Source organism: Aquimarina macrocephali (genome assembly GCF_051627225.1).
Taxonomy (GTDB): domain Bacteria; phylum Bacteroidota; class Bacteroidia; order Flavobacteriales; family Flavobacteriaceae; genus Aquimarina; species Aquimarina macrocephali.
The window spans coordinates 5,435,001-5,492,671 of the sequence record NZ_CP151795.1 but is presented as its reverse complement, the minus strand read 5'-3'; the positions used below and the strand labels follow the sequence as shown (position 1 = coordinate 5,492,671).

Here is a 57,671-nt window from a genome sequence, read left to right as displayed (position 1 = left end):
TTTTTCGGGAACTATAGCATTGGCCTCGGCACCTGTTAACCCAAACATATTAGGAACACCAGGTTTGGCACTAAAATCATCCATCTCATTATTTAGAAAGAAACCTAATTCTGGGACATACAATTTCGAGCCATAAGCTCCATTAAGTGTTGTTGTTACAGAAATTGCATTTCCGAACTGATCTACAATAGAGTAGTGGGTGGTTTCGTCACTTTCATATCCAGGAATAATTCCACAGTTTATATCTGATGACAATGTAGCTTTATCAAAACTAAAATCCAGCATACGATCAGAAAGATAAGATTCGCTAATTAGTGTATCGACCGGGATTTTTACAAAATCAGGATCACCCAAATAGAAACTGCGATCTGCATAAGCCCTTCGCTCTGCTTCTGTAATAACCTGAATAGTTTTGAGTGTATTATGCCCATAACTACTTAGATCATGAGGTTCGATCATTTTCATGATCTGAGCAAGACATACACCTCCACTTGAAGGAGGAGACATAGAAGTTATATTGAGGTTTTTATACCGAAACTGTACTGGTTTACGCCATTTTGCTTCGTATTTTGCTAAATCGGCCATAGTTATTATCCCGCCTTTTGATTGGATGAAATCAACTAATTTTTGACCAGATTCACCTTTATATAGCTCGGCAGCTCCATTTTTTATAATTCTTTCGAGCGTTTCAGCTAGTTTTATGTTTTTTAGAGTGTCATTAACTTTATAGCCTCTAAGAATAGGGATTGTATCCTCATTTGCTTCATAGAATAGATCTTCATAATGTACAAAACGTCTTTCTTGTTTTTCGGTAATCACAAAACCTCTTTTTGCCAATTGTACCACAGGAGTGAGTATATCTTCTATAGGTAAGGTTCCAAATTTTTTATGGACTTCAAAAATACCAGCAACGGTTCCGGGGACACCAACAGCCATAGCTCCCAGTTGGCTTTTTTTAGGAATAAAATCTCCATTGTCATCCAGATACATATCTTTGGTAGCAGCAAGAGGTCCTTTTTCTCTATAATCCAAAGCACCCGTTTCACCATTAGCTTTTCGATACACCATAAATCCACCACCTCCTAGATTTCCTGCTACAGGATATGTAACTGCCAGCGCCATCGCTGTACCAACCATAGCATCAAAAGCGTTTCCTCCTTTTTTCATGATGTCTGCTCCGATTTTTGAAGCCTCCTCCCGGGCAGAAACTACCATAGCTTTTTGGGTAACAAGACCTACAACCGGTTCAATCTCTTTAACCTCTTGTTTTATTTCTGTATTGGTTTTACATGAAAAACTTAGGATAAGCAGAGAGATGTAAAATAAATGTCTGATGGATTTTATTTTCATAATGTTCTTATTTCATTTTTAGTGTAAAGTTCTAATTCTTCAAAAAACGAACGAAATTCCTTGTCAAAATCAGAGTAATATTGTTCGAGTTCGATGACAGCAAAATTCATCTTAGATCTATTTTTTGTTCTCTGATTCATTTGATATAATATTGTACCAATTCCAGGAATAGTAGCATAGCTAAGAAGCCAGTTGTCCTTAATCATATATGGCATAAAATTTTGAATCTGTTTTGGTAAGACTTCATGGTATTCATGCAGTAAATCATAAAATTCTGCGACATATGTTTCGAGAGGAATATCAGAGTATTCTTTCCAATTAGCTGCTAGAAAATGATCATAAAGAACATCTACAATTACAGTACTGTAATGCCTGTATTTTGGAAATAGCCTGGACACACTTTTTCTAACAATAGAATGAGTATCGGTGTATGAGTCAATTTTACGATGCAAGGTAATACCCTGCCGTATGCGGTCTGGGTATTGTAATAGTTGCTTTTTTCCTTTGACAGAATCTGCGATAAAATTACCTATTTTAAGTTCTTGATCTTCACCAGAAAGGTATATGTGGGCTAGAAAATTCATTGGGTTAAAATACGATTTTTTAAATACTAATATCGATTAATTATAGTCGTTTGTATGATAAAAAGTATCACTTGTAAAAAAACCAAAGGTTAACCGGTTAAAATAAATTATTTTTGATGATATACCTAAAAACTTAGATCATGAGATATACCGCGTTTTTCCTTTTTTTTGTAATTATTGTTTTACAATTATCGTGTAATAAAGAAATAACGAGTAAAGATTTTACAAACCCGAATACGTTTACTAGTGGTATTGAAGGTCCGGCAACAGATTTTGAAGGTAATATTTATGCTGTTAATTACCAAAAAGAAGGAACTATAGGGAAAATTACTCCAGAAGGAAAACTATCAATGTTTCTAGAACTTCCTGAAGGAAGCATAGGAAACGGAATTAGATTCGGGAAACCCGATAAAATGTATATCGCTGATTATACAAATCATAATATTTTGATGGTGGATATGAATACTAAAAAAATATCAGTTTTCGCTCATCACCCAGAAGCAAACCAGCCAAATGATCTTGCTATCTCACCATCTGGAATTATTTATGCCAGTGATCCAAATTGGAAAAAGGGTACGGGTAATATTTGGAAAATAACCAGTAGTAATGGGTTTGAAAAACTAGAAGGTAATATGGGAACTACTAATGGAATAGAAGTAAGTCCCGATGGAAGAAAATTGTATGTTAACGAATCTGTACAGCGAAAAATATGGGTATATGATATTCAGAATAATGGTGCTATTTTAAATAAAAAATTGTTGTATTCTTTTGAAGATTTTGGTCTCGATGGAATGCGATGTGATAGTGATGGAAACCTGTATATATGCAGATATGATAAAGGTACAGTGGTGATATTATCTCCAAAAGGTAAACTCTTGAAAGAAATAAAACTTAATGGTAGTAAGCCTACCAATATTACATTTAGTAATGATTTTAGCACTTTCTATGTAACTATGGCAGATAAAGGGTGTATCGAAATTGTCGAAAATATATTGTAATAGCCTAAATACACTATAGAAGATAACTTCATACTTTTTTATAAGTCATTAATTTGGGGAAAACATGTGCGTATTTATAAAATTCTAACCTATTAAATTGTTGCTGTTTGTCATATCTTGTACATTTGTTCGAAATAGAAAAATCAATCAAAATATATGACATTAATAAAATCAATTTCAGGGATTAGAGGAACAATTGGAGGAACAGTTGGTGATAATCTTACCCCGGTAGATGCGGTAAAATTTGCTTCGGCTTATGGAAGTTGGCTAAAAAATGAAACTAATATAGATCATCCAATTGTTGTAGTAGGTCGTGATGCCAGAATTTCTGGGTCTATGATTCAACAATTGGTAATGAATAGTTTGGTTGGATTAGGGATTCATGTTATTGATTTAGGACTTTCTACTACACCTACCGTAGAAATAGCTGTGCCTTTAGAAAAAGCAGATGGAGGAATAATTCTTACAGCTAGTCATAATCCAAAACAATGGAATGCATTAAAATTACTTAACAATAAAGGAGAATTTTTGAATGCAGAAAATGGCAAAAAGATTTTAGATATAGCAGAAAATGATAAATATGTTTTTGCAGATGTTGATGATTTGGGGAGTATTACTGTAAATGATACATATATCGATAAACATATTGAAGAAGTACTAAAACTATCTCTGGTAAATGCAGAATTGGTGAGTAAATCTGGCTTCAAAGCTGTTGTAGATGCTGTTAACTCTACAGGAGGTATTGCAATACCGAGATTGCTTAGGAAAATGGGAGTAGAAACTATTGAATTATACTGTGAGCCTAATGGACATTTTCCTCATAATCCAGAACCTTTAAAAGAACATTTGACAGATTTGTCCGAATTAGTAGTTAAGGAAAAGGCTGATATGGGAATTACTGTTGATCCAGATGTAGATCGTCTTGCTTTTATGAGTGAGAACGGAGAGATGTTTGGAGAAGAATATACATTGGTTGCTTGTGCAGATTTTGTATTAGGGAAAACTAATGGTAATACTGTTTCTAACTTGTCTTCAAGCAGAGCATTAAGAGATGTAACACAAAAACATAATGGCAATTATGAAGCAAGTGCTGTAGGTGAAGTAAATGTAGTAGAGTTGATGAAAGCAAATAATGCAGTTATCGGTGGTGAAGGTAATGGAGGAATTATATACCCAGAATCACATTATGGAAGAGATTCTTTGGTAGGAGTAGCCTTATTTCTTACACATCTGGCAGAAAAGAAATGCAGTGTAAGCGAGTTACGTGACAGCTACCCTTCTTATTTTATGAGTAAAAATAAAATTCAATTAACTCCAGGTTTAGATGTTGATGGTATTTTAAAAGGATTCCATTCAAAATATATTTCAGAAGAGGTGTCTACTGTAGATGGTGTAAAAGTAGATTTTGAAGATTGTTGGGTTCATTTACGTAAAAGTAATACAGAACCTATTATTCGTATTTACACAGAAGCCTTAAGCCAGGAAAAAGCAGATTCGTTGGCAGAAGATACAATCATTACTTTAAAAGAAATAGCTGGAATCTAATATTTAGCTAAACATATTATTTCTGGGTTTTCTTTATAAAGATTATAACGTGGGATTCAATAATAATCTGTGTTAATTCAGAAAGAGCTTATTTCTAAATATAAGATATCTATTTCTACCTTGAGTTGGTGTAGATATCTTATATTTTGTATAAACTACTGTCAAATAAGATTCTTTATTTACTTTGGCATTTTTCGAGCTCATTAAATAAATTATCTTCTACAGTAGAGCAGTCAAGTTCATTTTTGAGAAGTATGAGCCCATTATCAGGTACATGTAAAATTCTTCTACTATTTTTTTCTACGCTTCTACACTACATTCAAAGTTATATACTACTCTGATACATCCTTGAAAATCTTGAGGAATAAGATATGTTTCTTTATGAAACAATAGTAACCGTTCGGCAAACTACATATTTGTAGATTTTAATTTTGTGTTATGCAAAAAGAAGGCACAAAGAGAAAACAAGAGATGTGATGTCTGATTACAAACAATATGTGGTTTGCCGAACGGTTTTTTATACGATACTCTTTTTCGTATTCCAGGATTCTAAGCTTTTCTTAATTAGAGTCATTTATTATTGTATTGATAATCAAAATGTTATTTAGTGTTTTAGAAAAAAGATAATATTCTTGGGTAACAGAATTATGCTTCTGGTAACAAGAGAGCATAAGTAAATTATTTGTCGAATAGTATAATGAGTTTATACCAAAAATTTAATCAGAACCATTAAATAACAAAATCATGAAAAAACTTGTAAAAATTGGCTTAGCCTTAGTAGTATCATTCTCATTATTTTCCTGTAGTATTGAAAATGACACACTAGTAGAGACCTCAAAATCAAATGACTTAGGATTAGAACGAATTAAAATTTTTGATGATTCTGAAGACTTCAAAAACACTCTTAGATTATTTAACACTTTTAATGAAGTTTCAGATTACGAAAAATGGAGTTACGGGCATAACTATGTTTCGGTGTATAATTCTGATAAAATTTCAATAGAAGATAAAAATAGTACTCCTTATGCATTTTTATTTATTTTAAATGAGAACAAAGAATTTATAATTGGGAATAAACTAATAAACTATTCAGATAGAATTTTTTATGAAAACACTATTGATGATTCTGGTAACTTAATTAAAGAGGATAAAGTTATTGGTACTTTTGAGCAAGAATTATCACCTTTAGAAGGAACTGAATTGGAAGGTACTGCTAATAAAGCAACATTGAGTGTACAAAACGGGACTCTTTACAAGCCAACTAATGGATGGAAAGAATTTGACAGAAATACATATCAAAGTTATTGTGGAACTCCAAAAAATAAAAGTTTAAAATACAGATTAGTGCATTATTTGGCTGTTGAAACACTAAATTTATATGGAGTTACGCAATCTGATGTTTATTTCAAATTAAGAATGAGCCATAAAGGTGGTTCTAATTGGGTATACAACAATACAACTACAGAAAGATTATATAATGTGAATATATCTGGGAATTGTAAAATGAAATTTCATACAGGTTCTCAATCTGGAAATACTCAATACTTCTCTCTTAATAGTTATAACAATTGTAGTAACCCACTTAAAGGAACAAAATACTTTCCTTTAGCTACTCATGTGTTTTTTAACTCTACAAATACCTCGCTTTATAAGTGGGAAGTAAACATAAGTGGAACAGTTTTTCATAAAGTAAATGGTGATAATCAACAATTTAATGCCAATGTTAATTGGTAATACAATTGCATTGCAAATAATAAAATGGGAATTTTTTTAAATTCCCATTTTTGTTTTATATGCGTAAAAGATAACAACAAATAAAAATAGTAACTTAGATTAAGTTTCTATTAATAAATCTTCTGTAGTGTAGTAAATATAGCTCTAATAGATATGATAAAATCTATTAGATCGAACTTTATAATATAACAAGTTTGATGTATTGGGTTAATCTACTATGGCTCCCTCTGGAATTTGTGAATTTCTATGTTTCCAACGTTTGTGAGTCCATAGGTAGTATTGAGGTTTTTCACGAATTTGATTTTCAAGTAATTGAAGATATTTCTTTATGATAAAATAAGGTTCTTCTTCTTTACTGTTTTCAGAGATAGGAATGAACCTTACTTCATAATGCCCTCGTTTTACTTTTTCTACGTGAAGGTACAATACAATAACATCAAGTCGTTGTGCTAAGAATTCACCTCCTAAAAATATAGGAACTTTGACACCCATAAAATCTGTCCAATATTTTGCGTTGTATATTTTCGGAGATTGGTCAGAGATCATACCATATCCACATACAGTGCCTTCCTTTTTATCTTTTATAATTTGTCTAGCCACTTTATGACTAGGGATAAGTCTGGAGTCAAAACGACCACGTATGCGATGTGCAAGACGATCAAAATATTTGTTTTCTATTTGTTTATAGATTCCTACACATGGGTTTAAAGACACAAGATCGACTGCATTAGACCATTCGAAACTACCATAATGTCCCATTAATGTAATTATACTTTTATTCTTTTTTTCAAATTCATGAAACTCATCCAGATTTACAACCTTATAACGTTTTATTAATTCTTCTCTAGAAATCGAAAGTGATTTTGTCATTTCTAAAAACATATCACACATATGTTTATAAAATGATTTACCGATATCCTTAATTTCTTTTTTAGACTTTTCTGGGAAGACTAGCTGTAAGTTTTCGGTTACTGTTTTCCTTCTATACCTAATAATATAGTATACCAAAATATAAGTACAGGTAGAAAATGCATAAAATAATCGCCAAGGTAGTTTAGAGATGCCCAATATTATAGGATAAACTAAGTAATATATGATTAATTGCATAAATGTAGTGTAGTTAAAAACGTGTAAAGGTAAGCTTATTTGACAATCTGTAGGTGAATACAAGTTTTTAATCTACAGTGGCGCCTTCGGGTATAGAAGCGTTATGGTGTTTCCATCGTTTGTGAGACCATAAATAATACTGTGGTTTATTATAGATTTGGTTTTCTAGTAATCTAAGATAACTTTTTATAATTGAGTAGTCTTCACAGTTTTTTGAATCTTCAGTTAGAGTTACAAAAGTAGCCTCATAGTATCCTCTTTTTATTTTTTCAACTTGTAGATAATATGTATTTAGTCCCAATCGCTTTGATAATACTTCTGCGCCTAAAAAGACAGGAACCTTAATGTCCATAAAATTAGTCCAGAAGGTTGCTTTATAAAGCTTTGGGGATTGATCAGAAATTAATCCATACATGTACAACCCTTCTTTAGATTGATCTTCTGTAATTACTTTCATAGCTTCTTTAGTACCAATTACCCTTGAACCAAATCGTGCTCTGATTCGATGTACTAATCTATCAAAGTATTTATTTCCTATTTTCTTATAAACTCCAACTGCTTGAAAATTTGTTTGTATATCAATTACATTTGCCCATTCATAACTAGCATAGTGAGCCATAAGTATCATTATGTTTTCTCCTTTAGCCTCTAATTCGTGTAGTTTTTCAAGATTTGTAACCTTAAATCGTTCTTTCATTTCTTCATTTGAAATGGATATCGACTTGATCATTTCAAGAAACATATCGCACATATGCTGATAAAATTCTCTTCGTATTTTTTTTATTTCTTGATAAGTTTTGTTTGGGAAAACTAACTCTAGGTTATGAGTTACAGTTTCTCTTCTGTACCGAAAAACATAATATGTAAGCAAAAACACACCTGTAGAAAAAGCATAAAAAAGTCTCCATGGTAATTTTGAAATAAACCACAATATTGGATAAACTAAACGATATACAAATAATTGCATTGATGAAGTTAAATTAAGGATACAAATATAAAATTTTCCGATTTTTTTTATCATAAACTTTTGCTAATAAGAAAACGATAGTTTGGCTGGGTTTTTTGAGATAAATATATAGTATATTTGGATAAAATTACTGTTGTATGGGGACACTTGACATTGTTATAATTATAATTATTGGAGCCAATATATTGATGTCATTAAAAGGGTTTAATGATTTTTCTTTTTTTGAAAAATATAAGTTTAATATAGGAGGAATAAGAAGAGGAGAGCAAATTAGAATGTTAACTTCGGGGTTCTTGCATGTAGACATGATGCACTTGTTCTTTAATATGTTTACACTTTATTTTTTTGCACCTGTTGTTGTTAGCTTCTTTGGTAATGTTAAGTTTTTGATAGTATATTTTGGTAGTTTGTTAGTAGGGAATTTATTTTCCTTGTTTTTCCATAAGGATGAATATCATTATAGCGCGGTAGGAGCGAGTGGAGCTGTTTCTGGGGTTATATATGCTGGTATTCTATTTAGACCGGATATGAGCTTATATTTAATGTTTATTCCAATCCCTATCCCTGCATATATTTTTGGTATTGGGTATTTGTTATATTCTATTTTCGGGATGAAAAATAAAATAGGTAATATCGGTCATGATGCCCATTTTGGAGGGGCTGTTGGAGGGTATGTAATAACTCTAATTTTGGCTCCTTGGTTATTTCAGGAAAATTTATTCATGATTGGCCTATTGGCGGTTCCGATTATTATTCTTTTTATTTTACAAAGGCTAGGAAAACTATAACAAAAAAACGACCTAAAAAGGTCGTTTTTATTCATATTCTGTATTTTGAATTAAAGAGATTTTTGTTCTAATAATTCTGAGATTTTCTTTTCTAATGCAGGCCCTCTAAGGTTCTTGGCAATTACATTTCCTTTTTCGTCAATGATAAAAGTGGCAGGTATGGATCTTACACCATAGGCTCTGGCAATAGGTTCTTGCCAAAATTGTAAATTAGAAACATGGCTCCATTCCAGGTTATCATCTGCAATAGCTTTGGTCCAGGCTGCTTGTTTTTTATCTAAAGATACTCCAATAATATTGAGCCCTTTATCATGATATTTGTTATATACTTTTACAACATTTGGATTTTCCATTCTGCAAGGTTTACACCAGGAAGCCCAAAAATCGATAATGGTAATTTTACCCATAGATTCTTTAAGAGATAGCATTTTACCTTCTGGGGTGGGAGCAGAAAAATCCTCAGCAGTAACCCCTATATCTATTTTCTTTTGTTTAGAAGCAGAGACTACATTATTAATAAGCATATTCAGGTTTTTACCTAACCTTGTAGGTTTTAGCGTATCATCAATTTGATCAAATTTCAGTTTAGCTTCTTGCGCTGTTAATAGCTTAAGATTTAAAAGTTCTGTAATGGCTATAATTGATACTAAAGAATTGGTGTTATCTGTAATACCTTTTCTAAACTGCTTTTCTTTTTCAATCAACTCTTGTCTTTCAAGAGATATTTTAACAACTTTATCTGTCTCCCCTAATTTTGAAGCAATCTGATATTGGTTGTTTAGGTTTAATTTCTCTTCACCATATCTTTTAACAGTATTAACATAGGAAAAGAATAATTCATTTTCAGAACCTCCTTTAATCACAGAAGAGCGCAAACTATCTTTGTAGATTGTCATTTCTATAGGATTGTTCTCTGCCATGAACAATACATTTCCTCTAATGTCTTTAAAAGTTAAATAATTAAAATCATTACTCTCTGGAGGAGGTAAAGTGATTTGAAACTGATCCTGTTGTATACTCGCAGAATCAATAATAATAGGTCTGTTGGATTGGCTAATTGCATTAACATACACTACTGTTCCATCTTTAAAACCAGCAGTATCGGCGGTAATAGTATACCCTTTTTGATCTTTTTGACAAGCTACAAGCAGGAGAATCGTAACAAACAAAGCAATTCTTTTCATAGTAATTTGGATTAATTGATCGTAAAAATAAAGAATCCAAAGTATATACTCCAAAAATTAACGTTGTAGATAAAAAGAATTGTTAAGGGATATTTTGTTATAGATACAGAATTAGAAGAAAATTCGTATCTTTTATGTAACAAATCACCATGATTTTTAGTCTAACTTAAATAGTTAATACATACAAATTTATGATGAGGGATATAGTAGAAATAAGTTTATCTTAATTTGTTGTCCAATTTTTATAGCTGTATTCGTCAGATATAATAACCACATAGATTTACTAGATTAAAAATAATGGTTTAATTAATTGTTAATATCTAGTGATACAATTTGGTTTGTATTATTTTTGTAAACTACCAGAAAAGAGCAGACATGAGGGGTTTAGAGCAAGATTTTCCATTAGACATATCGATTAGTTTTTCAAAGTTTTTTGAACATTATAGAGAATTGTTCAAAAATGGTAATGAACTTGTTAAAGATAGAGCTTCACGAGTTTTAAAAATTGCAAAAGAATATCCCGAATTAGAAGAAGGGATAAAGGAAGAAACGAGAGTAAAAGAATTGTTACCTCAGATTGATTTGATATTAGAAGATTCTTTTGCACAAATTCTACAGCAAAATGAAATAAAGATTGCTACAATACCTTTTCATAATACGGTCTTAAAATCATCCGATCGTTATCAAAATATAATAGCCACTGCAGGTAAAGATTTTGAACCTCAGATTAAAAACTTTGATGAGAAGCATTATTATATCATGGGATGTAGTATGATTTTGAATAGTTATTATGGTTATAATATCGATTTTAGAAGACCTTTCTTTTATGATATTCCTGATGCTATGGGAATAATGAGGCATTACAGAATCATGTATAATGGTGATTTTATTGATGTTATTAAAACAGATAAGGCCAAAGATATTACAGATGAAGATGTAGCAGAATTATTAGATAATTTTGATAATGTAGATATCTGGAAAGAAAAATTCCCACCACATAGTTGGATTTTTAAAGGTGTTGTTATTGCTAATATGTTTGATGTTACAACAGATGTTTCATTATCTGACTTTAAAACCAGCCTTATTAGATATGATAAAACACATGGCGATTTTGTAGGCAGTTTTCAGCAAATTTTTAGGGCGATATTCAATTTATATGAAATTAAAGTCGGTTTTTCTAGTTATAACCCAGAAGAAGAAATATTAGAAAGAGTGCCTTTTAAGGATATAGATAGTTATATCTTATCCGATAAGTATTCTGATTGTTGTGAGTCGGCTCTATGCGATGGAACATATCATTATCTTTTTGAAGAGTCTACATATTTTGCTATTTCTGATGTAAAAAAATATCAAAAGTTAGCTAAGGATCAGATCATGTATAAAAATCTGGTAGCTCAAGGTATTAATAGTGCAATACTTGCTCCTATAAAAAGCGGTAATAAATTATTAGGTATTTTAGAAATAGTATCGCCTAATGTTCATGAATTGAATAGTATTAATGCAAATAAATTACAGGATGTTATGCCATATTTGGTAGATTCTGTTCTACGTTCTAAATCCAAAACAGAGAATGAGTTAGAGTTGATTATTCAGCAAGAATGTACCTCGATTCATCCTAGTGTACATTGGAAATTTAAACAAGAAGCGAAACGATTTATGCGTGCCATGGTGGATGAAAATCCTGTGTCATTTAGAGAAGTCGTTTTTGAAAATGTATATCCATTATATGGACAAATTGATATAAAAGGTTCTTCCGATGCTCGTAACGAAGCAATACAAAAAGATCTGGTGTTGCAGCTTAAAGGAATTTCTAAAATAATTAATAAAGTCATAGAATCAGACCCTATACCTATTTATGAGCAATTAAAATATAGAACAAATCGATATATTAATTCTATAACAGAGCAATTGCAAGTAGATAGTGAACAGAAAATTTTAAACTTTATTAAAAAAGAAATTACACCATTGTTTAAGCATCTTAAACAAAAAAGTATCGAACTCGATACGCTTATCGATCAATATGATGATATGCTGGATGAGGTTATAAAAACAGTTTATAAACATCGTAAAGCGTACGATGAATCTGTTATGCTTATCAATAAAAAGATGGCATCTTTATTAGACCAAAAACAAGATGAAGCACAAGGAATGTATCCACATTATTTTGAACGGTTTAAATCTGATGGGGTAGAGCATAATATGTATATCGGAGAATCGATAACAAAACAAGACAGCTTCAATAAAGTGTATTTGTATAACCTAAGATTATGGCAGTTACAGATAATGTGTGAAATGGAAAATGCATATTATCAAATGAAAAAAGAGTTACCTATCGCATTGGATGTCGCTTCTATGGTTTTAGTATTTAATTCTTCTTTATCGGTTAGATTTAGAATGGATGAAAAAAGATTTGATGTTGATGGAACCTATAATGCAAGATATGAAGTTGTAAAAAAACGTGTAGATAAATCAAAAATCAAAGGTACTGATCAACGAGTTACAGAAAAGGGTAAATTGGTGATTATATATTCTCAACGCTCTGATGAAAGAGAGTATATCAAGTATCTTAATTTCTTGCAATCTAAGAATTATCTCGAAGAAGAAATTGAGATTGTAGAATTAGATAATCTTCAGGGGGTTACTGGTTTAAAAGCATTGCGGGTAAATATTCTTTATCACAAGAGTGAACAAGATAAAGAATACTATACGTATGAAGACTTGATGAAAGAAATAAATTAAGCAAAACACTAATTCGAAACCACTTAGAGAATTGTATAAAAGAGTAAGTAAAAATTAAAACTTGTTCCAGTATTAGATATGCTTAATCCTGATATCTGCTTATAAATTAGCGGATACTCTGATAGTTATACTAAAATTAGTAATTATTGTAATGAGTTAAATGCAAAAATAAATGAAATTACAGAGGTTATAATCCCTATCATAAAAACGGTATATGTAACCCTTAAGATTTTATATTTTTTATGTAAAACTTTACCTAAAAAGTAAAGATCTTTTATCATCGTATCGTAAATGTATTCTTTATCATCCATAAGATCCTTCATTGCCGATTTGTATTCTTCTAAAGGCATTTTATGAAAATTCCCAAAAAATAATAAGTTTACTTTCTTTTCTTCTATTTCTTTACGAGTAAACTCTCCACTTGTTACATTAGGACGTGTTGCCAATACAGATAATACAATGGAAGCAATACAAAATATGATAAATATCAAAGTTGGATATATCAAGTATTGATTAGAAGGATTATCTAACTTAGGGATAAGATTTGATAGTGCCAGAGATATGATAATAGCATTTACAGAAAGTAAAATATTCGCTTTTGTATCAGCAATATCACTTAGTTTCATATGATTTCTTAAGGTAACTCTAAATAAAGTTTGTATTCCTTTTTCTGGGTTTTCTTCTCTCAATATTTTTTTTAATTTTTCTTTTTCCTTCTTCTTTTCCTTCTTTAATTTCCCCTGTTCTTCTAACATTTTGGTAAGATTTTCCTCTTTTTTTGGTTTCCAATGAGAGATAGCATATTCGGTATAGTATTTATGCTTGTTTTGAAATAGATCAATATTGGCTTTTAGCCAATCAGAGGGAGTCAAATCTTTAATTGCATTAAGTTTAAACTCACATCTTAATAGTTCACTTGTTTCCCCATAATAGTCCTTTGCAAAGTGAGAAGCATCTGCATCTCTTATAATTTCTTCCATAATATTAATGGGTACATGCTCCATTTTGGTTGCCATAATCTGTTCCGAAACTTTATTTATAATCTCTTGGGAAACATTTTGTTGACCTAAAAAATCTTTGGCTATCTCTACACTATGTTCTTCATGATCTTTAGAGCTTTTAGAGTACCCGGTATCATGTAACAATGCGGTAAGCAATAAAACTTCTTTATCTTCATCGGATAAATTAGTGTTATCAATAATTTCTTTTGTACTTTTAAATACTCTTTTTGTGTGATCGTAATTATGGTAGATACAAGAGTTAGGGAGCTCTTTTTCAAAAAGTTCCGAAACGAAATGATCTGTTTTTTCTAGTAGAGAAGACATACTTTTAATTTTTCGATAACCAAAATAATTAAAAAAAAGAGATTGTACTTAAAACAATGAATAAATATAATAAGATTCTAATTATTTGTGTTGCTTTATTACTTAGTTCATGCGCAACATACACTCCTCAATATAAAGTCGAAAATTTTGTTCAAACATTACCCGATACTACTATAGAAAAGACATTTTATCTGGTAGGAGATGCTGGGAATGCCAAAATGAAAGAAAGTACAGAAGGGCTTTCGATCCTTAAAAAAGTACTGGATACCGCAAAAACAAAAGATGATTATCTTATTTTTTTAGGAGATAATATTTACCAAAAAGGAATGCCCAAAAAGGGATCTCCAGAAAGAGCTCTGGGAGAACATAGAATAGATGCTCAAATTGAAGTAACTAAGGGTTTTGATGGAGATGTTGTTTTTATCCCGGGAAACCATGATTGGTATACTGATGGGGTAGAGGGGTTACATCGGCAAGAACGGTATGTGGCAAAAAAAATGAAAAGTAAAAAAGCGTTTTTACCTTCAAAAGGATGTCCTATCGAAAGTGTAGAAATTAGTGATAAGGTACATCTGTTGATCTTAGATACACAATGGTATTTGGCGAATTGGGATAAGAACCCCACTATCAATGACAATTGTGAAATTAAAACTCGTGAAAAATTCTTTCTTGAAGTAGAGGGTGAATTAAAAAAACATAGTAAGAAAACTATTCTTATTGCAATGCATCACCCCATGTTTACTAATGGTATACATGGAGGGAAGTATAGTTTTGACAAACATATTTTTCCTTCAAAAATGAAAATACCTCTCCCAATCTTGGGCTCATTGGCTGTTCAGATACGATCCCAGGGAGGAATTTCTACGCAAGATTTATCCAATGTTCATTATAATATGTTAATGCGAAGACTATCTACAATGACAAGGGATTTGGATAGGATAGTTTTTGTTTCGGGTCATGAACACTCCTTGCAGTATATTAATAGTGATGGGTTAAAACAAATTGTATCAGGTTCTGGATCCAAAGTTTCATCAGTTTCTTTAGGAAAAGATGGATTGTTTGCATATCCGGGGCAGGGATTTGCAGTATTAGATGTATATAAAGATGGTTCTTCTAATGTTCGCTTTTTCGGAAATGAGAATGGTCATCCAAAATTGGTGTACCAGACAAAAGTTCATGAAAAGGAAAAAGAATTTGATTTTAGTGCAATTAAGAACTCTTTTGAACCAGAAGTTTCAGCTTCAATTTATACTCAGGATGAAGTAAAAAAATCAAAACTGTATCAATCGATGTGGGGTGACCATTATCGATATGTGTACGGAACTGATATAAAGGTTCCTGTAGCTACTTTAGATACCTTAATGGGAGGTTTTACTATTGATAGACAAGGAGGAGGGCAAGTAACAAGATCGCTACGCCTTATCGATAAAGATGGAAAGCGCTATAGCCTTAGAGCAATGCGTAAAAGTGTTACACAGTTTTTACAGAAAGGAGTATTTAAATATACGTATCTCGAAGGCGGATTTGATGATACGTTTACAGAAGACCTCCTTTCGGATTTTTATACATCTAGCTATCCTTATGCGTTTTTGACTGTTGGTACATTGGCTGATGCGATAGGAGTATATCATGCTAATCCTAAGTTATATTATATTCCTAAACACCCTGCATTAGGTAAATACAATGAAAGTTTTGGTGATGAAATATATTTTTTAGAAGAACGCCCGGGAAAAGAATATAAAGACGAAGTTACTTTTGGAAATCCTGATGATATCGAAAGCACAGATGATCTGCTAAGTAGACTAAGGAAAGATGAAAAATATCAAATGGATGAAGCGCATTATATAAGAACCAGGCTTTTTGATATGATCTTAGGAGATTGGGATCGCCATTCTGATCAATGGAGATGGGCTCGTTTTGATACTAAAAATGGTAAAGAGTACAGACCTATCCCTAGAGATAGAGATCAGGTTTTTTCTAATTATGATGGAATACTTATGGACGTTGTAAAATTCGTGGTGCCATTGGTGCGTAAGTTTCAGGTGTATGATGGAAAGCTTAAAAAAGTGAGGTGGATTAATCAATCTGGACTACCATTAGATAGAACATTAACACAGAACTCGGGGAAAAAAATATGGATAGAGCAAGCAAAATATATTAAAGAAAACCTTTCTGATACCGATATTGTAAAAGCATTTGCTAATCTTCCGGGCAACCTTCAGGATGAGACAATAGAAAAAATAAAAAGAAACCTTAAACTCAGAAGAGATAATATTGAAGATATCGCTAATCGTTACTATAAATATCTTTCAAAACATGTCATTATTAAAGGAACAGATAAAGATGATCTTTTTGAAATACTTAGAGAAGAAGGTAAAACAACGATAAATATTTCGAGAATAAAAGGAGATGAAAAACAAAAACCATATAGTAGTAGAAGTTTTACTGCTAAAGAAACTAAAGAAATTTGGATTTATGGGTTGGATGATGACGATCGATTTGTTGTAAAAGGAAAAGGAAAAAACTTGATAAAAATTCGAATTGTAGGTGGTCAGAATAATGATACATATGTAATAGAGAATGGAAGAAAAGTAAAAATCTATGATCATAAATCAAAACCTAATACTATAGAGAAAAAAGGTGGCGCAAAATTTATATTAAGTAACATTTATGACTATAATCTTTATGATTATAATAAATATGTGGGTAAAACCAATACTGTAACTCCTTTTATTGGTTTTAATCCGGATGATGGACTCAACATTAATGTAACAGATGTATATACGGTAAATGGGTTTAAAAATAACCCATACCATAGTAAACATAGATTAAGAGCTGCATATTATTTTCAGACAGAAGGTTATGATTTATCATACTCAGGAGAATTTGTAAAAGCATTAGGTAACTGGAATTTTCTTATTGATGCAGTATATACAAGTGAGAATTTTGCACAAAACTTTTTTGGATTTGGAAACAATACCATTAATCCAGATGAAGAACTAGATTTGGATTATAATAGAGTTAAGATGGGAATTTGGTCATTTGGGTTAGGAGTTTCTAAAAGAGATAATTATGGAAGTGAGTTTTCGATTAAAGCAGCATTTGAAGGGATAGAGGTTCAAGATACACAAGATAGGTTTGTTACTTCTGGCTTGGATTTTGTAACTGCAGATCCCGTTTTCTTCGAAAGAAAGTATTTTACGAACCTGGATGTAATGTATAAGTTCGAAAGCTATGATAATGATATTAATCCTACCAGAGGAATGTTGTTTAAACTGCAAACAGGTGTTAGAACAAATGTTGAAGATTCGAATAGAACATATGGATATATTTATCCAAGATTAGGTTTTTATAATTCGATTACTCGAGATCGAAGATTAGTACTTAAGACAGATGTGATTGCAGAAATCAATATTGGAGATAGTTTTGAATTTTACCAAGGAACTAATTTAGGAGGAACTAAAGGATTGAGAGGATATAGAGAAGAACGTTTTACAGGTGAAAGTGCATTAGTATTTACTGGAGATTTAAGATATAGTTTTAATAAATTTAAAACAGGTTTATTACCGCTACAATTAGGAGTCTTTGGAGGCTATGATATTGGGAGAGTATGGTTAGATGGTGAAGATTCTGATCAGTGGCATGATTCTGTTGGTGGAGGTATTTGGCTTAATGCTATGGATGCTATCGGAGGACAGTTAGGAATATTCTCTAGTGATGATGGGCTACGATTTACATTTGGTTTTGGGATGAGTTTATAGGATTCTACAGTATTTAAAAAACTTCTTATACTTGAAATTACCCTCCTATAAAACAGTTTATATACTCATCCTAATGAATATTAGTACAGGAAGGGACGCACTAATTAAAATACGTTTTTATTTATAAAATGCCAATGTAGACACAGAAACACAAACTCAAGATTCTAAACTTATGTTAAAAGGTAAAAATCATTCTCGTGAAGTAAAAGTTACTGTAAATACTATTGCTTATTTCTATTTGTAAATGACTCCGATTACCTTCTCTATATGGAGGTGAAAGTTCTCGTGAAGACAAATGAGGATCTACTACAAATAGCATTAGCATAAAAAGTGTTGAAAAATGGTTTTTTTGTTTCAATGTATAAATAAATGATTATAAACTTGAATATAATATCGATTTGTGAATTAGAATATCGTAAAAATAGTACTGATTTATTGCGAATAAGATTTGTTGATTTGTTAATTAAAAGTTAATTTAGTGTTAAATAGGGTTGAATTTGATTAAATCAGTACTGGTTTTTTCTTCTGAAATTTTCTCCAATTTCGACATTCTTCTTTTTAGTTTAACCCTTTGATTCCTAATAACGCAACAGTGTTGCGTTATTAGAAGTCAAAGGTGATTTACCTGATTCAATAATGATAATAGAGTTATACTATCTGTTTATTACGTGTTTGCCGTATTTGTTTATTTGAATTAATCTCTACTTTTGAATAACAAATTTTAATAAGAGCTCAACATTTTAATTTAAACAAATAAGTTTAACACAAAAAATCAAACAATAATGAAAACTCAACTGAAAATTTTAAGCACACTAACAGTCTTTTCTCTCTTCTTTTATAGTTGTGAATAAGAAATGGATAAACACGATATCCATTTGGCTGAATAGAGTATAAAACTACTTTTGAAAATAGTGGAATTAACTTTATAGATAATTTAGATAAGCGTATCATTACGTTTAATTCTCGTCTTACCAAAAAAATAAAACATATTTATTTAAAAATAGGCATCTATTTTTGAATGAAGTGATTTGACTTTTTTTAATTCGCTGTAAAAAATATCTTTTTTTACTTAACTCCTTTCTTTTTCTCACTTTATAGCAGTGTTATGAAGTGTCAAAAACACTGTTTTTTTGTATAGAATTAAAAAAGTTTAAACTACTTCAATAATAATTTAACAAACAAACATCATGCAAAACATAATATATAAAATAGCACCATTGATGTTACTGTTTTTTACAGTAAGTGTCTTTGGACAAAAACAATCAGATAATTTCTATTACTACAAAGGAGAAAAATTCTTTTTAAATATAAATACTAGAACTATTTCTATTTCATTTGAGGGAGAAAATTCTATTAACTCTTTCAAATCTTTACGTAGTAATTCAATAAAAATAAAAGAAATAGTTGAAGATAATTCGAGAGCTACTGTAGTTTCATTAGATGCTAAAGCAATTTCTAAGAAAGCTGTAAAAAGCTATTATATGGAAGTGTCTACAAGCAAAAATATGACTATAGAAGATTATTATAAAGAGATCGAATCTTATAAGAAATTACCTAATACTTTAATGGCTTCTCCAACATATATAACAAAGAGTGGAGGAGAATTAGGGTTGTCAAATAATTTCTATGTAAAACTTAAAGATAAAAATGACATTGATATTCTCTATAAAAAAGCAAAAGAGATGAATCTAGAAGTATTAGGTCATGATAAGTACATGCCACTTTGGTTTACACTTTCTGTAACATCCAAAAATAAATTAAATTCAATACAGCTTGCTAATATTTTTTATGAAACAGGTTGGTTTGAGAGTACAGAACCAGCTTTCATGTATCACAATATAGAAACTTCGAATGATACTTACTTCAATAACCAGTGGTCTTTAAATAATACAGGGCAGAATGGAGGAACGGTAGGAATTGATATCAATATGGAGCAAGCTTGGGCAATAACCACAGGAGATCCAAGTATCAAAACAGCTGTGTATGATCATGGGTTAGAAATGAATCATCCAGATTTACAAGCTAATGTTCACGGAACAGGGTTTGATGCTAATAATGGAACATCCCCAGCTACAGTAAGAGGAAGTCATGGAACTGCTTGCGCAGGTATTATAGGAGCAGTTAAAGATAATAATTTAGGAATTTCGGGTGTTGCACCTACTTCAAAATTAATATCGATCAGTATCAATCTTAGATCTTCAGATACCCCGTCTCAATTAGCAAGTGGTTTTAATTGGGCATGGCAAAATGGAGCAGATGTGATTAGTAATTCTTGGGGAGGATATGCGCCATCGAGCATTATAGATAATGCTATAACAAATACATTTACTAATGGTAGAGGAGGAAAAGGTTGTGTCATTGTTTTTGCTGCGGGTAATGAGAATAATACAAATATTCGATACCCAGGAAATAGTAATCCAGATTTATTAATAGTAGGAGCAATGAGTCCTTGCGCAGAGCGTAAAAACCCAAACTCCTGTGATGGAGAGAGTCAGTGGGGGAGTTGTTATGGTAGCCAATTAGATATTGTAGCTCCTGGAGTAAAAATGCCAACTACAGATAGACAGGGGGCAAATGGATATTCTACATCTGATTATACGCAAACTTTTAACGGAACTTCATCAGCATGTCCAGTAGTAGCAGGAGTAGCAGCACTAATATTAAGCGTTAATCCAAACTTAACATATAGTGAGGTAAATAATATTATCGAGCAATCCGCTCAGAAAGTAGGAACATATACATATGCTAATGCAGGAGGGCGTCCAAATGGAACTTGGAATAATCAGATGGGGTATGGTTTGGTTGATGCGCATCAAGCAGTCTTATTGGCTCAGAATGGTTCTGGTTCTGATTCTGAAGCTCCAACAGCACCATCCAATCTGGTCTCTACTGGAAAAACTAAAACTAGTGTAAGTTTAAGTTGGACAGCCTCAACAGATAATGTAGGTGTAACAGCGTATGATGTTTACAACGGGAGTAATCTTTCTACTACGGTAAATGGTACCACAGCAACAATATCAGGATTAACGCCAAATACAAGTTATGATTTTACCATCAAAGCTAAAGATGCAGCAGGTAATGTATCAGGAGCAAGTAATGTATTAACAGTTACAACAGATCCTAATAATGGTGGAGGAACACCACCGACTTATTGTGCGGCAGAAGCTACAAATGGGCCTGAACATATTGCAAGGGTTAAATTTGAGACAATAGATAATAGTTCAGCCAGAGATTCTTATCATGATTATACAAATATATCTACAGATGTTGCTAAGAATAATAGTTATGCATTATCGGTAGTTATTGGTCAACCATATGGTAATGATAATGAAGTAACGGCATGGATTGATTGGAATATTGATGGTGATTTTGAAGATGCAGGTGAACAATATTTATTGTCAAAAAGTAGCACCTCAGAAGCTTCGATTTCAATTCCAGTACCATCAGGTGCATCTATAGGAACTACAGGTATGCGTATTAGAGTTTCTTATAATAGTAGTAGTAGAACTCCTTGTGGGACAAGAAATTATGGAGAGGTTGAGGATTATGCTGTGAATATCAAAGGATCAAAATCTGGATTAATCACTGAATCCATTGACGATATGCTTATTTATCCAAATCCAACTCCAGAACAATTTGTTATTTCATCTAAACTAATAGGGGCTCAAATAACTCTTATTAACTCCAATGGTGTAATAGTAAAAAAAGAAAAAATGACTTCAAGTAAAACAAAAGTTGATTTATCAGGGCTTCCTTCAGGGTTTTATCAAGTGCAGTTAATTTTGGGGACAAAAAAATTATCAAAAACTGTTGTAATAGAATAAGTTTTGATTGTAAGATCCTGATTATCTGAGGGAATCTTATTTTAACTTCTGAAATACCAGAACATAATAAATTTAATAGAGGTCAGTATTTAAATACTGACCTCTATACGTTTTTCTTCCTCTGTAATATGTGAAGTTTAATTTTTTTTAATTCGCTATAAAGATGTCTTTTTTACTCAATTTTCATATCCTTCGCCAGAATCAAAAAGGGTTAAGCCCATCAATATGATGTATTAGGAATCTCAATCAATATTGAGGTAACCTAAAGTAATTGAAGGAGAATCTATAGAAGGATTAACCGAGATTTTGAAGTTCGGTTTTGACGAACTTGATTTACGTAGAATAGAAGCAAGGTGTGCCACCGTGAATATTGGATTCTAGGATTCTCGAAAAAGTAGGAATGCGTAAAGAAGGGTATAAACGAAAAGTTGTATCGCTTAAATCCCCTTTATCTACTCGACGCCAAAATGTTACCTTCATTTAAGTATATACTTAAATAAAGTAGCTTTTTTATGCCCTTGTTTTTCATCAGTAATAAAGAGGGTAGAATCGTTTTTAAAGCAAATACCTTCTTTTTGAGAATTATGCTTTAATGCTATTTTTTGAATAACCCCATCAAATAGGTTGTCATCTTTAAAATTACTGAGTAAAAATATCTTGTTATGTGTGAGAAGAGCAATTTTATCTTCAGATCGATTGATTGTAGCTCCGGTGATAAGACAACTAGAATAATTTTTACAGGTTTTATATTCCCCAATTAGTTTGGCGATATATTTTCCTGGCGTAGCAGAAACCCGATATAGTTTAGTAACTCCTTTTGATTTTTTTCCTCTGTTTTTAGTAAATAAATATAGATTACCATTTAAGTGAACAAAAGCTTCAACATCAAAATTCAATCTTTTTTTCTTAGGTGGAAATTTCTTTTGATCTTCAAAAATGAATTCAATTTTTGAGGTAACAATAGTATTTGATAGAATTCCTGAAACTTTATAGATGACTAAATCTTTTCGATCATTACCATTATTTCCAAAATCACCAATATAAATATTGTCTTCTTGATCATGTGCAAGATCTTCCCAATCTATGTTTTTGGCCCCGGGAATTTTGATTTGACGTACTATTTTGCCTTTTTGATTTAAGCAAAACAATACATTACTGTTGCCAGAATCATTTATAGCATACACGTTATGATCAGATAACATAGTAATACCCGATATTTCGTGAAGAAGGCTAGGTAAGGTATTAATCTTTATTAAATCTACGTTCTTATCCTTTTGACAGCTAGCGGTTACCGTCATCAAAAGGATAAGATAAGAGAGTTTTAATATTTTAACTTCTATGATTCCAAGCATTAAGCATCCAACTTGTCTTTTCTATTTCTCCAATATAAGTACCTGTAATATCTAGTGTTCCATCATCTTTGATATCTTCAGCAGCAGTAGTTACTATTTTTAATTGATTCAAAAGTGCTTTATGATCCTCAAGAATAGCAGCTACCATTTCATAATCTGCAAGTGTTGTGTCTACCTCTTTAATACTAGAGAGATCCAGATAAGAACTAAAATTGCTAACAGGTTTTCCTCTAAGTGTTAGAATTCTTTCAGCGATTTCATCGATTTTCAATTTTGCATCTTCATAAAATTCTTCAAATTTTACATGAAGTTCAAAAAAATGAGGCCCGGTAATATTCCAATGGAAATTTCTAAGCTTTTGATAGTGTATATGGTAATCTGCTAATAATATATTTAAAGCCTCTATTGTTTTCGTAGTTGAATTATTCATAGTTTTTATCTATTGTTTTTTTATTTTCAATACAAAATTACTATAATTGAATAGTAAAGTATGAAGTTACAATAGTTAGTTGTAATAGGTGTATTACTATAATTGATTTGTGATTTCCTTAAGAATAAAAGTATAATACGCTTTATCATGAGGGACGTAATTTTTTCTTTTAATAGGGTCTTGAAGAATGTCTTTAAACTCATCAACTTGTATGAGGATAAGATCAGAAACTTCTTCCTCCTGAAGCGTTAACGTTTTAATAGAAACATCAAGGCATGAAATATAGATATGATGAAATTCATTGTCATAAAGATCAGGTTTGGGTGTTTTTTCTGCTACATATATTCCAATGAATTTTAGATCATCTTTAGATACAGATAAACCAATTTCTTCTTTAATTTCCCGAATAGCTGAATCCTCTGGTGTTTCTCCAGTACCGATATGGCCAGCTACAGAAATATCCCACAAACCAGGATACGTATCTTTATCATCCGCTCGTTTTTGTAATACTATTTCTCCTAGATCTGTAAAGAACCAAATATGAACACTAGCATGATATAATCCTAATTGATGTGCTTCAGATTTTAGTTTTACTTCTCCGGTAAACTCTCCTGTTTCATCAAGTATATCTATAAGCTCGTCGATCATGGCAGTTTTTAATTATGCATTGTTAATGGAAAAATAAAGGTATATTTTTAATAAATACCTTGTAAAAGTTAATTTTATCTATAATTAATATTAAATACTTGTTATATTTTTATTGCTAAAATGATATATTTATGCAAAAATAATATATATGATGGTTAAAGCTTGTCCAAATTGTGGTTCATCTGAGTATATAAAAAGTGGAATAATAAATCAAAGACAGCGATATCGTTGTAAGAATTGTAATTATTATTTCACAGTTAGTAAACTGGGCAAGAAAATAGATGATTATTATGTTAACAAAGCACTACAGCTTTATCTCGAAGGATTAACATATCGTGAAATCGAACGTATTTTAGGGATATCTCATGTTAGTGTTATCAACTGGGTAAAAAAATATAATATCAAGCGACCATATAATTCTCAATATCATCCCACATATAAGATTTTAAACTCTTTAGAATTAGCTAATTATTTTCAATCTCCAGAAAATATTCAAGGAGCAGGGGTTGTTGTGACAGAGCTGGGAGATAAATTTATGCTTATAAAATGGGAACGCTTTAAAGAATAACTATATCAATTAGCAAATAACTATACTAATTTTTATTGCCTGACATAATTTTTAGAATTTTAGCAAGTGCACAACACTACGCAAGTAGTATTAATCATTTTCTACAAATCAAATTCTTAAATTATGAAAAAACTCATATTACTACTTTTCTTAAGTAGCTTTTTGGTTTCGCACTCCGTCTTTTCTCAAGGATCTCCAGACTATACAGGAGGACTTAAAGTAAAGCTTAATGAATCTGGTTCAAAATACTTTAGGATTATTTCCTGGGCACAGTTTTGGGCAAGATATACAGATGACGTTCCTGATGATGATAGTAATACAGATTTTAGTATTCGTAGAGCACGTATTCTAATGTATTCTCAAATCAATAAGGATTTTTTAATTCTTACTCATTTTGGATTAAATAGTTTAAATGCTAATAATTTAAACCCGGTGGGTAAAGGAGATAGTTCACAACTTTTCTTTCATGGGGTGTGGGGGCAATATAGCCTTGGAGCAAATCATGCAATTGGTGGTGGATTGCATTATTGGAATGGGATATCGCGTCTTAATAATCAAAGCACACTTAATATTATGACTCTGGATAATAATCGACAATCCTGGGCACACATAGGACTTTCAGATCAGTTTGCTCGTCACATCGGGATTTATGTCAAAGGAACATTTGGCAAATTACAATATCGTGTGTCTGTTAATGAATCGATAACTAACAACCTTCAAGAAGGTACTGATCCTGTTGTTAATGGTCCAGCCGTATATGCCGGCAGACGATTGTTAGGGTCTAAAGATGCAGGAAAGAATTTTGCTGGATATTTCGATTATAATTTTTTAGACCAGGAATCCAATTTTTTACCTTATAAAGTCGGGTCATATCTGGGAGGTAAAAAAGTATTTAATGTTGGTGCGGGGTTCTTTTATCACCCCGATGGAAGCGTCACAAATACAAATGGAACTCTCGAAGGAGAAGATGTTGCAATATTTGCTGTAGATGCATTTTACGATGCTCCTTTAGGAAGTAATGGTTCAGCGATTACAGCCTATGCAACATATCAAAATAATAACTATGGACAGAACTATACCTTAGGACAAACCTATGAAACAGGGTCTATGATATATGGACATGTAGGATATGTGATTCCTAATGCTAACAAAAAAATTAAATTTCAACCCTATACCTCTTTTAATTTAAGATCTATAGATGCTATTGATGATAATGCAACAACATTTGGTGTTGGAGCTAATGCGTATTTTAGTGGTCATAACTCTAAGTTAACCTTAGAATATCTAAACACAAAATATGGTGATAATGATGCGCAAAGTTTTGTTACCTTACAAGCAATGATCTATCTCTAAAACTTAATAATTATGTCAGAAAAACAACAAAAAGCCAGCGCCTACTGGAAAGAAAATGTAAAATATTTGTTCATTTTACTTGCAATATGGTTTGTCGTGTCATACGGCGCAGGGATACTTTTTAAAGATGCGTTAAATCAATTTCATATGGGCGGTTTTCCTTTGGGGTTCTGGTTTGCGCAGCAAGGTTCTATCTATGTATTTGTGATTTTAATTTTTGTCTATGTTCGATTAATGAACAAATTAGATAAGAAATATGGTTATGATGAAAAATAAGAAGATAGAAAATTATATGAATTTGGTTAAGACATTGTCCTAATTTCAATTCACACAATCTCTAAGATTATAAACAACTAAAAAAATATATTATGAGTGTTCAAATGTGGACTTATATTTTGGTAGGGCTAACCTTCACTTTATATATAGGAATTGCGATTTGGTCAAGAGCAAGTTCTACAAAAGAGTTTTATGTAGCGGGGGGTGGAGTATCTCCTTTAGCCAACGGGATGGCTACTGCTGCCGACTGGATGAGTGCTGCTTCATTTATTTCTATGGCTGGTATTATAGCCTTTTCAGGCTATGATGGTGCTGTATATCTAATGGGGTGGACAGGAGGATATGTGCTGTTAGCATTATTGTTAGCTCCTTATCTAAGAAAATTCGGAAAATTTACAGTTCCTGATTTTATCGGGGATCGATATTATTCAAAAACAGCAAGATCGGTAGCAGTATTCTGTGCACTTCTCGTATCCTTTACATATGTAGCGGGTCAAATGAGAGGAGTCGGAATTGTATTTTCCCGATTTTTAGAAGTAGATATCAATACAGGAGTGATCATTGGGATGATTATCGTGCTTTTTTATGCCGTATTAGGTGGTATGAAAGGTATAACATACACCCAGGTAGCACAATATTGTGTGCTCATCTTTGCATTTATGGTACCAGCTATATTTATTTCAATTCAGATGACAGGAAACCCAGTACCTCAGTTAGGGTTTGGGGATACCATTGCAGATGGTTCGGGAACTTATCTTCTTGATAAACTGGATGGTTTGAGTACAGAATTAGGGTTTTCAGAATATACAAATGGTTCTAAATCAATATTAGATGTATTCGCTATTACCTTGGCATTAATGGTAGGTACAGCAGGATTACCACATGTAATTGTTCGTTTCTTTACCGTTAAGCGAGTTAAAGATGCTCGTAAATCGGCAGGGTATGCTTTGTTGTTGATTGCTATATTGTATACAACTGCCCCAGCAGTAGCAGTTTTTGCTAAAACAAATCTTATTGAATCGGTACAAAATAAACAATACGAAGAACTTCCTTTATGGTTTAAAAATTGGGAAGATACAGGTTTGTTAGGTTGGACAGATAAAAATGGAGATGGACAAGTACAGTATGCCAATGGTCATGCAGTTGAAGGGAATAAAAATAAACCGGTTTTTGATGGAAAAAATCGTGGAGAGCATGGAGAGCGTAAGATTACAAATGTAAATGCAGCAACGAAGAACGAACTTTTTGTGGATCGTGATATTATGGTATTAGCAAATCCCGAAATAGCAAATCTCCCTAATTGGGTAATTGCTTTGGTAGCTGCAGGAGGATTGGCGGCAGCATTGTCTACCGCAGCAGGATTGTTATTGGTGATTTCATCTTCTGTATCTCATGATCTCATCAAAAAAATGATTAAGCCAGATATCTCAGAAAAAGGAGAATTAATCGCAGCGCGTCTTTCTGCTGTAGCAGCGGTATGTGTTGCAGGATATTTTGGAATCAATCCACCAGGTTTTGTTGCAGCTGTTGTTGCTCTGGCCTTTGGTTTAGCAGCAGCTTCTTTCTTTCCAGCCATTGTGTTAGGAATATTCTATAAAAGAATGAATAAAGAAGGAGCTATTGCAGGAATGGTAGTAGGTATTTTGTGTATGTTGTTATATATGATAAAATACAAATTGGGATGGTTTGATGAAACCCTTCCTCCATCAAGCGAATGGTGGTTTGGGATATCTCCAGAAGGATTTGGAGCTGTAGCCATGGTAATCAATTTTGTGATATCATTAGTAATTTCCAAATTTACTTCGGCACCGCCAAAAGAAGTGCAAGAAATTGTAGAAAATATAAGAATCCCAAGTGGAGCTGGAGAAGCAACACATTAGATGTAGGTAAATTAAACCTCACAGGTTTTAATCAACCTGTGAGGTTTAAAAGAAACAGAATCTGCTGTAAAAATGATTGAAAACTAAAGTATATAGACTTAGGAAATATAAGTAACCAATAATAAAGCTCTTATGAAAAAACGTCATCAACAAAAACTGGTAGTGCTTTCTATTGTATTACTTTTTCTATTCAATGTTCCGTTGATATTTATGTTTAATCATTCCGGAAGTGTTTTTGGGTTTCCTGTATTGTATTTTTTTGTGTTTCTGATTTGGGCGATTTCAATTTTGATCTCTTTTATAATTTTGAAAAAGTTTTATGAATAGTTATATATTAATATTCATAATTGTAGGATACCTGCTGCTTTTGTTTGGGATTGCTTTCTGGGCCGAAAAAAAAGCAAAAAGATCCTGGGTTAATAATCCTTATGTCTACACATTATCACTTGCAGTATACTGTTCTGCATGGACATATTATGGTAGTGTTGGGATTGCAGCCACTTCTGGTGTTAGTTTTCTTACCACCTATTTGGGGCCTGTGATAGCTTTTCCTGTTTGGGTTGTAGTATTGAAAAAAATAATCAAAATTTCAAAACAGCATAAAGTATCAAGTATTGCAGATTTTATATCACTTAGGTACGGTAATGACCGATTCTTAGGAGCGTTAGTAACTATAATATGTGTCTTGGGAGTATTGCCTTATATTTCATTACAACTTAAAGCTGTTTCAGAAACTTTTGAGATAATTTCTAACAATCCTATTAATTCTTCAGGAACAATTTTTAAAGATTCTACATTTTATATTGCAGTTTTGTTAGCAGTGTTTGCTGCATTTTTTGGAACAAGAACTACTGATGCTACCAGACGTAGGCAAGGAATAGTTTTTTCGGTAGCAGTAGAATCAGTAATCAAACTTATTTTCTTTTTAGGAGTAGGAGGATATGTCACCTATTTTCTTTTTGATGGCACCACAGATATTTACAATCAAATATCTGTTACAGAAGACTTCGAGTCGTTAACTACGTTTGATAGCCTGGAGTCTGGTATTAATTGGTATTTTATGATTGTCTTGTCCTTTTTAGCAATTTTTCTTTTACCAAGACAATTTCACGTTTCTGTGATAGAGAATACAACCAAAAAAGATCTTAAGACTGCAATTTGGATGTTTCCACTTTATCTGCTACTGTTTAATGTATTTGTTGTTTTTATCGCCTGGGGCGGAAAATTACGATTAGGAGATTTGGCAAATCCAGATTACTATTCGTTACTACTTCCTTTACAAAATGGAGATGTGTTTTTAGCAACTCTGGTATTTTTAGGTGGTTTTTCGGCAGTGATTTCTATGGTAGTTGTTTCAACATTGGCATTGTCAACTATGCTTAGTAATAACTTGATTATTCCATATGGATTTTTGGATAAATTTAGTAAAAGTCGACCTGAGCGTAATGCCAATTATATTAAGAATATTAGAAGGATAGCTATTTTATGTTTAATATTAGGGGCTTATTTTTTCTATATCAATTTTAATATTGAATTATCATTATTCTCGATTGGACAATTATCTTTTGTTGTTATTGCGCAACTTGCTCCTTCATTTTTTATAGGGCTATTTTGGAATAGAGGATCTTCTATAGCGGCAAAAATGGGAATCATTACAGGAGCATTGGTTACAGGTTATACCCTTGTTTTGCCTTTTGTTCTGGATACAATATTCGGTAACATGAATTTTATTGTATATGGGCCCTTTGAAATTGAACTCTTAAAACCCTATGCATTATTTGGTATAAACATTCTCAATCCGGTAACACACGCATTTTTTTGGAGTATGTTTTTTAATGTTATTGTATATCTCTCGGTTTCCCTTTCTTTTAAGGGGAATTATAGAGAACGTAACTATGGAGAAATGTTTGTGGATAGCAACTATAATTCTTTGCAGGAAAATGCATTTGTGTGGAAAGGAGAAGCTTATGTTTCAGATATTAGAAAAGTATTAAACCGATTTCTGGGAGAAGAACGTACAGAGCGCGCTTTGGATTTGTTCTATCTTAAATACGATCTTCCAAAAAATGCTGAAGCTGCAGATGCCAGATTAATTAATTTTTCAGAAAAGCTATTGACAGGAAGCATAGGTAGTGCCTCTTCCCGAATTTTAATATCCAGTGTAGTTGAAGAACAACCTGTTACCCTGGTAGAAGTATTAGAGATTTTAGAAGAAAATAAAAAAACAATTTCTACAAATAAGTTTTTAAAACAGAAATCGGATGAATTAACGCTGCTTACAGATGAATTAAAAGAAGTTAATGAAGAGTTGACACTTCATGATAAATTAAAAGATGAGTTTCTGGATACCGTAGCACATGAGTTAAAAACACCAATTACATCAATTAGAGCAGCATCAGAAGTGTTGTTGGACAGCCAGGATATGCCCAATGAGCTAAAAATGCAGTTTTTAGATAATATTGTTTGCGATTCAGAACGCCTTACCAAATTAATTCATGACATACTGGATTTAGAAAAACTGGGATCTGGGAGAGAGATTCTGGATAAAAAAGAGAATGATCTAAATCTAACCATAGAAAAAGCAATATTAGGAATACATGCAATTGCAGAAAAAAAGAATATAAAAATCCTGAATTCAAAATCTTTTGAAACTTTAGTTGCGAAATATGATGAAGACAGAATACTTCAGGTACTTACTAATGTGCTTTCCAATGCAATTAAATTTGTTGACGAAAAAAATGGAATTATTAAAATAGAATCGAAAAAAAGGAAAGATTATATTCGTATTAGTATTGAAGATAACGGAAAAGGCATTCTTATCGAGGATATGAAACATATTTTTGATAAATTTTACCAGTCCAAAAATCAAAACGTAAAAAAGCCAGCAGGTAGTGGTTTTGGTTTAGCTATAAGTAAACAGATTATAGAAGGGCATAAAGGAAAAATATGGGCCGATAAAAATTGCAAAACAGGAGCTAGATTTATTATTGAGATTCCTGATTAGCATAAGTAAATAATGAAGTGGTTTATACTTTTTTGATTCTAGCGAAAAAGGGCATTTTTATAGCGAATTGAAAAAAGTATAAACCACTTCAATAAAAAAGATTAAATTTTGAATAAGAAGAAGATATTAATTGTTGATGACGAACCTAATATTGTAATGTCTTTAGAATATACATTTAAGAAGAATGATTTTGAAGTTTTTATTGCCAGGGATGGAGGCGAAGCTATCGAAATATTAAAATCACAGATTCCCGATGTAGTTCTATTGGATATTATGATGCCAAATGTAGATGGATATCAAACCTTAAAATATATAAGATCAAATGCTGATACAAAAGATATTAAGGTGGTGTTTTTAACTGCAAAAAATAAAGCTTCGGATATTCAAAAAGGAGTATCAATGGGTGTTGATAAGTATTTGACAAAACCATTTTCAATAAAAAAAATTATGGCAGAGATCAATGAACTTATTGCTCAAAAATAACTGAATCAATCTTGGTGTTTAGAATAAGATACAGCTATTTTTAAGTTGTTTACGCCCTAATAATAGTTACTTGTCGATAATTTTTTGACGATGACATGTTTTAAAAGAATTTAATAGACCAAAATTAGAAAATCACAGATCATGGAAATAAAAGACACACTTCAGCTTAGTTCTTTTGCTGAGTATAAAGAAGCATATCAGGAAAGTATTAATAATCCCGAAAAATTTTGGGATGCTATAGCCGAAAAATTTTATTGGCATAAACGCTGGGATAAAACATTAGAGTGGGATTTTACAAAACCTGAAGTAAAGTGGTTTGAAGGTGGTAAATTAAATATTACAGAAAACTGCCTGGATAGACATTTAGAGAAATTTGGTAATAAAACGGCTATTATTTGGGAGCCTAATGACCCAACTGAAGAATCACGTCATATTACCTATAAACAACTTCATGTAAAAGTTTGCCATTTTGCTAATGTTTTAAAAAATAATGGTATTAAAAAAGGAGATCGGGTTTGTTTGTATATGCCAATGATCCCCGAATTAGCAATAGCAATGCTGGCTTGTGCACGAATTGGAGCAATACATTCTATTGTTTTTGCAGGATTTTCAAGCACAGCTATAGCTAGCCGTATTAATGATTCAGAATGTAAAATGTTGATCACGGCAAACGAGGTGTATAGAGGCGCAAAACCTGTAAAATTAAAAGAGATGTGTGATGAAGCCTTAAAAACTACACCATCTATAGAAACGGTTATTGTGTATAGAAGAACGGTTGAACCAACGCCAATGAAAGAAGGTAGAGATAAGTTTTGGTTTGATGAATTGCAAAAAGTAGAAAAAGAATGCCCGGCAGAAGTGATGGATGCAGAAGATATGTTGTTTATATTATATACATCTGGTTCTACTGGTAAGCCAAAAGGAATGGTACATACAATTGGAGGATATATGGTGTATACTACCTATACCTTTGCAAATGTGTTTCAATGTGATCATTTTGCTCCTACGGGACAAGATATACATGCCAAAAAACAAGATGATGTCTATTGGTGTACAGCAGATATTGGATGGATTACTGGACATTCGTATATAATTTATGGCCCATTGGCTGCAGGAGCAACAACTGTAATGTTTGAGGGAGTGCCTAGTTATCCCGATTATGGCCGTTTCTGGGAGATTTGTGATAAACTTAATGTAACCCATTTTTATACAGCACCAACCGCAATTAGAGCACTAGCAAAACAACCATTAGAATTAGTTGATAAACATAACCTTTCTTCTATTAAAGTTCTTGGGTCTGTAGGAGAACCAATAAATGAAGAAGCATGGCACTGGTATAATGATAATATAGGAAAAGGAAATTCACCTTTAGTTGATACTTGGTGGCAAACAGAAACAGGAGGGGTGATGATTTCTCCATTAGCTGGGATTACACCAACACGACCAACATTTGCAACATTACCTTTACCAGGTGTTCAACCCGTTTTGATGGATGCAGAAGGAAAAGAAATAGAATTTAAATCAAAAAGCTCAGAAGGAAGATTAGCTATAAAATTTCCTTGGCCATCTATAGCAAGAACAATTTATGGAGATCACCAACGATATAAGGATGTATATTTTTCTACATATGAGAATATGTATTTTACCGGTGATGGAGCATATAGAGATGCAACAGGGAATTATAGAATCACAGGTAGAGTAGATGATGTGGTAATTGTTTCTGGGCATAATTTGGGAACCGCTCCTATAGAAAATGCGATCAATGAACATTTGGCTGTTGCAGAATCTGCAATTGTTGGTTTTCCTCATGATGTAAAAGGAACAGCTTTATATGCATACGTTACGCTATATAATGATCAGGTAGCTGATGAGGCATTGATAAAAGAAATTAGAGAACAAGTGTCTAATACTATTGGGCCAATAGCAAAACCGGATAAAGTTCAGTTTGTAAGTGGGTTACCAAAAACAAGAAGTGGTAAGATTATGAGAAGGATTTTACGCAAAATAGCATCAAAGGATACTTCTAATCTGGGAGATACATCTACGCTGTTAAATCCAGATGTGGTTCAGGAGATAATGGAAAATGTAGTGTAATCGATAATACCGTACCCTGAGCGCAGTCGAAGGGTACGTACAACACAAACGCTACGTCACAACTTGTCCCGAACTTTCCTCGGGATCGAGTGCGTGAGGAACGAGCGTGTATCGAGATGCATTTAAAAACGATAGTATAATGAGTACTCAAAGAGTTCCCAACAAGGGGGTAACCCCTTGTCGACATGGGGTCAAATGTATCAAAAGGTAGTTCGAGCCGATACTTTAATGCTTCGAGTGGATACAATAGAGCTTCGAAGCAATAGATTACGGACTAAAAGCGATAGCATAAGGGTTTTTTGCGATACATCGATAGGTGGCGATCCAAAAAAAGGTAGTTCGAACTACCTTTTTAATCCTTCGAAGTACCTTGGTACCTCTTCAAGCTACCCTATGTGGTAGTTCGAACTATGATTTTAATACGTTGATGTATCTTGATGATCCTTATAAGCACCTCGATAACGCTTCGAGTTATGCTTCTGTATCGGTTTCTTTAGCAGCCCCTCCGTTTTTCTTAAAAAGCACTTTCATATCCTCATATACAGGCTTGGCACCCGGTTCGTTTTCACCAGCCAGATACCGCATCATACGATAAAAACTTAATGCATTAGAGTAGTTATCATGATCTAGTAAGGTTTTGGTGTCTATTAATTGTTGCGCCAGATATTCTAACTGCTGCACATGAGATTCTATCTGTTTACGAGTGGTGTAATCACGATTAAACTCTTCTTTATCCAAAAAATTAGGAATCCAGGTGGGATGTTGCTCCATATAGTTTTTGGCTTTGTCTACAATAAGTTTGTTTTGATTGGCGATTCGCCCATACTGTGTTCGCTGCTCGGGGGTAAGATTTACTGTTTTACCCAACAATACCTCTTTTATGGTGTCTATCCCTTGGGTTAATTTGTTTAATTCCTCTTCTGTAAATGTTACACTAATTAGATTTTCTAATGCCATTCTTAATATATTTATATAGTTAATAAATTTTTATGACACAAGAATATAGGATGCCAGTTTCATTTTTCGGGACTGAGATTTTTTTAAGAAAGATTTAGCTATCTTTTTGATTTTGTTAGGATTATGCCTCTATTCGCACCCTGAGGTGTCATACTGAGCCCTTCGGTAAACTCAGGACAGGCCTGTCGAAGTACTCTCGAAGGGTACGGTATGAGTAACCAAAAACAGGCATGTTTCCCTCATATTGAGTATAGCCATTACAAAACCTGATTTATTATAAAACATATAGTTCCTACTCATAGTAACAAAATATAAAAAGCTATACTACAATAGTATAGCTTTTTAATTTGCTCTATATCTGATTTCTATCCCACTCATATCGCCACTAGCGAGAGCAGGGGACATTTTTCGCCCAATACACTATTTCTAACTTCTCTTTCATTTTACATCTTAAAATGCTTAAAAAAAAACTTTCAATTTTTACGAGCTTTTTACTATTTAGTATAAAAATAGGTTGGTCCTTCTTTACCTTTCGTGATATAATGAAACGCCAAAATTTTAGATTTTTTCATCAGAACATAACACTCTATCTTACCATTTACACTTACCACAAATATTCGTTTTCCCGCTTTCTTGTCAAAATACCTTAAATCAGGCTGAGAACTTGTATTATAATTTTCTACATCAAAACGAACGTTTTTATTAAGTAAATGCTTTCTATCTGCTTTTAACTGCAAAACACATTTATTAAACATATCAGAGATTGTATCTTTTGAAGTGCTAGCTCCAGAACCTTTTTTATCAGCATATTCTACAAATAATTTTTCAGAAGACTTATTATGTATAAAAATATCTTCAAAAAATGATTTAACAATTTCACTTTTTTTAGTTTTCTGACCCTGACAGTTTATTATAGCTGAAAAGACTAAAAAAAAAGATAAGATAAACTTTAATTTATTTTTGGCACACATATAATGTTCTTTTTTAAATTAGCAACCTCCTTTTTTAGTAGGTGCGTTTCCTCCAGTTTTTTCTATTGTTATTTTAGGAGTTGAGTTCATCACTCTAATATCTTCTCCTAAATCTGATGGGTTTCTACCCTCAAATTTAAAAAATAATTGTTTATATTGCCCTATTGTTTTAGGTAAATTTATTCCTGCCCGCCTTCCAATATCAATACCAAAATCAGAACAATTATAAGTGTTTAAAAAGTATGTTTCAGGGAAATCAACAATATGATTAATTATTCTCTTTAACTGATCTGATGATACTTCGGTAGAAATACTTACATGATAGGGTGCTCCACTATTATCATGGATTTCAGCTACTTGATCTGAGATTAGTGATGGCATTTGATTTTTAGGATAGTATCCAAGGTATCTACTTATCCCTCCTTGTTCTATCCCTACAAATGTATGACCAACATATGCTGTTATTTCCCTAGACCCTTCAATTGGCTGTTCCACATAAATAGTTACTTTTGCGGGTTTAGTTAAATCGAAACATTTAGTCTCTTCTTTTGGATTAACTTTCTTTCCTCCGGCATCAGCATAAAAAATTGTTTCTTTTTCAATTAAGAAATTAGCTACTTCTTGATCAGATAAACTAAAATAATCAAAAAAGATATCATATTTATATTCTCCATAAGGATATACTGTACTAAAATCAAAGAGCCTACCTAAATCATGATTACTTAGATTCCCTACATCAACACTATTTGCGTTAAACATATTTCTAAATATCGAACCTTCTAATTCATAATGATTTTCATCTAATTTAAATAACTCATAAAAGAAATTGCTTACCCCCACAAGACCATTATTTTCTCCATTACTATTAAACTTCCAACGATACACATGATTAGCACCGTCGCCTAAATCTACATTAGAAGTAGTACCACTACCAGCTACTACATAATTATCAAATGAGTTATAAGCTGTTTCATTGTTAACATATTTACGGATTGCATTATTGGTTCGACCTAACGCACTAGTATCATATTGATAGTTTTCTAAATAACCTTGAGTTGCTCCTCGTAAATTCTCTTGAGCTGTTTCCATCATAAAGTTATATTCATTATCTCCAAACGTACTCATAGCATAGAACGCTATAGCCTGATCATCTGTTACTGGTGGATAGGAAATAGAGATAGGTTGCCCTGCATTAAGAGCTAAATCTCTAGCTATACTCTGGTAATCATATAAGTTCGGATTAAATACCGAAGGAGGATATGGATCATTAGCAGGGTTGTTACCAACTATATGACCATTGTTTTGCCAAATTAAATATTTAGCCATAAGCAGTACTCTGTTTGGAAAATCATGACCGTTATAATGATTCATAAAATCATTAAGAACCCTTTCTTCCAAAGCTTTGTTTTGGCGTATCTTTGGGATACCTTTTAATATACGTGATATACCTACCAATTGATATGCAATCTCTTTTCTCTTATTATCTAAACCCATATGTATTTGTACAGCCTCTTGATTTGGGATATCTTTTAGATATTTACCATTCATTTTAAGGTCCCCAAACTTATAAGCAGTACCTTCATTATTGTATTGAAATAATTTTTTAATGGTGCGGATTGCGTAATGGTTTTTATTCTTTTCTATTTCTTTCGGCCTTTGAGAAGAGCTTACGTTGTTTTCTAAATTATTTAATATACTTTCTGAATACAATTCTGCTGAATATTTTTTAAAAAAAGCCCTTTGAGCTTCCGGGTAACTAGTATAAGTTGTATGTAAGCGGTCTTCAATAACGTCTTTTAGTATTTTTTCTTTCCCGCGTAACCATTCTTCTCTTTTTTCTGCTTCAATTTTGGCAAGTACTTCATGAAATCTGGGTACATCTTCAAAGAAATAACAGAAACAATCAGAAGCAGTGCCTGTTTTCTCCTCACAATCAATACAGCTTTTTGTACCATCGTCTGAGTATTGAACAATCTGTGCATATGTGGTGTTTGATATCAGGTATAGCATACCTACTATCAATAATTTATATATAGTTTTCATGTGTTTTATAATTTTACAACAGTTTTAGAATAAGGAGCTCCGTTTATGGTCATTTGTATCACATAGGTACCACTGGGCAGTGCAGCGCTATCAACCGTAATGGTTTGTATACCTTTTGTACTATGTTTCTGGCTGGGCAGGTTTATTCTTCGCTTACCATAAAAATCATATACTGCAACCTCTACTTCTGCTGCCTGATCTAGCGTATAGGTGATGGCAAACTCATTACCAATTGGGTTGGGTGAGATGGTTGCGAAATTTTTATCGAGCACCAATGGTTTTGCTGCTTTTAAAGGAGCATTTGCAATAGAAGCTGTTGCGGGTGCTGGGGTTTCTGGATATAGAACCATTCTTAATGGAGTATATACTTTCTCGTTTAATTCTACTATTTCTGTAGTTCGTGTTGCCTTAAGAATTAGTGCTTGTTTACCATCTACTGGGGCTTGTCTAAATGTAAAGCCCTGAATGCTATACGTAAGAGTACTATTATCTGGATGGTCTTGTAATTCATTTTGTAATGAGGGTAATTTAAGAGGTATAAATTGACCAAAACCAAAACCACTCTCATATGTAGTACTGGTAATTTTGGCTAATCTAATATCATGAATCTTTGTTTCTCCGTTCATAGTAAGTTCGAGCCTGACATCATCATAAGTACCATGATCTTGTCGCTTGGTAACAGATAGGGTAATAGGGATATATTGTTTTACGCCAGCGGCAGTCCAGTCATACTCTATAAAATGCCCCTGGAAATTGGTTTTCCCGCTCCCAATAAGAGTTATGGAGTTACGATGTGTGTTGTAGTTCTCTATACTTGCCAAACGTTCCTCTGCCGAGATGGGTATCCAGTCATTATTTTGATTTTGTAGGGTTTGTTTTAGGGTTCGACTATTAAAGATATTATTCTCTGATAATAGTTGTAGTGCCTTAGTCTTGTCTTTAGGCATCCCATAACCATAATACTGCATAATCGCTAGCCAGTGCTTTGCCATAGGATGATTACTACTTTCAAAATGAGTCTTGGCTTTATTGACTAAAGTGGTATTGGTAAAATCATTATTAGTCAACAAGTTTTTCAGGTTAAGGTACCCTAATACATAATGTGCAATATCTGGTTTATAATCAAGGGTAATCAGTTTTTCAAAATCATTGGCTATTGTACCATATGCAAAATGGTGTTTTTCCTTATATCCATTGGATAACAGATTGATACTATGATCAAGCATAGCAGGAGGATATTGATAATATGCTGCTCTAAAAAGATGTAAAAAAGAGAGTTCCCGCCTCTTACCAAAAAGAAAAGCATAATCCCCTTTTTTTAGATGAAGCAGTCCTTTGGCATAGGCCGATGATGGGTTTGTCCTGCCATAAGAGGCTTCGGCACAAGGGGTGATATATTCGATCATTTCATCGATCAATGCTGGCGGATAGTTTTTAAAATCATTTTTAAATTTTAAGATAACTTCTGCTTTTTGATCGCAGGTAAGTCCTGTTGGTTCTTGTGCATAACTTTGATGCACAGATAGTAAGGCAAGGCATAGCAAGCCCCATACAAATGATGTGTTCATTTTTTTTAATTTAAATATTAGTGATGTATTGACTAGTATTCGTGCGTATCAATGCAGAATAGTAAGGTTCAATTCAGGCAATAGTCGAGTAAGGGGACAAGTCCCATTATTCTTTTTTGTCGAGAAGTTAAAAGGCTGGTGTAGTGTCTAGAATACTTGTCTTTTGTAAACTTCTATAAATTTTGGATTCTAATTTTAGTGAAGGTGGTGCTTCTGTATTTTCATAAGTTGGATTTTATTAGGTTATTAAAATTGATATTCTCTATGCAATAGTAGAACATGCCAGTTTCATTTTTCGGAACTGAGAATTCTTGCACTGTTAATGTTATGTGAAAAAATAGTATTGAGATGTTAGTATTGAGTAGTTTCAAAGAAACAGAGAAGCAAAGTTTTAATTGACTTCTGACTTCTCACGATTACATTTATCATTTATCATTGTTGTTCTTGCATCATGTACAGCGCATATATTCTGGCATAGATCATGATTTCTTGTGGACTATCGTTTAGTAGGTTATACATAAATTCACCAATATCGATACCTAATACTTTTAATATGGTATATAATATTTCTGGCGGTATATCGTTTATGTGATCTGGAAGCATAAAAATTAAATTAAAAAGGTGCAGGAGTAACCTTATAACACATAAGGAAGTATATACACAAACTCAACTTTACTATAATATGCTAATTACTCCTGTGTCCCTTTTTTAACTTTTGTACTGGACTTTTGACTATTTGAGTTGAAATTTTGGTAGGGTTTACTAACCTATTTAATCACAAAGACTATGTGGAGCGTCTTTTTAACCTTCCCATGCGTCTTTTTGACGAAGTGTTTAACTCGATTTGCTTAATTTTTAAAGCACTGCCTTAAAATTTTAAGGAAATGAGTTGAAGTTTTAACTTCTAAAGCTGAAATTTCTACTGATCGAGTTAAAAACTTCGTCTTTTGAGCTAAACGGAACGTCTTTTTGATCCATCAGAAGGTCTTTTGGGTTAAATGGAGCTATTCTTCTGTTTCATCGGTTGTAGGAATACTTTTGGTACGAGCAAAAAACTGTTTTAATTCTGCTACTTTTTCGGTAAATCCCGGTTTTCCTGCTCCCTTACTGTATTGTGAATATGCATAATCGTTTAATGCATCTTGATAATTATCGTAGTCATGCAGTATTTTGGTACTCTCCAAACGATACGCTAAACTTTCTACACGACCTAAAAGATTTTCTGTAAACACTCTGGCTTTATAATCTTTTTCAAACTCCTCCCAATCTACATCTGGAGAACTTAGAGAACTGCTATGTTGTCTATAATCCCATATTTTGTTGACAAACAGCTTATTTTTCTCATTGATCGCTTTATAGTCCCTGCGTTGTTTCTCTGTTAATGCAGATAGTTTGTCTATAAATATCATTTCTAATTCTGCAACTAATTTTTCTGCTTTCTTTTTTTCGTCTTGTGTAAGTAAATCCTGAATTATATTTCTCATTGATATAAAATTTAAACGATGTAATTATGGTTTATAAATGGTTTTATCTTTTGTTGAATCCTATCCAAAGTATGATAATGCATGATAACATTTTGACCTACAATCTTTATCGGGGGATTAATTTTAAGTAATATTGCTCTTACTATTTTTTTAGGGGCTCTTAATCGTAGGGCAAGTTTATGGTAGGCTAGCTTTTGTTGTTGTGTTGTTAATTGTCTGTAGGTAGTAGAAAACATAAATATCAAATTCTTTCAAGTAATAGATTAGTAGTCATTACATACTATATGGCCTTTGTTAAGCAAAAGAATATTTCGGGCTTTGTAAATAAGTTGGATAGCATCGTCAATAGATTTTCCTTTGGTATAAAGTTTATTGATCCATACATACAGTAACATTTCATAGGGATGATGATGTGCCAGATTGTACATAAAAGTATCAGCTTTCATATGAAGAGATTCAATAATTACAATAACGAATTTACTTTTGTTATGATGTAAATGAGATTCCATACTTTACATTTTCTAGGATCAAATGTAAAGACATGTAATAGTTTTTTGCAAAGAGTAGTAGTCACGATTCCATGAAAAAGGACATCCTTTTCCATGAAAACACACTAGTAAATCATATAGAAATCTATGAAATAATGTTTTTAATATATTCAGAAGGATATACTCCTGTTTTCTTGAAAAAAGCCTGTGAAAATGCTTTAGGAGTGTTAAAACCTATTTCTTTCGAAATAGCTTTGATAGTGTAATTAGTGTAAATTTTATCTGTTTTGAGTTTTTCTATTAAGTATTCTATTCTTTGATCATTGATATATTGAGTAAAGCTTTTTTTCTTATGTAAGTTGATTGTTTTTGATAGGTATTTGCTGTTGGTATTTAATTTTGAAGCAAGGTTTGCTAAGGTAATGTTTGGTCTTAAACAATCTTTGTTATTTTCGAATTTCTCCAAAGCATTTAAGATTTGTTTTGTTTTTTGAATTGATAAAGTAGAAATTAATATATTAGAATGTTTCTTTTCATTTTCTTCAGTAGCTAATATCATTAATTCATTAAGGCCACCTCTCGTAATCAGCCCTTTTTTCTTTAATCGTTCTACTATTTTTATTTTATTCCTATTCATTATACTAAACTACTATTTACTTGTCTTGTCAAGAACATCCCACATTTCTTTATCAAATACTTCTTCGTTTAGTTCATGGGAATCACTATTTCTGGTTTTAATAATAAAAGAAATTAAATCTCTAATTTTTAGCTTAAGACGATAAGAGTTAAGAGTGACTCTTAGGTAGAAAAAATTAAATACTTTTGAAATTAAGATGAAAAACTCATTCGAGAAAATAACCAAAGTAGTCATACCAAACGCAGAACTCCAACCAACTAACTCAGAATAGAAACCTTCGTCAATTTTATCAACAGGAGCAAGAATAAAAATAAGTTGATAGCAATAGATTAAAAGAGTAGGGTATAAAAAATGTTTTATAGTTATTTTCTTTTTTAAAAAAAATATCGGTTTAGGTTTTAAAAAGAATATGGAGATAAACAAGATAGGCGCAATTTTAGATAAAAAAGCGAATAAAAAAGAATATGAAGACGTGAACCCATTAAAACCCCACTCATAGCCCAAAATGTTAACAGTTTCTACCTTTGGTAGGAAACGATAACTATACAGGATTACTGGAAGTATAGCTATCGTTATATAACAAAAAATACTTTTTATTCGATCACCCTTTTGAGCCTGGTTCAATTTCTTCTTTATCGATTTTGAAAGCTGGCCTTTCTTGTAAATCTTCGATTCCTGTTTCATCATTAATTTCTTGTTTTTCACAGCTACTCATATCAATTGAAAAAGTAATATGCTGAATAAAATGATTACATTTTTCATCTGATACATATTTTAAGGTTTGTTATCCTAAAATACTAATTAAATAAGGAGATTACCCTTTACCAAATGATAATTGATTATATTTTTTTAGAATGATTTGGGGAAGTACTATATCAATAGTAGAATCAGTCTAATTTTTATTTTACTATTTATCTTTTAAAAACAATCAAATATAGTACAGAAGGCAGCTTTTTTAAATACGGTTTTACCGTAAACACTTGATTTTGTGGGAGTAAAACAATAGTACACTACTGATAGTTAGGTTTTTATAAAGCCATAAAATTTAGAAAAAAATCTAAGAAAGTTTTAGGGCACTATGTATTTACGGAAACCCGTAAACATTGGGCTTCGAGGCATTTATCTAGCTAAACTGGGATCTTAAATTGAATATATGAGTTTTTTCAAAGATAGGAGTCCAAATACAAAATTCTCTACAAGAGGTTTTTAGACAGTCTGATGGTTTGTGTATGGAATGTAGGGCAGGAGATAGGCACTTTTGTTTCGGTTTATTACTTAGGTAAATATAAATATTTTGCTTTTATTTTTTCTTCTATAAATGCCAAATTTTATATTTAGCGGTCTTTGTAAATACTCACAGACCTTTCGAAAAGCCTATAATAGCTATGTTTTATACACGTCTTTGTTAACTACAGTTTTAGTAGATAAGATAAAAAACCTTTTTTAGAATCTAATGAGATGATTTTTTCTAAATGTTTGTTGGTAGCATAACAATTTATAATCATTCTCGGTGTTTGCTCAATTAGAATACATTGAGTTTCTAATTTGGTTGTGTCGATTATTTTACATTTTTTAGGGATTTCAATCTCCTCTCTCCATTTAGGTTTGTAATCCTTGTTTATTAACTTGAATTCATTTAAAATATTTTCATTTTTTGTAAAGTCAGTTAAATATTCATTTCCTTCCATTTCTATAGAAACATAATATTCTTTTTTTCCAAAGTAAGGCTCTATAATTTTAATACCACCTTCATCATGATTTTTGCCGAATACAAAACCACCTTTTTGGGCTTTAATTACACCATTTAATTTAAATAACTTTTTTAATTCGATTGGTGAGAAGTGAAGTGAGACATTTTTAGTGTCAGGATTCATTTTATAAGTGCCTATTTGATTTTTTTTACAGAATTTATCAAAGTCCATTTATTATTTTCAAATGTTCGTTAAGGAACATGGTTTACACAAGTTAAAGATTAAGGTTTACACTAAATTAGTTTCTATTCTTGTTGCTTCTTTCTTAGGTTCTTTTGATCAAAGAAACTTAAAAATACATTTCTATAAAATACTTTCCAAATCCCATTACCAATATCTTCAATAGCGATATGTTTTCTTATACATCTTTGTTGTAGCCAGTGTTTTTTATTTATTTTCTTTTCTTGCTTCGTCAAATTTTGCTTTCATTGTTGGATTACCATAAGTTAATTTTTTAATTGTCAATCCATCTGCTTTTTGATTAGCAAGTCTTAATTGATTACCTGATGTTCTTAATTCTTGCTTTACTTTTTCCATTCTAGCTATTGATTTGTCAATTTCTTCAATAGCTTTTTCAAAATGACTAGCTGCTGACACATAGTTTTTCGCAAAACCATCTTTGAATTTGTTAATCTTATCTTCAAAGTTAGTAATGTCAATACTTTGATTTCTCATTAGGTTGAGTTCTTGTTTGTATTTCAATGAACTCATTGCTCCATTCCGAAGCAGAGTAATTATTGGAATAAAAAATTGTGGACGAACTACATACATTTTCTCAAATTTGTGTGAAACATCAACAATTCCTTTATTGTAGTATTCGTTATCCGTTTCCAATAGCGAAACTAAAACTGCATATTCACATTTTTTTGCATTACGGTCTTTATCAAGTTTTGCAAAGAAATCTTCGTTTCTTTTTTTATTTGTGGTTTCATCATTTTCATTCTTCATCTCAAACATAATCGAGACAATTTCATTTCCCTCTCTATCTTCCTCTTTGAAAATAAAATCTCCTTTTGTTCTTGAACTTGCATCATTGTCTTTTTCAAAATATGAATTTTGAAAAGCAGTTGCACGAAGATTGTTAAATTCAATTTCGCAATGTTGCTCTAGACTTTCTCCCAACATTTTAGTTGAAAGTTTGAGCTTCATATCTTTAACACGAGCGATTTCATCATCTTTGTATTTGATGATTGTATCTTTGTTCTTTAGTTCGGTAGAATATTTTTGTTCTAATGAATTTTTAAGATTCTCTTTTTCTAACTCTTTAGTTTTTATATCATTTTCTAAAGTATCACGTTGCTTCTCTATTTCTTTTGTGGCTTTAGATACAGCTAGTTCTTTTACAGTTTCAAAATTCTGAACTTTAGATTTCAAATCAGCCAATTCAGTATCTTTTTCAGCTAATTTTTCTATCAACTCACTTTTGCTATTTGCTTTTAGTTGTGTAATCTCTTTTTCTTTATTAGAGAGTTCTTCTTGCAATGAATTTTTCGTTCTCTCAATTGCGAGTTCAACAGCATTTTCTTTTTGCTCTTTTGCAATAGTAAGTCGCTTACTTAACTCCTCCTCAAATTGGTGGTCTCGAACTTGTTTAAGTATATCAGCAAATCCAGCTTCGTCAACTTTGAATGCTTTTTTGCAATTCGGGCAAATTATTTCGTTCATATTCTGTATATTATACTATAATTCCACTAGGTAATTTTCTAGTCATTTTTTTGCTGATTTGAGTTAAGAATTTTTTCATACTCTGCGGTGCAGCTCCATTAACATAATATTCTTCAACATAACCAAAACTGCTTTTTTCGGTGATTTTTAAACCATCTTGTGAACTGTAATTTTTTATGAATTTCCAGTCGTCATCTTTTGAAGGATTTACTTTGTCTGGGAAAGCTAATAGAACATCTTTAACAAGTTCCAAATTCATAGCAGGACAAAAGCGGTATTGAAAAAGATTTTTTTCTAATGTGTGACTTATTCTTTCTTTGTCAAATTCCCAGTCTCCTTTAGTATTTAACCACTTGCCATAAGTAAATAATTCCGAGTGTTCTCTGAATGCAAGTCTCGTTTGGATGCAACCCCATAAATTATAATCATAGTTGTTTTCATATCCAAAACAATAGAGTTCGGGTTTATAGCTTGCTTTTCTTTGTCCATAACACCATTGATGGCTAAACATTGAGTCCCAAAGCACTTTTTCTCCATTGTGATAAACTTTTCGGTTTCTCCAACCTTTAAGATTTTCCAATAAAGGCTCAAGAGTTTCTATTTGGTCTTCAGTTACATTAACACGATAAATTGCTTTTTTATCTTCGCCAATTTGTTGAAACGTACTGAATTTCATTGCTTCTTCAACTGCAAAATCAAAAGTTTGGGAAGTGGAATATTTGAACTCTACTGTAATTCCAGATTCAGGTATTGGTTGTTCAATAATTTCTACTTTCGGTTTCGCCTTTGGTTTTTTAGTTTCTTTTAAATTAGAGCCACATTCTTGACAAAATTTTGAATTAGGTTCATTTTTGTATTTACAACTCGGACAAGCTAATTCAGATTGATTTGAACCACAATTCGGACAAAATTTGAAACTTTCTTGTATTTCAGATTGACATTTGTAGCAGTTTTTCATATTAGTTCGTCTGTTTGTTTAAATGCACCACAACGGTCTTCTTGTATGAAACGTAGCGTATAAATAAACGCTAACTTTTCGGATTTAGCACGAGCCGAATTTTTATATTTTGTTTTTAACTTATCAATCTTAAAAGCCAAATTTAAAAATTTGATGATTTCCAAAAAATGCCCAAGCCTTAGTGTTAGCAATGACTTGCGTTGTTTTTTATATACATTGTTAGCCCTAGTTGTTTTTCCCGTGACACTTTTTATATTTTGTTCCACTTCCACAAGGACAAGGTTCATTTCTGCCAATTTTTTTCCTAAGATTATCTTGAATTTTTTTTACTTCAGAAATTTCTCCATAATAATCTCCGTCAAAAAATTGAGCCCAAGATTCATCTAAAGCAATCATATCTGAGTCTGGAAATTTTTGAAGTCCTTTTTTTAAATGAAAACCTAAAAATCCAAGTTCATTGTCAGCTTTATAATATTGACTAAATTTTATTCTACGTTCAATATAATCAATAAATTTTTCAGATGTGTTCAGATACTTTGCCACAATCTCCAAATCAAAAATATTAAGAGCTACTGGGAACTCTTTGTATTCTTTTCCTAGTAGAATATGTGTTTGATGTGTTATTGCAGGATAATCGTCTAAAACAATTGTGACAACAAACGATTTGTTTATGTCAAAATCAAATTTAAAATTAGGTTCTGATTTTAGTATAAATTGAAAATCATTTGACGATTTGAGACACTCTGCTGCTGTTAATCCTTGTTCATAAGCATCTTTAACAGCTTTTTTAAAATCACTCTGTATTGCATCAATATTCCCTTTTTTCGATAGAGCCGTCAATTTTTTTGATTTGACTTGAAAAATAATTGCCTTATCATCTTTTACAGCAAGAATGTCTATATCAGTAACCATAGTACTTTTAGACTTCTTTATTATCAAGTTTTGTAAAGTATTGTTAGTACCGAAAATTTTCTCAATAATTTTATAAGTAATTTCTTCTGCAATTTCTCCACGATTGAATTGAGCTTTGGAACGATAATTCTCATCGCTGTTCATCCAATAAAAAGGTGATTCGTATATAGCCTCTGATAAATCGTAAGGCATAGGGATAAAATACTTTCCCTCAGTTAATTCAATTATCGATTTCTCTGCTAGAATATTAAAATCTCCAACATCTTTGAAGTTTTGGTTTTGTGGTTGTTTTAAGTCAAGAATGAAGTTTTCTAAAATGCCTGTAAAATCTTTGTCTTTCGCAATTATATCTTCTTTTGACAAACAAAAAACATCAAGTAATTTATCCCTAAAAGTTTCCTCTGAATCGAATTTTAGTTTATTCAACTTAGCTTGTTGAAGCATCTTTAGGGAATGATAAAAGTCAGGAAGTTTACCTAGATTAATCGATTTTGACTTTGAAAGCCAATCTACATCATATTTGTATTTTTCTGTAACCCATTTGGTATATTGATAATCATAAGCACCAGCCCCTGAATAGAACATTGTTTCTTTAAACATTAAACCATTATTAAAGAAGTCAAATGAGCTTTCAGATGGGTTTTCAAGCATTTTTGAAAGGTCTGGCATAAAAGTATAATGAAACTGTTCCATTAAGTTATATACCTCGTCTAATACTTTTAGTTCACCGTAGCTGGTTTCTTGTTTATTATTCCAATTTTTAACCCAAAGTCCCATTAGAAACTTTACTTCATTGTTGTTTAGACTTTCTCTTACATTTTTAGAAGAGAGTTCACTTAATGTTCCGCAAAAATCTTTGAGTACGATTGCAGATAATACATAAATAAAGTTTTTATCAGAGGTTATTTCGTTTAGTCTGTCTAATATTTGTTCTTTATTCATTCAATTATCGAAGTGTTTTTTTCAATTAGGGCTAACAACCGGGTATATAATTACCTTGGTAACTATATACGGTTGTACGTATTTATAATCGTTTACAAGCGTTTATGTATAGCATAAAAACTCACGCTTATCCACGTTTTTTATATTTTAATCCAAAATTACAACTACCTTTTTTATTACGGTTACGGGAAACCACAGGGTAGGGGAGAAAGTTTTTTTTATGCAACAGAGGTATGAGGTGTGAGGTATGAGGTATGAGGTATGAGGTATGAGGTATGAGGTATGAGGTATGAGGTATGAGGTATGAGGTATGAGGTATGAGGTTTCAGGTTTGCCCTTCAGCGAGTCTTCGACTTTGCTTTGGGTACATGATTTTATGATCTAGAATTTAAGCCAGAAACCAAACATAATAAGAAATCCCATTCGATTTCTCAAATGGGATATATAGTAATGTAAGATTAAAATCTATTCAAAATAACTAAAAGACTCTCCTGCTTTTATAGAAAGTAAGCCAGAACTAGCCATTAATTTATACGGTGTTAGCTACAGTTTTTATTTGTCTTTTTATCAGCTTATCAATTCGTCTTTTGTTTTCTTGTTGTAACAATGATGGGTACAAGTTCATAAAAACATTTACAATCATTATTATTAATCCGAATAAATAGTTGTGCATAAAACCTTTATATAAAGCGAAAAAAATCACGAATATGAATCCGATTAGATGACTTATTTCCGCAATTGTCATTTCTTTTCGTATTTCAGTCAATTCCACTTTTTTATCTTTTAACTTTATTTTTTGGTTAAAAAATTTGAAAAAGGTGTTTTTGACAATCCATTTGAACTGCTCAATTCCAATATATTTATTTAAAGTTTTGTTCGTAGCAAAGTTTAGGTTAGACAGTTTTTTATAATATTCAGTTTTTAAAAGAATACTATTCAAAATCATTCCAACTATCCAAGAGATGAATGATATTGATATTCCAAAAGTCAAATATTTAATCATATGTTATTCAGTCGTTGGTTGTTGTGTGTAACGTCTCGGCTCGTATGTTTGTTTCTATGTATGAATATACGTTAATTAGTTAATATAGGAAGAGTGATTTCGAGTCTCGGCTTGATACTTTAAAAGATATCGTTTCATAGGTTCAATACTCTTCCTAAGCTAATAATTTAAAAGGATTAGCTTAGTTATAATAAACAAGCTTACATATTAGAGTTATAGATTTCTCGTCAAGATACATCAAAGGTGATATCGCATTATAGAACCCTTTCTCTATTATATTTTCTTAGAATCTGAACAGTACCTAGATCCTAATATTATAGAGGTCGAATCAAATGCGAGCAAAGATGCAGAAGAGAATAGGAGCTATTAAATTATATGTTTTATGGAAAAGAGACTAAAGCAGTGTTTAGGAATTGATGTTTCAAAACAGACATTATCCTTATCCTTAGGTTATTTAACATCGGATTTAAAGAAAGATTTTACCTTTCATTCAGATGTTTCTAATTCTATTTCAGGTTATAAGGAGCTTTTGAGATGGTTAAAGGAGTCTGTTGATTCCAATGTAACTATGTTGATTGTAATGGAAGCTACAGGGGTTTATCATCAGGGTATAGCCCATTATTTATATACCCAAGGTTATGATGTTTGTATCATGCAATCAGGTAGGGTTAAGCGTTATGCACAGAGTTTAGATCAACGTTCAAAGACAGATGCACTAGATAGTAGAATGCTTAGTATGCTAGGCTTAGAAAGGACAATACGTCTTTGGCATCCACCGAGTAAAGAATTACAGACATTAAAGCTATTAAGCAGAGAGCGTAGTTCTTTACTTAAGGATAAGACCGTTGAGACCAACCGTCAAGGAGCTATTGCATCGAGTGTTTATCATAATTCAAAATCTTTAAAACGACATAAGAACAGATTGAAGCTTCTTCTAACCCAAATAGAATTGATAGAAGAAGAGATGCAAGAACTGGTAATGAAGAGTGAAGAGCTGAAAAGAAAGATTGGTTTTATGATTAGTATTCCTGGTATATCGTTTATATCTGCAGCAACCGTTATTGGTGAGACCTTAGGTTTTGATTCCATAGCAAATGCAAAACAACTAGCTAGTTATGCTGGTTATGATATAGTGCTACGAGAATCAGGCAATTTTAAAGGCAAAACAAGGATTAGTAAAAGAGGAAACAGTCACATCAGAGCTGTTTTGCACATGCCATCAATGACTTGCGTGCGTTGTAACCCCACATTAAAGCAATTCTACAATAGACTTAAGCCAAAAAAAGCAAAGCCATTAGTGGCCTTAATAGCGGTTCAGAGAAAACTTTTGATACTGATGTACACCCTTTGGAAAAACGAAAAAGATTATGATTTAGAATATGAAAATAAAAAGCAGCAAAAGCATAGAACTCTTGCTGCGCAGGATAACAATTTGATTGCTCAATTTGTTTCCTAATATTTTAAATAAAAAACTTGTTTTTTGACACAGTACCTATGATTAGTACGGGATTAAAAGGCAATTAATTTCCGTTTAAGCTCTTAGCCAAAACTTTTTATTTTGTTTTATCTTTTTTGTTCTAAAACCAAATCAAAAAGATTTGGCGGACTTCATAAAAACACACCAAACTTTGACTTAACCACCAAAACCCGTATTAATTATTGCCATTGTTACCACACGTATTTTTTCAACGCATTATGTCCATTAGACTTTCCGTTTGGTCTATTTTCTCTTTTAAATTAAGGTTTATCAGCAGTTCAAAATAATCAATAAACGGGTCCATATTATTCCCTTTAACTTTGGTTTTCATATGAGTGAATTCATTTCGTATTTTATTCAATTCAAGTAACCGATTTACATTTATATCGTATTCCTCTGGGTTTTTTAAAGTTTTGATTTTTGGGATAATAGTTTTCAGTTTACTTTTTATATTCCAAGTCCTTTCGATTACTTCTTTTCCGACTATTTCCTTTTTTTTGTTTTCTATTGTGAATGATTCTGGAATCAATTCATTAATGAAACATTCCACAGCCGAGATTAAAGCTGTAATTGTACTTACCTTATACATTATGAAAGTATGATATGTTTCATCTTTAACAAGGCTAATTTTTGAATCAGATTCCGGAGACTGTTGTAGAACCATTTCAACACATTTTGGAAAATGATTTAGTATTTCTGTAACCCGTTTTTCAAATTCATAAGCTTGCCCTATGAATAAACTTGAGGGTTTAGGTATTTTTCCTCCGTAAAATTTATTTTTATGAAATATGGGAACGATATAAGAAACTTTTGAAGTTTCTTGATTAATCATAACAAGTGTATTTCCTTTCTTGACGTTCTTCTTTTTGCTTAAATCAAAAACCGCTTTTTGATCTGTAGCATTGTTCACACTTTCCAATGCAGATTCTGAAAGTTCATATTCTAATGGTTTTGTTTTCATACGTGTGGTAACAATGTTATATGTGCAATATCACAAATATACCCGTTTATACGTATTTGTAATTGTTTACAAGCATTTGTTTTAACATAAAAATCCCATTCGATTTCTCAAATGGGATATATAGTAGTATTATCAATTACTTTTCAAAATAACTAAAAGACTCTCCTGCTTTTATAGAAAGTAAACTTTCGTAAATCAATTCTATAACATTTTCTACATCACTTCTGTGTACCATTTCTACAGTAGTGTGCATATAACGCAACGGTAAAGAAATTAAGGCAGAAGCAACACCACCATTACTATAAGCAAATGCATCAGTATCTGTTCCTGTCGCTCTGCTAGAAGCCATACGCTGAAAAGGAATCTTTTTCTTTTCTGCTGTATCTATCAAAAGCTCTCTAAATCTATTTTGTACTGCGGGAGCATAAGAAATCACGGGCCCATCACCAATTTTGGTTTCTCCCTGCGTTTTCTTTTCGATCATTGGGGTAGTGGTATCGTGGCAAACATCAGTCACGATAGCTACATTGGGTTTAATGGTGTGTGTGATCATCTCGGCACCTCTAAGACCAATTTCCTCCTGTACAGAATTAGTGATATATAAACCAAAAGGTAATTCCTTTTTGTTTTCTTTCAGTAAACGAGCTACTTCAGCAATCATAAAGCCTCCCATTCGGTTGTCAAGAGCACGACAGACAAACTTATTTTTATTCAGAATAAAAAATTCATCAGGATAGGTAATCACACAACCCACATGTACTCCAAGTTTTAATACTTCTTCTTTGGTGTTACACCCTACATCAATACATATGTTTTCTAGAGTAGGAGCTTGCTCTTTTGCACCTTTTCTAGTGTGAATAGCTGGCCATCCAAAAACACCTTTTACAATACCTTTTTTAGTGTGGATATTAACCCGTTTCGAAGTTGCAATCTGGTGATCACTCCCTCCATTTCTAATCACATAAATTAGCCCATTATCCGTAATATAATTTACATACCAGGAAATCTCATCAGCATGTCCTTCGATGACAACCTTATATTTTGCTTTTGGATTAATTACACCAACTGCAGTACCATACGTATCCGTTATAAATTCATCTACATAAGGTTTTAAGTAGTTCATCCAGATTTTTTGTCCTTCCCATTCATATCCTGTAGGAGCTGGATTGTTTAGATATTTTTCAAGAAAAGTCAGAGACTTTTTATTTAGAATGCTCTTTTTTGCCATGGTATTATTTCATTTTATTGCGAAAATAACAATATTCACATTCATTTTACAGTTTACAATTGGTTAATTGTTAATTTTGGAACAATTTTAGAAAGTCTCATAATCTATTATGATAAAACATTCGGCATATATTCTTTTGGTAATGCTAACCTCTTTTGTTAATGCCCAAAAAAGAGATCAAAAACCTGTGGATACCTCTAAGGTAGATACCACTGGTTATGTGCAGTACTATATTATTGAAGGAGATACAATTCTTCATGAAGCTATTGATCTCGATGAAGTGATTATTTTAGGAAGATTAAACTTTAAAAACAAGCTAGCAAGAAGAAGATATCTTATCCTGAGACGTAAGACAAGAAAAGTGTATCCCTATGCGAAGTTAGCTGCAGATAGGTTAATAGCACTTAATGAACGGTTAGAAAATATTGATTCTAAGAGAAAAAAGAAGCGATATATAAAAATGTTGCAAAAGTACATGGAAGAGGAGTTTACTAAAGAATTAAAAAAGCTTACCCGTACAGAAGGTCAAATACTAGTCAAATTGATCTATCGGCAAACAGGTAAAACAATGTTCGAATTGGTAAAAGAATATAGAAGTGGGTGGAGAGCCTTTTGGTATAACAATACAGCTAAACTTTTTAGTATTTCTTTAAAAGAGATATACGACCCAATAAATGTAGAAGAAGATTATTGGATAGAGGATATATTACAGCGAAGTTTTCAGTCAAATATCTTAAAAGAACAGAAAACAGCCTTAGATTTTAGTTTTTATGACCTAAGAAACAAATGGTCTGATGCGGCTAAAACTACTACGTCTAAAAATTAATTCTTGGGTATTCCCCATAAAAAAATGGGACCGGGCTGTACGTTATATCTTTTGTTCTGTAAGGAAATGAAGTTTTCTTGGAGATGTAGATTATAATTGTAATTTTTTTAAACCACTTAGAATAAACAAAAGGATGCCACTTCCATCCCTAATACAAAACAATACATTCTATTCGTATTGAGGTATTGAAACATAGAAAAAGTATGAAAAATCCATCTCTATTCTGATTAAATTTCTTATCTTCGTTTTCTATCTTTTTTAAAATCAGCACGTTTCTTATTTTCTGCAAAAAATTATACCAAAAGTTGTTGTTAGGAATAAAAAGGTTTTTATATTTGCCCCCGCAAAACGGGATATTGTTTTGTTAGTTCATTGAGGGTTATTTTTTTGATTTTAGGGTTAAGATAAAGTTTTAAAAACTTTATTAAAAAGGTCTTGTCAGAATAAAAAAGGGTTGTATGTTTGCGCCCTGCAAAACGGGATTAAGTTTTGTTAGTTCATTGAGATTTGGTTTAGTTTTTTTCTTAGAATTTTTTTTAAAAAATAAATCAGAAAAAGCTTTGTAGAAATAAAAAGGGTTGTATATTTGCACCCGCTTAGAGAAACAAAGCATAGTTCATAAAAATAGTAGTAATGGTTTAGGGTGTTTTAGTTAGCATTTATGGGGTTCGATTCCTTATTTACAAGCTATAATTAATAGCGATGAAGATCGCTTTATTGATTAAGAAAGTTCATAGACATATTGATTGACAGCGCGTATATAACTAGAGATAGTTTATACAGAGAATAAAGACTAGAAACATATTGAGATACGATTATAATTCCGTTGTATTGTTTTGAATAATATTTAAAGACAAACGATGAAGAGTTTGATCCTGGCTCAGGATGAACGCTAGCGGCAGGCTTAACACATGCAAGTCGAGGGGTAACAGGAGTGCTTGCACTCGCTGACGACCGGCGCACGGGTGCGTAACGCGTATAGAATCTACCTTGTAGTAAGGGATAGCCCAGAGAAATTTGGATTAATACCTTATAGTATCAAAAAGCAGCATTGTTTTATGATTAAAGATTTATTGCTATAAGATGACTATGCGTTCTATTAGCTAGTTGGTATGGTAACGGCATACCAAGGCTACGATAGATAGGGGTCCTGAGAGGGAGATCCCCCACACTGGTACTGAGACACGGACCAGACTCCTACGGGAGGCAGCAGTGAGGAATATTGGACAATGGAGGCAACTCTGATCCAGCCATGCCGCGTGTAGGAAGACTGCCCTATGGGTTGTAAACTACTTTTATAGAGGAAGAAACAATATTACGTGTAATATTCTGACGGTACTCTACGAATAAGGATCGGCTAACTCCGTGCCAGCAGCCGCGGTAATACGGAGGATCCAAGCGTTATCCGGAATCATTGGGTTTAAAGGGTCCGTAGGCGGGTTTGTAAGTCAGTGGTGAAAGTTTTCGGCTCAACCGGAAAATTGCCATTGATACTGCAAGTCTTGAATTATTGTGAAGTGGTTAGAATGTGTAGTGTAGCGGTGAAATGCATAGATATTACACAGAATACCGATTGCGAAGGCAGATCACTAACAATTAATTGACGCTAAGGGACGAAAGCGTGGGTAGCGAACAGGATTAGATACCCTGGTAGTCCACGCCGTAAACGATGGTTACTAGCTGTTCGGACTTCGGTCTGAGTGGCTAAGCGAAAGTGATAAGTAACCCACCTGGGGAGTACGTTCGCAAGAATGAAACTCAAAGGAATTGACGGGGGCCCGCACAAGCGGTGGAGCATGTGGTTTAATTCGATGATACGCGAGGAACCTTACCAGGGCTTAAATGTAGATTGACAGGTTTAGAGATAGACTTTCCTTCGGGCAATTTACAAGGTGCTGCATGGTTGTCGTCAGCTCGTGCCGTGAGGTGTCAGGTTAAGTCCTATAACGAGCGCAACCCCTGTTGTTAGTTGCCAGCGAGTCATGTCGGGAACTCTAGCAAGACTGCCGGTGCAAACCGCGAGGAAGGTGGGGATGACGTCAAATCATCACGGCCCTTACGTCCTGGGCCACACACGTGCTACAATGGTAGGTACAGAGAGCAGCCACTGGGTGACCAGGAGCGAATCTATAAAGCCTATCACAGTTCGGATCGGAGTCTGCAACTCGACTCCGTGAAGCTGGAATCGCTAGTAATCGGATATCAGCCATGATCCGGTGAATACGTTCCCGGGCCTTGTACACACCGCCCGTCAAGCCATGGAAGCTGGGAGTACCTGAAGTCCGTCACCGTAAGGAGCGGCCTAGGGTAAAACTGGTAACTGGGGCTAAGTCGTAACAAGGTAGCCGTACCGGAAGGTGCGGCTGGAACACCTCCTTTCTAGAGATTTCCTTTTATAAGGAAACCAGAAATGATACGATGGAATGTATCTTGGTTGCTTTTAGTCTTTATGCTGTTAATTAATAATTTTTTTAGTATTGAGTACACTGTGTATTAAGTATTAAGTAAGATTGTTTTAGATTTTGATCTAACTACTCATTACTAACTACTCACTACTAACAAACAGTCTCATAGCTCAGCTGGTTAGAGCGCTACACTGATAATGTAGAGGTCGGCAGTTCGAGTCTGCCTGAGACTACGAAGTCGAAAGACAGACAAGAAGTTTATCCTGAGTTTATCGAAGGGAGTCTGCCTTAGACTACGATTTTTGATTTGTAGATTACAGATTAGAGGTTAAAATAAGTTCATACAAAATATTGAAAAGGAAATTCTAGAAGATAGAGTTTAAGTCACATTATTCGTAATTCTAAATTCGACATTCTGAATTTCAAATAATGGGGGATTAGCTCAGCTGGCTAGAGCGCCTGCCTTGCACGCAGGAGGTCATCGGTTCGACTCCGATATTCTCCACGATTCTTTAGATATAAGGATTGATAGTTTATAAAGCACAGGATTCATGATATGAAAAAGTCTTTATACTCATTAGTTTTATATTTTTGATAAGAAAAACGTTCATTGACATATTGATTTAAAAATACGAGCATTAATTGTTTACAATTAATGAACATAAAAGAGGTTGATACTAATTTAGTTACTTTATTAGTATCGACAAAAACTAAAAGAGCAAGTTAAAGCAAGACGCATAAGCTAATTAAGGGCGTATGGGGAATGCCTAGGCTCTCAGAGGCGAAGAAGGACGTGATAAGCTGCGAAAAGCTACGGGGACAGGCACATACTGATTGATCCGTAGATATCCGAATGGGGCAACCCACTATATTGAAGATATAGTATCCAGCAATGGAGGCGAACCCGGAGAACTGAAACATCTAAGTACCCGGAGGAGAAGAAAACAAAAGTGATTCCGTAAGTAGCGGCGAGCGAACGCGGATTAGCCCAAACCATAATTGTTACGGCAGTTGTGGGGTTGTAGGACTACGATATAAGAGATGTGATGAATTAGAATCCTTTGGAAAGAGGAGCCATAGACAGTGATAGCCTGGTACAAGTAAAGATCATTAATTTAGTAGTATCCTGAGTAGTGCGGGACACGTGTAATCCTGTATGAATCAAGCGGGACCATCCGTTAAGGCTAAATACTCCTGAGAGACCGATAGTGAACCAGTACCGTGAGGGAAAGGTGAAAAGAACCCTGAATAAGGGAGTGAAAAAGATCCTGAAACCATACGCTTACAAGCGGTCGGAGCGCATTTATGTGTGACGGCGTGCCTTTTGCATAATGAGCCTACGAGTTACTTTTACTAGCAAGGTTAAGATGTTCAGCATCGGATCCGAAGCGAAAGCGAGTC

General features: G+C 32.6%; 41 protein-coding genes, 2 tRNA genes and 2 rRNA genes (2 of these 45 cut by a window edge). 20 read left to right on the top strand and 25 right to left on the bottom strand.

Annotated features, from left to right (window positions below; all coding sequences use genetic code 11):
* Window positions 1-1,350 carry the 5' portion of a gamma-glutamyltransferase gene (ggt, locus tag AAFU52_RS24410; protein ID WP_438424043.1) on the bottom strand. 375 nt of this gene lie to the left of the window's left edge, so 1,350 of the gene's 1,725 nt are visible here — the first part of the coding sequence; the start codon lies at window positions 1,348-1,350; its stop codon lies beyond the left edge, outside the window.
* Window positions 1,347-1,934, bottom strand: a complete 588-nt coding sequence (locus AAFU52_RS24405; RefSeq protein WP_438424041.1) for an ACP phosphodiesterase — start codon at window positions 1,932-1,934, stop codon at window positions 1,347-1,349. Before AAFU52_RS24405 ends, ggt begins: the two co-directional genes overlap by 4 nt.
* A 140-nt stretch (window positions 1,935-2,074) precedes the next feature.
* On the opposite strand from AAFU52_RS24405, the gene AAFU52_RS24400 reads away from it, so the two are divergent.
* The 3 genes from AAFU52_RS24400 to AAFU52_RS24390 all read left to right on the top strand — a co-directional run bounded on the left by AAFU52_RS24400 (window position 2,075) and on the right by AAFU52_RS24390 (window position 6,211).
* Window positions 2,075-2,932, top strand: a complete 858-nt coding sequence (locus AAFU52_RS24400; RefSeq protein ID WP_438424039.1) for an SMP-30/gluconolactonase/LRE family protein — start codon at window positions 2,075-2,077, stop codon at window positions 2,930-2,932.
* 156 nt (window positions 2,933-3,088) lie between these two features.
* Window positions 3,089-4,477: a phosphoglucosamine mutase gene (glmM, locus tag AAFU52_RS24395; RefSeq protein WP_438424038.1), complete on the top strand. Its 1,389-nt coding sequence runs from the start codon at window positions 3,089-3,091 to the stop codon at window positions 4,475-4,477.
* A gap of 744 nt (window positions 4,478-5,221) precedes the next feature.
* Complete coding sequence (locus tag AAFU52_RS24390; protein ID WP_438424036.1) at window positions 5,222-6,211, top strand: hypothetical protein; 990 nt, start codon at window positions 5,222-5,224, stop codon at window positions 6,209-6,211.
* Window positions 6,212-6,418: 207 nt separating this feature from the next.
* On the opposite strand, the gene AAFU52_RS24385 is transcribed toward AAFU52_RS24390, so the two are convergent.
* Window positions 6,419-7,318 carry a lysophospholipid acyltransferase family protein gene (locus AAFU52_RS24385; RefSeq protein ID WP_024772667.1) on the bottom strand — a complete coding sequence of 300 codons (900 nt, stop codon included), beginning with the start codon at window positions 7,316-7,318 and terminating at the stop codon, window positions 6,419-6,421.
* Window positions 7,319-7,385: 67 nt separating this feature from the next.
* Window positions 7,386-8,285, bottom strand: coding sequence for a lysophospholipid acyltransferase family protein (locus AAFU52_RS24380; RefSeq protein ID WP_438424034.1), 900 nt, complete (start codon window positions 8,283-8,285; stop codon window positions 7,386-7,388).
* A gap of 137 nt (window positions 8,286-8,422) precedes the next feature.
* On the opposite strand from AAFU52_RS24380, the gene AAFU52_RS24375 reads away from it, so the two are divergent.
* Window positions 8,423-9,073: a rhomboid family intramembrane serine protease gene (locus AAFU52_RS24375; protein ID WP_024772665.1), complete on the top strand. Its 651-nt coding sequence runs from the start codon at window positions 8,423-8,425 to the stop codon at window positions 9,071-9,073.
* A gap of 50 nt (window positions 9,074-9,123) precedes the next feature.
* Here the strand turns inward: AAFU52_RS24375 and AAFU52_RS24370 are convergent, their stop codons facing one another.
* Entirely contained in the window at window positions 9,124-10,257 is a 1,134-nt protein-coding gene (locus AAFU52_RS24370) for a redoxin domain-containing protein (protein ID WP_438424031.1), read from the bottom strand.
* A gap of 375 nt (window positions 10,258-10,632) precedes the next feature.
* On the opposite strand from AAFU52_RS24370, the gene AAFU52_RS24365 reads away from it, so the two are divergent.
* Complete coding sequence (locus AAFU52_RS24365; protein WP_438424029.1) at window positions 10,633-12,996, top strand: GAF domain-containing protein; 2,364 nt, start codon at window positions 10,633-10,635, stop codon at window positions 12,994-12,996.
* Window positions 12,997-13,139: 143 nt separating this feature from the next.
* On the opposite strand, the gene AAFU52_RS24360 is transcribed toward AAFU52_RS24365, so the two are convergent.
* A complete protein-coding gene (locus AAFU52_RS24360) occupies window positions 13,140-14,321 on the bottom strand; it encodes a Pycsar system effector family protein (RefSeq protein ID WP_438424026.1) in 1,182 nt (393 codons plus the stop codon).
* Between the two features lie 56 nt (window positions 14,322-14,377).
* Here AAFU52_RS24360 and AAFU52_RS24355 point away from each other — a divergent pair, with 56 nt between their 5' ends.
* Together AAFU52_RS24355 and AAFU52_RS24350 are read left to right on the top strand one after the other, a co-directional pair.
* Window positions 14,378-18,082 carry a metallophosphoesterase gene (locus tag AAFU52_RS24355; protein WP_438424024.1) on the top strand — a complete coding sequence of 1,235 codons (3,705 nt, stop codon included), beginning with the start codon at window positions 14,378-14,380 and terminating at the stop codon, window positions 18,080-18,082.
* Window positions 18,083-19,269: 1,187 nt separating this feature from the next.
* Window positions 19,270-21,906 carry a S8 family serine peptidase gene (locus AAFU52_RS24350; protein WP_438424023.1) on the top strand — a complete coding sequence of 879 codons (2,637 nt, stop codon included), beginning with the start codon at window positions 19,270-19,272 and terminating at the stop codon, window positions 21,904-21,906.
* 476 nt (window positions 21,907-22,382) lie between these two features.
* On the opposite strand, the gene AAFU52_RS24345 is transcribed toward AAFU52_RS24350, so the two are convergent.
* From AAFU52_RS24345 to AAFU52_RS24335, 3 genes are all read right to left on the bottom strand, one after another.
* The gene (locus tag AAFU52_RS24345; protein WP_438424021.1) at window positions 22,383-23,258 is read right to left on the bottom strand and encodes a hypothetical protein; all 876 of its coding nucleotides are present in this window, start codon (window positions 23,256-23,258) and stop codon (window positions 22,383-22,385) included.
* Window positions 23,236-23,688, bottom strand: coding sequence for a Dps family protein (locus AAFU52_RS24340; RefSeq protein WP_438424019.1), 453 nt, complete (start codon window positions 23,686-23,688; stop codon window positions 23,236-23,238). The genes AAFU52_RS24345 and AAFU52_RS24340 overlap by 23 nt, the downstream gene beginning before the upstream one ends.
* A gap of 96 nt (window positions 23,689-23,784) precedes the next feature.
* Window positions 23,785-24,336, bottom strand: a complete 552-nt coding sequence (locus AAFU52_RS24335; protein ID WP_438424017.1) for an NUDIX hydrolase — start codon at window positions 24,334-24,336, stop codon at window positions 23,785-23,787.
* 148 nt (window positions 24,337-24,484) lie between these two features.
* On the opposite strand from AAFU52_RS24335, the gene AAFU52_RS24330 reads away from it, so the two are divergent.
* From AAFU52_RS24330 to acs, 7 genes are all read left to right on the top strand, one after another.
* A complete protein-coding gene (locus AAFU52_RS24330; protein ID WP_024772657.1) occupies window positions 24,485-24,904 on the top strand; it encodes an IS1/IS1595 family N-terminal zinc-binding domain-containing protein in 420 nt (139 codons plus the stop codon).
* Between the two features lie 123 nt (window positions 24,905-25,027).
* On the top strand, window positions 25,028-26,257 hold the full coding sequence (locus AAFU52_RS24325) for a hypothetical protein (RefSeq protein ID WP_438424014.1): 1,230 nt from the start codon (window positions 25,028-25,030) through the stop codon (window positions 26,255-26,257).
* A 12-nt stretch (window positions 26,258-26,269) separates the two neighbouring features.
* Window positions 26,270-26,533 (top strand): DUF4212 domain-containing protein, encoded by a 264-nt coding sequence (locus tag AAFU52_RS24320; RefSeq protein ID WP_024772655.1) that lies wholly within the window; start codon window positions 26,270-26,272, stop codon window positions 26,531-26,533.
* A 92-nt stretch (window positions 26,534-26,625) separates the two neighbouring features.
* Window positions 26,626-28,413, top strand: coding sequence for a sodium:solute symporter family protein (locus AAFU52_RS24315; protein WP_024772654.1), 1,788 nt, complete (start codon window positions 26,626-26,628; stop codon window positions 28,411-28,413).
* A gap of 319 nt (window positions 28,414-28,732) precedes the next feature.
* On the top strand, window positions 28,733-31,417 hold the full coding sequence (locus tag AAFU52_RS24310) for an ATP-binding protein (protein ID WP_438424011.1): 2,685 nt from the start codon (window positions 28,733-28,735) through the stop codon (window positions 31,415-31,417).
* A 108-nt stretch (window positions 31,418-31,525) separates the two neighbouring features.
* Complete coding sequence (locus AAFU52_RS24305; protein WP_024772651.1) at window positions 31,526-31,900, top strand: response regulator transcription factor; 375 nt, start codon at window positions 31,526-31,528, stop codon at window positions 31,898-31,900.
* Window positions 31,901-32,041: 141 nt separating this feature from the next.
* Window positions 32,042-33,994: an acetate--CoA ligase gene (gene acs, locus AAFU52_RS24300; RefSeq protein ID WP_438424009.1), complete on the top strand. Its 1,953-nt coding sequence runs from the start codon at window positions 32,042-32,044 to the stop codon at window positions 33,992-33,994.
* A 471-nt stretch (window positions 33,995-34,465) separates the two neighbouring features.
* Here the strand turns inward: acs and AAFU52_RS24295 are convergent, their stop codons facing one another.
* From AAFU52_RS24295 to AAFU52_RS24230, 14 genes are all read right to left on the bottom strand, one after another.
* Window positions 34,466-34,951 carry a hypothetical protein gene (locus AAFU52_RS24295; protein ID WP_106793537.1) on the bottom strand — a complete coding sequence of 162 codons (486 nt, stop codon included), beginning with the start codon at window positions 34,949-34,951 and terminating at the stop codon, window positions 34,466-34,468.
* Window positions 34,952-35,445: 494 nt separating this feature from the next.
* Window positions 35,446-35,922, bottom strand: a complete 477-nt coding sequence (locus tag AAFU52_RS24290) for a hypothetical protein (RefSeq protein WP_438424007.1) — start codon at window positions 35,920-35,922, stop codon at window positions 35,446-35,448.
* 18 nt (window positions 35,923-35,940) lie between these two features.
* Window positions 35,941-37,965, bottom strand: a complete 2,025-nt coding sequence (locus tag AAFU52_RS24285) for a hypothetical protein (RefSeq protein WP_438424005.1) — start codon at window positions 37,963-37,965, stop codon at window positions 35,941-35,943.
* A 5-nt stretch (window positions 37,966-37,970) separates the two neighbouring features.
* Window positions 37,971-39,533, bottom strand: a complete 1,563-nt coding sequence (locus AAFU52_RS24280) for a T9SS type A sorting domain-containing protein (RefSeq protein ID WP_438424003.1) — start codon at window positions 39,531-39,533, stop codon at window positions 37,971-37,973.
* A gap of 432 nt (window positions 39,534-39,965) precedes the next feature.
* Entirely contained in the window at window positions 39,966-40,136 is a 171-nt protein-coding gene (locus AAFU52_RS24275; protein ID WP_438424001.1) for a hypothetical protein, read from the bottom strand.
* A 401-nt stretch (window positions 40,137-40,537) separates the two neighbouring features.
* Window positions 40,538-41,017, bottom strand: coding sequence for a hypothetical protein (locus tag AAFU52_RS24270; protein WP_438423999.1), 480 nt, complete (start codon window positions 41,015-41,017; stop codon window positions 40,538-40,540).
* A 263-nt stretch (window positions 41,018-41,280) separates the two neighbouring features.
* A complete protein-coding gene (locus tag AAFU52_RS24265; RefSeq protein ID WP_438423998.1) occupies window positions 41,281-41,526 on the bottom strand; it encodes a hypothetical protein in 246 nt (81 codons plus the stop codon).
* Between the two features lie 124 nt (window positions 41,527-41,650).
* A complete protein-coding gene (locus tag AAFU52_RS24260; protein WP_438423996.1) occupies window positions 41,651-42,142 on the bottom strand; it encodes a helix-turn-helix domain-containing protein in 492 nt (163 codons plus the stop codon).
* A 12-nt stretch (window positions 42,143-42,154) separates the two neighbouring features.
* Window positions 42,155-42,565 carry a hypothetical protein gene (locus AAFU52_RS24255; protein WP_438423994.1) on the bottom strand — a complete coding sequence of 137 codons (411 nt, stop codon included), beginning with the start codon at window positions 42,563-42,565 and terminating at the stop codon, window positions 42,155-42,157.
* 986 nt (window positions 42,566-43,551) lie between these two features.
* Window positions 43,552-44,064: a hypothetical protein gene (locus tag AAFU52_RS24250; RefSeq protein WP_438423992.1), complete on the bottom strand. Its 513-nt coding sequence runs from the start codon at window positions 44,062-44,064 to the stop codon at window positions 43,552-43,554.
* A gap of 216 nt (window positions 44,065-44,280) precedes the next feature.
* The gene (locus tag AAFU52_RS24245) at window positions 44,281-45,558 is read right to left on the bottom strand and encodes a DUF2130 domain-containing protein (RefSeq protein ID WP_438423991.1); all 1,278 of its coding nucleotides are present in this window, start codon (window positions 45,556-45,558) and stop codon (window positions 44,281-44,283) included.
* A gap of 10 nt (window positions 45,559-45,568) precedes the next feature.
* Window positions 45,569-46,516, bottom strand: coding sequence for a double zinc ribbon domain-containing protein (locus AAFU52_RS24240; RefSeq protein ID WP_438423989.1), 948 nt, complete (start codon window positions 46,514-46,516; stop codon window positions 45,569-45,571).
* Window positions 46,517-46,741: 225 nt separating this feature from the next.
* On the bottom strand, window positions 46,742-48,370 hold the full coding sequence (locus AAFU52_RS24235; RefSeq protein ID WP_438423986.1) for a YecA family protein: 1,629 nt from the start codon (window positions 48,368-48,370) through the stop codon (window positions 46,742-46,744).
* A 529-nt stretch (window positions 48,371-48,899) separates the two neighbouring features.
* Window positions 48,900-49,316: a hypothetical protein gene (locus AAFU52_RS24230; RefSeq protein WP_438426657.1), complete on the bottom strand. Its 417-nt coding sequence runs from the start codon at window positions 49,314-49,316 to the stop codon at window positions 48,900-48,902.
* Window positions 49,317-49,755: 439 nt separating this feature from the next.
* Here AAFU52_RS24230 and AAFU52_RS24225 point away from each other — a divergent pair, with 439 nt between their 5' ends.
* On the top strand, window positions 49,756-50,829 hold the full coding sequence (locus AAFU52_RS24225; RefSeq protein ID WP_438423984.1) for an IS110 family transposase: 1,074 nt from the start codon (window positions 49,756-49,758) through the stop codon (window positions 50,827-50,829).
* A 229-nt stretch (window positions 50,830-51,058) separates the two neighbouring features.
* Here the strand turns inward: AAFU52_RS24225 and AAFU52_RS24220 are convergent, their stop codons facing one another.
* Together AAFU52_RS24220 and AAFU52_RS24215 are read right to left on the bottom strand one after the other, a co-directional pair.
* The gene (locus AAFU52_RS24220; RefSeq protein ID WP_438423982.1) at window positions 51,059-51,811 is read right to left on the bottom strand and encodes a hypothetical protein; all 753 of its coding nucleotides are present in this window, start codon (window positions 51,809-51,811) and stop codon (window positions 51,059-51,061) included.
* Between the two features lie 136 nt (window positions 51,812-51,947).
* Complete coding sequence (locus AAFU52_RS24215) at window positions 51,948-53,039, bottom strand: M42 family metallopeptidase (protein ID WP_024772649.1); 1,092 nt, start codon at window positions 53,037-53,039, stop codon at window positions 51,948-51,950.
* A gap of 109 nt (window positions 53,040-53,148) precedes the next feature.
* On the opposite strand from AAFU52_RS24215, the gene AAFU52_RS24210 reads away from it, so the two are divergent.
* The 5 genes from AAFU52_RS24210 to AAFU52_RS24190 form a co-directional block, all read left to right on the top strand.
* Window positions 53,149-53,865, top strand: coding sequence for a DUF4294 domain-containing protein (locus AAFU52_RS24210; protein ID WP_024772648.1), 717 nt, complete (start codon window positions 53,149-53,151; stop codon window positions 53,863-53,865).
* Between the two features lie 857 nt (window positions 53,866-54,722).
* A 16S ribosomal RNA gene (locus AAFU52_RS24205) occupies window positions 54,723-56,244 on the top strand.
* 185 nt (window positions 56,245-56,429) lie between these two features.
* A tRNA-Ile gene (locus tag AAFU52_RS24200) sits at window positions 56,430-56,503 on the top strand.
* A 198-nt stretch (window positions 56,504-56,701) separates the two neighbouring features.
* Window positions 56,702-56,775 (top strand) — tRNA-Ala (locus AAFU52_RS24195).
* 230 nt (window positions 56,776-57,005) lie between these two features.
* Window positions 57,006-57,671 (top strand): 23S ribosomal RNA (locus AAFU52_RS24190); it runs 2,154 nt beyond the window's last position.
* Together the 16S and 23S rRNA genes with 2 tRNA genes alongside form the textbook arrangement of a ribosomal RNA operon.

Excerpts from the sequence above, each read along its gene's own strand:
- AAFU52_RS24405 (WP_438424041.1), bottom strand. The coding sequence starts at position 1,934 with ATGAATTTTCTAGCCCACATATACCTTTCTGGTGAAGATCAAGAACTT.
- AAFU52_RS24400 (WP_438424039.1), top strand. The coding sequence starts at position 2,075 with ATGAGATATACCGCGTTTTTCCTTTTTTTTGTAATTATTGTTTTACAA.
- glmM (WP_438424038.1), top strand. The coding sequence starts at position 3,089 with ATGACATTAATAAAATCAATTTCAGGGATTAGAGGAACAATTGGAGGA.
- AAFU52_RS24390 (WP_438424036.1), top strand. The coding sequence starts at position 5,222 with ATGAAAAAACTTGTAAAAATTGGCTTAGCCTTAGTAGTATCATTCTCA.
- AAFU52_RS24385 (WP_024772667.1), bottom strand. The coding sequence starts at position 7,318 with ATGCAATTAATCATATATTACTTAGTTTATCCTATAATATTGGGCATC.
- AAFU52_RS24380 (WP_438424034.1), bottom strand. The coding sequence starts at position 8,285 with ATGCAATTATTTGTATATCGTTTAGTTTATCCAATATTGTGGTTTATT.
- AAFU52_RS24375 (WP_024772665.1), top strand. The coding sequence starts at position 8,423 with ATGGGGACACTTGACATTGTTATAATTATAATTATTGGAGCCAATATA.
- AAFU52_RS24370 (WP_438424031.1), bottom strand. The coding sequence starts at position 10,257 with ATGAAAAGAATTGCTTTGTTTGTTACGATTCTCCTGCTTGTAGCTTGT.
- AAFU52_RS24365 (WP_438424029.1), top strand. The coding sequence starts at position 10,633 with ATGAGGGGTTTAGAGCAAGATTTTCCATTAGACATATCGATTAGTTTT.
- AAFU52_RS24360 (WP_438424026.1), bottom strand. The coding sequence starts at position 14,321 with ATGTCTTCTCTACTAGAAAAAACAGATCATTTCGTTTCGGAACTTTTT.
- AAFU52_RS24355 (WP_438424024.1), top strand. The coding sequence starts at position 14,378 with ATGAATAAATATAATAAGATTCTAATTATTTGTGTTGCTTTATTACTT.
- AAFU52_RS24350 (WP_438424023.1), top strand. The coding sequence starts at position 19,270 with ATGCAAAACATAATATATAAAATAGCACCATTGATGTTACTGTTTTTT.
- AAFU52_RS24345 (WP_438424021.1), bottom strand. The coding sequence starts at position 23,258 with ATGCTTGGAATCATAGAAGTTAAAATATTAAAACTCTCTTATCTTATC.
- AAFU52_RS24340 (WP_438424019.1), bottom strand. The coding sequence starts at position 23,688 with ATGAATAATTCAACTACGAAAACAATAGAGGCTTTAAATATATTATTA.
- AAFU52_RS24335 (WP_438424017.1), bottom strand. The coding sequence starts at position 24,336 with ATGATCGACGAGCTTATAGATATACTTGATGAAACAGGAGAGTTTACC.
- AAFU52_RS24330 (WP_024772657.1), top strand. The coding sequence starts at position 24,485 with ATGATGGTTAAAGCTTGTCCAAATTGTGGTTCATCTGAGTATATAAAA.
- AAFU52_RS24325 (WP_438424014.1), top strand. The coding sequence starts at position 25,028 with ATGAAAAAACTCATATTACTACTTTTCTTAAGTAGCTTTTTGGTTTCG.
- AAFU52_RS24320 (WP_024772655.1), top strand. The coding sequence starts at position 26,270 with ATGTCAGAAAAACAACAAAAAGCCAGCGCCTACTGGAAAGAAAATGTA.
- AAFU52_RS24315 (WP_024772654.1), top strand. The coding sequence starts at position 26,626 with ATGAGTGTTCAAATGTGGACTTATATTTTGGTAGGGCTAACCTTCACT.
- AAFU52_RS24310 (WP_438424011.1), top strand. The coding sequence starts at position 28,733 with ATGAATAGTTATATATTAATATTCATAATTGTAGGATACCTGCTGCTT.
- acs (WP_438424009.1), top strand. The coding sequence starts at position 32,042 with ATGGAAATAAAAGACACACTTCAGCTTAGTTCTTTTGCTGAGTATAAA.
- AAFU52_RS24295 (WP_106793537.1), bottom strand. The coding sequence starts at position 34,951 with ATGGCATTAGAAAATCTAATTAGTGTAACATTTACAGAAGAGGAATTA.
- AAFU52_RS24290 (WP_438424007.1), bottom strand. The coding sequence starts at position 35,922 with ATGTGTGCCAAAAATAAATTAAAGTTTATCTTATCTTTTTTTTTAGTC.
- AAFU52_RS24285 (WP_438424005.1), bottom strand. The coding sequence starts at position 37,965 with ATGAAAACTATATATAAATTATTGATAGTAGGTATGCTATACCTGATA.
- AAFU52_RS24280 (WP_438424003.1), bottom strand. The coding sequence starts at position 39,533 with ATGAACACATCATTTGTATGGGGCTTGCTATGCCTTGCCTTACTATCT.
- AAFU52_RS24275 (WP_438424001.1), bottom strand. The coding sequence starts at position 40,136 with ATGCTTCCAGATCACATAAACGATATACCGCCAGAAATATTATATACC.
- AAFU52_RS24270 (WP_438423999.1), bottom strand. The coding sequence starts at position 41,017 with ATGAGAAATATAATTCAGGATTTACTTACACAAGACGAAAAAAAGAAA.
- AAFU52_RS24265 (WP_438423998.1), bottom strand. The coding sequence starts at position 41,526 with ATGGAATCTCATTTACATCATAACAAAAGTAAATTCGTTATTGTAATT.
- AAFU52_RS24260 (WP_438423996.1), bottom strand. The coding sequence starts at position 42,142 with ATGAATAGGAATAAAATAAAAATAGTAGAACGATTAAAGAAAAAAGGG.
- AAFU52_RS24250 (WP_438423992.1), bottom strand. The coding sequence starts at position 44,064 with ATGGACTTTGATAAATTCTGTAAAAAAAATCAAATAGGCACTTATAAA.
- AAFU52_RS24245 (WP_438423991.1), bottom strand. The coding sequence starts at position 45,558 with ATGAACGAAATAATTTGCCCGAATTGCAAAAAAGCATTCAAAGTTGAC.
- AAFU52_RS24240 (WP_438423989.1), bottom strand. The coding sequence starts at position 46,516 with ATGAAAAACTGCTACAAATGTCAATCTGAAATACAAGAAAGTTTCAAA.
- AAFU52_RS24235 (WP_438423986.1), bottom strand. The coding sequence starts at position 48,370 with ATGAATAAAGAACAAATATTAGACAGACTAAACGAAATAACCTCTGAT.
- AAFU52_RS24230 (WP_438426657.1), bottom strand. The coding sequence starts at position 49,316 with ATGATTTTGAATAGTATTCTTTTAAAAACTGAATATTATAAAAAACTG.
- AAFU52_RS24225 (WP_438423984.1), top strand. The coding sequence starts at position 49,756 with ATGGAAAAGAGACTAAAGCAGTGTTTAGGAATTGATGTTTCAAAACAG.
- AAFU52_RS24220 (WP_438423982.1), bottom strand. The coding sequence starts at position 51,811 with ATGAAAACAAAACCATTAGAATATGAACTTTCAGAATCTGCATTGGAA.
- AAFU52_RS24215 (WP_024772649.1), bottom strand. The coding sequence starts at position 53,039 with ATGGCAAAAAAGAGCATTCTAAATAAAAAGTCTCTGACTTTTCTTGAA.
- AAFU52_RS24210 (WP_024772648.1), top strand. The coding sequence starts at position 53,149 with ATGATAAAACATTCGGCATATATTCTTTTGGTAATGCTAACCTCTTTT.